We start from the raw sequence: 57,671 nt of genomic DNA, 5'->3' as shown, positions 1-57,671 counted from the left end.
CTCGGATATATCGAAAGAACGCGGGATTCGGAAGACCGCAGAGCCATTCTCGTGCGTCTGACTACGAAAGGGAAGAAAACTTTCGATGAGATATTCATTCAACATGCTCTTCATATTACGCGACTTATGTCCGTCCTGACTAAGGAAGAGCAATTAAAGCTGGGCGAACTTCTTAAAAAATTAGGCGCTTCTCTGAATAACGAATAATAAATTTAGCCTGAGTCAAGTTTTACAATAATACATTTATATGCTATTTTTCTTTTACTAATTTTTTCGATTTATAAAAAGGGGAAGATATGGCTCTCATACGTCCGTTCAAAGCGCTAAGACCGCACGAAAAAGTCGCCCATCTGGTAGCAAGCGTTCCGTACGACGTGGTAAACAGGGAAGAAGCGGCGGAACTCGCCAAAGGAAATCCGTTGAGCTTTTTAAGAGTAACGCGCGCCGAAATCGAACTGCCGTCTAATATCGACGTTTATTCGAGCGAAGTTTATAACAAGGCAAAAGAAAATCTGGAACGTCTTAAAAACGAAGCTCCTCTTATGCAAGACGATAGTCCGCATATTTATATATATCGATTGATTAGGGAAGGAAATTCTCAAGTTGGTCTGGCCGCAACTTTTTCAGTAGACGAGTATGAACGGGATGTTATCAAAAAACACGAGAAGACGAGAAAAGTAAAAGAAGACGACAGAACGAATCACATTGTAACGACAGGAGCGCAAACCGGTCCCGTCTTTTTGACTTATAAAGGCGTGGACGTTATTAACGATACCGTAAATAAAATTATAGAATCGGAAAAACCCCTTTATGATTTCAAAGCGGCTGACGGCGTTCAGCATACGGTTTGGAAAGCGCCCGGTGATTCCGTCGATATAATTGTCGAGGCAATGAAAAAAGTCGATTCGCTTTATATAGCCGACGGTCATCACAGAGCCGCAAGCGCCGCCAGAGCGCGTAAAACTATGATGGAAAAAAATCCCGCTCACACCGGAAACGAAGAATACAACTTTTTCCTCGCAGTTCTTTTTCCAGCGGAGCAGCTTAAGATAATGCCCTACAACAGAATCGTTCATAAATTGAATATGTCGGAAAACGAATTTCTGGAAAAAGTAAAAGTCAATTTTGAAGTCGAAGAAACCGATAATCCCGCGCCTCAGTCGAAAAGAACTTTTTGCATGTACATATCCGGAAAATGGTACAGCCTGAAGCCGAATACAAATGTAAAACCTGGAAATACTGTCGGGGATAATCTCGATGTAAGCATTCTTCAAAATTACTTATTACATCCTATACTTGGCATAGAAGACCCGCGTACAGACACGAACATTGACTTTATCGGAGGCATCAGGGGAACCGGAGAACTTGTTCGCCTTGTCGATTCCGGCAAAGCCGAAGTTGCGTTTTCGTTGTATCCGGTTTCGATAGACGATTTGATCAACATTTCCGACGCGGGCGAAATTATGCCCCCGAAATCGACCTGGTTCGAACCGAAATTAAGAGACGGATTGCTGGTTCACCTTATTTAATGCGACTTTAACTGACATTAATATAAAGGAGTGAAGTATGGAAAAGAGAATTTATAATTTCAGCGCCGGTCCTGCCGTTTTACCGGAAGAAGTATTGCTCGAAGCTCAGAAGGAACTCTATTCCTATAAAGGCAGCGGTATGAGTATTATGGAAATGAGTCACCGCGGAAAAATTTTTGATCAGGTAATCAAAGAAGCGGAAGCCGACTTGAGAAAGTTACTCGATATCAACGATAACTACGCGGTCTTGTTTCTTCAGGGCGGCGCAACGCTGCAATTTTCGATGGTGCCTTTGAATTTGATGCCCCCGAAAAACAAAGCCGATTATATTATTACCGGTTCCTGGGCAAAGAAAGCCATGAAAGAAGCCAAACGAGTAGGAACGGTTAACGTAGCCGCCTCAACCGAAAGTGATAATTTCACAAGACTGCCTAAACAATCCGAATTAAAACTCGACCCGGACGCCTCGTATGTTCACTTTACTTCCAATAATACCATCTATGGGACGCAGTGGAAAACGGAACCGGAAACGGGAGGCGTTCCGCTTGTATGCGACGCTTCTTCCGATATCCTTCACAAAAAAATCGATATAAATAAGTACGGATTAATTTATGCGGGTGCTCAAAAAAATATCGGACCCTCGGGCGTAGTCGTGGTTATTATTCGAAAGGATTTGCTGGAAAGATCATCCGACGATCTGCATACTTACCTGAATTACCGTGTCCACGTTGAGAACAATTCGCTCTACAATACTCCGCCTACTTTCGGAGTTTATATGGCGGGATTGGTATTTAAATGGTTGTTGAATATGGGCGGACTGGACGAAATGTACAAACGCAACAAGGAAAAAGCTCAGATACTGTACGACGCAATTGATTCGAGCGACGGTTATTATAAAGGCACGGTGGTTAAAGAAGACAGATCCTTGATGAACGTAACGTTCAGGCTTCCGAACGAAGAACTCGAAAAGAAATTTATCGAAGAAGCTAAAAGCAAAGGCTTCGAAGGTCTCAAAGGCCATCGCAGCGTAGGAGGTATCAGAGCCTCAATCTACAATGCCTTCCCGAAAAAAGGCGTTGAAGAACTTGTTCAGTTTATGGAAGATTTCAAGAAAAACAATTAATTGTTAACAAAAGGCTGCTCCTTCGGTATTGAGAGCGGCCTTTTTATTTTCTTTTTCGCTTTTGAACCAAAACAGCTCCTACGATCACAATAATCAATCCTGTAATTTCTTTTGCATTCAAACTTTCGCCCAGAAATAGAAACGACAAAACGGCGATCTGAATCAACATTGTATTGTTTATGATGCTCGATTCGACCGCCGTCAGTTCGCGTAATGTTTTGTTCCAGAGTGTAAAAGCCAGCGCGGTATTTATTCCTGCCAGCCATAAAATATAAATCCAGCTTTCGAAACCAATGGAAGGAAATCCTTCGAAAATTATTGCCGTCAATAGAAGAAGAAACGAACCTGTTCCCATACTGACGAACGTAATTGTCAAAGGAGTGAATTTATGTCCGCGGTTTATCTCTCTTCCCAAAACTGCAGCCGCCGCATTTGCCGCAACTCCCAATGTCATAACTCCCATGCCTGCAAGTTGCGCGTTGTTTAACTCGACAGGAAGAAAATAAATTAATGTGCCGGCAAGAAATATTACAATCCCGACAATCTGGATTTTACCGGGTCTCTCGTCCAAAAATATTATACCCATAGCGAGTACCGCCAGAGGAGTAAAGTTCAACATTAAGCTGACCGTAACCGAAGGCAGTAAAGACAGTCCGATAAACTGCGTTCCCTGTGTTGCGAAATAAAAAATAAATCCCAAAAGAAATAGTTTTTTGAAATCCTTCCTGGTCAAGCTTTTAAGTTCGGTTATCCGATTCTTTTTGAATACAAACGGAATAAAAATTACGAATGCCAGCGAATATCTCAATCCTGCGTAAAAAAGAGGCGGTATTTCTTTCAATCCCCATTTAATTATAATGTATGATGTTGACCACAGGAATGTAACGAACAGAGCTTCGAATACGGGTAATAATCTGCGACGGTTATCCAATAATATTGTCCTGATTATTTAAAGAGAAAATATATCAATAAATTTCCAGACAGCCTCGGCGCTGTTGAAATTAGTCGGGCGATTAAGTAGATTGCTTGAAATTATAAGAAGAATTATGAAAAAACTATCGCTGCCGATTTTGCTTGCGCTCGTTATATTCGCCTGCGACGAGCCTGAAAATTTCAAACTTACCAATGCGGAAGTTTTCGCTTATTTGATAGACGGCGGATGGGAAATAAACGCCACATGCATTGCGGAAGGATTCGGTCAGGAAAAATCAGACGGCGTTTTTATCGCGCGACTCTCTTATACGGTTGATTTGATAACGCCTGACAATAAAAAATTAGAATATATCGACGAAGGGCTTGTGGATAAATCTTCCGAAGAAGAAATTGAATATCTGCAAGTTGAATCGCAATTCCAGATCGATTCGACTTTTGCCGAAGGGAAATACAAGATTGTTATGAATGTTCAGGACGACAACACTCAAAAATCGGCGACTATCGAAAAAGATTTTACGATTTCGAGGGACTGATGAGTCTGTATACGATTATCTTTATACTTGTTACGATTCTGATAATATCGGGACTGACTGTTTTCGGACTTCTGATAGTTAAACTCGACAAATGGATCGACCGGAAAGAACGCCTCGGCAGGGAAAGCGTATACAAAAAAGCCGACAAGAAAAAAATTAACTGAGTTTAACTTTCTTCTCAACGTTTTTAAGGATAATCCCTTCTTTAACGAGTCCGACAGCCTTATCGATATCGGCTTTCAAAAGCCGGTCGTTTTTGAGCGGCGGAATGACTTTTCTGATTGTATCGTAGGCAGCCTGCGTACCGATGCCGCATTTAAGGGGTTTATGGTATTCGATTGCCTGGGCGGCGGTAAGCAATTCCAATGCAAGCGCCGTCGTTGTATTCTGCAGCACGTCGTAGCATTTGCGCGAAGAAACAGAGCCCATCGAATTATGGTCTTCTTTATAAGCCGAAGTCGGAATCGAGTCGACGCTTGCGGGATGAGCCAGTACTTTATTTTCGGAGACCAATGCGGCTGACGTATACTGAGCAATCATATAGCCGGAATTCAATCCTCCTTTATGCGCCAGAAATTTGGGCAATTTTTCGGACGAGCCGTTTAATATTCTGTCGGTGCGTCTTTCGGAAATGCTTGCCAGCTCCGCTAAAGCTATTGCCATAAAATCCATTATCAAAGCCACCGGTTGACCGTGAAAATTGCCGCCGCTTATGTAATCTTTTTTATCGGGAAAGATCAAAGGATTATCGGTAACGGAATTCAATTCGATTTCAATCTGTCGCGATATATAATTAATTGCGTCGCGTGAAGCGCCGTGCACTTGCGGTATGCATCTTAAAGAATAAGCGTCCTGAACGCGCGGGTCGTTATATTTATGGGAGGCGCGTATTTGACTTCCCTTTAACAATCTCTTTAAATTTCTCGCCGAATCAATTTGTCCTTTGTAAGGTCGAAGTTTGTGTATCCTCAGATCGTATGCCGAATCGGTTCCCCTTAACGCTTCGTTCGAAAGAGCTCCGGCTATATCGGCTATTTTTACCAATTTGTTGGCTTCAATCGCAATGTAAGCGGCGTAGGCTGTCATCATTTGGGTGCCGTTGATCAAAGCCAAGCCTTCTTTTGCGTTGAGTCGAACCGGTTTTAATCCGAATTTTTTCAGCGCGGAAGCCGAGTTCATAACTTTCTTATGATATTTGCTTTCGTCGAGAGGAGAATCGTTAATTTCAACTTTGCCTTTACCGAGCATTGCAAGCACCATATGAGCCAGCGGCGCAAGATCGCCGCTCGAACCTACAGAGCCCTGCGACGGAATTAACGGCAGTATGTTGTTGTTCAGCATATCGACTAACAATTGCAAGGTCTCAGGTCGAATTCCGGAATGACCTGAAGCCAAAGCGTTAATCCTCAAGAGCATCATCAGTTTTACGATGAAAGAAGGCAAGAGCCTGCCCACTCCCGCCGTATGGCTCAGTATCAAATTTTCCTGAAGTTTGGAGATATCTTTCTTGTCGACCCGAACGCTCGAAAATCCGCCGAATCCGGTTGTAACGCCGTAAATTGTTTCGCCTTTATCGACCCATTCGTCGATAAGCTTACGGCATCGTATTATTCTTTTAACGGCGTCTTTCGATAATTCTATTTTGCTATTATTATGAAGGAAAGAGTCGATTTGCCGGAGTGTAAGGGACTTGCCGTCGATAATGATTTTCATAAGAATATATCAGTTGTGTTGAATTATTTTTTTTATCTGGCTTTCGTTAATCTTGCTGGTTCTGTATTTCAATAAAACGAAATCGTCTTCGTAGCGCGTGTCGAGCACCTCGGCGAATTCGTAAATTTTAGAAATCTTCTTCGGCTGAGTGTGGCTTATTCTCAATTCGCCTTCGACGAAGTTTTGTTCGTAAATATCGAGGAGAGCCGACTTCAATTTTTGAATGCCGATGCCCCTTCGGGCGGAAATGAGATAACTGTCCGGATAATTTGCCGAGATATAATTGATGACGTCCCTTTCTTTAAGAGCGTCGATTTTATTGAATATTTTTATCTGCAGTTTTTTATCGCAATCGAGTTGACGAAGCGTATCGTCGACGGTTTTTATGTGGTCTTCAAAGAAATCGTGAGATGCGTCGATTACGTGAAGTATTACGTCCGCGTCGCTTACTACGTTAAGCGTACTCTTAAAAGAAGCGACGAGATGAGCGGGGAGTTTCCGAATGAAACCGACTGTGTCGCTCAGCAGAATTTGTTTGTTCTTGTCGAGGTTAAATATACGCGTTGTGGAATCGAGCGTGGCGAACAATTTATCTTCGGCTAGAACGCTGGCGTTGGTTAAGAGATTCAATAACGTTGACTTGCCCGCGTTTGTATACCCAACAAGCGTCGCGTTAATTAATTTTTTCCGGGCGGAACTTTTTACGATCTGCTGCGATTCTATTTTGCGAAGGTTTTCTTTCAGTTTGGAAATTCGCGTGCGTATTAGTCTTCTGTCGGTTTCAATCTGAGTTTCTCCCGGTCCTTTCGTTCCGATTCCGCCGTATTGTTTGGAAAGGTGCGTCCATGCTCTGGTAAGTCTCGGCAGCATATATTCAAGCTGAGCCAGTTCGACTTGCGTTTTGGCTTCTCTCGTTTTGGCGTGAAGCGCAAAAATATCGAGTATTAAACCGCTCCGGTCGAGTATCTTCCGGTTGAATAACTTTTCGAGGTTGCGTACCTGTGTGGGATTCAGGTCGTTGTCGAATATGACAATCTGGATGTCGTTTAATTCGATTAATTGCGCAATCTCTTCCGCTTTCCCTTTGCCGATAAAGTAGGCGGGGTCGGGCTTAATTCTGTCCTGAAGGATTTTAAATACCGTTTCCGCTCCCGCGGTAGACGCAAGCAGTTCCAGCTCGTCCAGGTGTTCTTCAACTTGTTCTTTTGTAAAGCCCCCAATCGGCAGAGCGATTAAAATTGCTCTTTCGCGCGGCGTATTTTTAAGATCGATCATAAATGCTTTTTAATTTCCTTTCTCCAGTTCAATTACTTCTCTTTTATTGCTTTTCGACAAAAATGTTTCGATCGCCGCCAGTAATATCACTAAAATAATCAAATATTTCCACAGTTCGCTGCCGTATCTCAGTTGTGTGATTTCTTCGCGAGAGAACGAAAGGGCGCTTATCGGAATAAATCCGGCAGAGTTCTTTAATTCCCCTTCGGTATAATTTTCAAGTTCAGATTCCGCCGGGTCGGTATTGACGGCTGCGAATTTAATTAATTTCGAATCGGCATAAAATTTATACAAACCCGGCAGCCCGGTATCCGTAAACGATACGATGTTTCGGTTCGGACTTTCATTTCTGTTTAAATAAACCGCCGTGTTATCGGGTCTGATTATTTTCAAAACCGGCGAAGCAACGCCGGATAAATCGATTATTATTCTTTCTCCGGCTCTGTATTCTTTCTCAACATTTGCAGAAGCTGAATATCTGACGAGCTTGTTGATTAACGGGGCAAAAAGCGATTTGAAAGGAAAGTCGCTCCATTCCGCTACAGGCGCCGTATTAAATAAAAATATTTTGCCGGCTCCTTTTTTAATTTCCGCAAGGAACGGCGAGCCGTCGTCCATAGCAATAATTAAATCGCCTTCGTAAAATCCGTTTAATCTGCAGTACTTGTAAATTTCCGGCGAATCGATTTCCGGTCTTTCTTTGTTTTCGAACAAATCTTTTATAAGCGGGTTGTCGGTATTTATTTTGCCGGTATAATGAACCGAATTGGAAATGTTTTGAAATCGTACGCCCCGCATGCCGAGCGCTTCGCAAAAATCTTTATGGCTTTCCGTATTATCTGCAGACGAAGGGAAAAGTATCAGATTGCCTCCGTTGCGAACATATTCGGAGAATATTCCGTATCGAGATTTGTCCGGAGCTCCCACGGAAATTATAGCGTCGTATTTATTCAAATCAACTGCAGCGAAAGAGCCGTAAGAAGTTTCGTCTAAAAGTACAGTTTGTGTTTTGTCGTTAAGCGAAGTGGTCAGAGCGGCATTCAGAAAAAAAACGTCTTTTTTATTTTCGAACAACATTAGAACTTTTATTTTGCCCGGCGCATAAAAAGCGAGATGTCTTTCGTTGTCGTAAAGGATATCGTCGTCTTCAAGAACTACTTTTGCATCTATAATGCCTGTGTCGATTAATGCTGTTTCGAAACTGACTATTGTCCTTTCGCGAGAGGGGATTGAAAAATTTTGTTGAGCGGCTCTTCGCCCGTTTATATATAATGAAGCGATTCTGTTGACGGCTTGAGTGTTCGAATGATTTTTTATGGCGGCTATAAATGTAATTGATTTGTTTAATTCGAATATCTGATTGTCGGTATAAAAACTGTCGACCGATAGATTGTTTACGTTCTTTTCCTGAAGGGCAATGGCGTAAATTTTAATTTTTTCGTCCGCGTTAAATTGCTTCGGATCGACGGCGGATTTTTGAAAATCCGAGAAGACAAATATTTCTTTGTTTACCGCGGTTGTTTTGCTCAATTTGTTTGCGGCTTGAGTCAGAATCTCATTGAGTTTGACCGCCTCTGACGAAACACTCATCATGTCGATCTGTTTAAGAGCTTCGGAGAGCGGCGCAAAATTTATTTTATTTCCTTCCGAAGAAGCGGTTAACGCCGCAATGCGGTCTTCAGGCGCGAATGAAGAAGCTATTTCTTTGGAAACCTTTTTAGCGATATTGAATAAAGAGCCCTGCGGCGTTAATAAAGACATGCTGTAGGAATCGTCGAAAATGAAAACAGCCGCCGTTGTTCCCGAACCGGCAACCGTGCCTTTTATTGTCGGACGCGCAAACGCGAGTACAAGAAATATTATTATCAATACTCTGATTAACAGCAGTAACCACTGGCGAAATTTTATCCTTTTTATTTTACTTTTTTGAAGCTCCTTCAAAAATGCCAGCGTACTGAATTCGATTTTTTTCAACTTTTTCAAGTTGAGGAAATGGATTATTACCGGTATGCCGGCCGCCAAAAGACCGATCAATATAGCTGGGTTTAGAAAAGTCATTTGCGGTTCAATGCTTCCTTATAAATTGCAATCAATTTGTCCGAAAAAATTTCGATGTCAAAATGTTCCAGAGCTCTTCTACGGGCGTTTGCGCCGAGTCTTTCCCGTAAATTACCGTCTTCGATTAATCTTTTCAATTTGGCTGCCAGATCGTCAGCCGATTGTTTTTTGAAGAGCAGCGAAGTTGTTTCGTCTAGTGCGATATCGAGGACGCCGTCGGAAGCCGAACAAACGTTAGGCTTTGCCATACTGAACGCTTCGATTAGAGCAATACCAAAAGCCTCGGCGTGCGACGGAAAAACGAAAATATCGATAGCGGCAAGAATGTCCGGTATGTCTTTTCTGAAACCGGTAAAAATTATTTTGTCTCCGATACCGGATTGACGCGCGGTATCTTTTATTTTGTTTTCGTAATCGTCCTCGCCGCGGCTGGCTTTTCCTACAATAATGAATTTGAGATTGTCATATTCTTTGCACAGCATATTCGCTGCAGCAATAAATTCTTCGTGTCCTTTGCCCGGACTGAATCTCGCAGTCATGCCGATTAGCAGTTCGTCGTCTTTTATGTCGAATTCCGAACGCACTTTATTTTTCTCGTATTTCCCGGGATCGAAAAATTTTGTGTCGATTCCGTTGTGAAGCAATTTAATTTTATCCGGTCTTAAAGGCGTGGTATCGACCAGGTTTTTGGCTATTACGTTGCTGATTGCAAGGGCATAGTCGAGCCGCTTATAAATAAATCGATGAAGCAAATCTTTTTTTACAATATACGAGCCCATGTGCTTTGTCATTAAAAGAGGAGTGTTTAAACCCGTAAGTTTCAGAGCGGGAGTAATAAGCCATAAATCTTTGGATGTCGCGCAATGAATAATGTCGAAGTTTTCTTTCTTTAACAAAGAGATTGTTTTTTTAATTGCTGCCGGATTCAGATATCCTGCATTGTCTATTGTGATTGTATTAATACGATGTTCTTTCGCTTCTTTTGTAATCGGAGCGTCTTCAAGAGAAAAAAGAGCGGTGTTTAATCCTCGCTCGCGAAGTTTTAGAATAGTAGTCAGTGAATAAATTTCGAGTCCGCCCCAGCTTTTTGAAAAGCAAGTTTTTAGTATTCTCATCAATAAATCTTTTTGATTTTGGCTCCTTTGAAATAATGCAGCAGAATTTCGTCGAAGAGATATCCGATATTCGACATCGACGCGGCGCCTATTTGGCATAAACCTACTCCGTGACCCCATCCTGCGCCTTTGAGAACGAACTTAGCGGGTATATTATCTTTGATTTCTTCTTTCAGTACGGTAAATGCGGAACTGTAGAGATGAGTCGGAGAAAGCCATCTTCTTATTTCTAATTCTTTGCCTACGGTCAAACTTTTCTTTGTGCCTCTAATCTTTAATTTTATAATTCTCCCCGAGTAGCCTCGTTTGACGGGTTCGAGATCGATAATGTGTCCGAAGTCGATTCCGCTTTTTTCTTTTATTATCGATGAAAGCTCGTCCTGTGAATATTCTACTTTCCATCTGAAGAATTCCGTTTGTCTGTCGTAGTCGTTCAATACCTGTTGAAGAATTCTGGGGTCGGCAGTATTGCAGAATGCGTGAGGTGAAATGTCAATCCATTTCCGGGCGTTTTGCTCTTTCGTAAGGTCGTATTCGATACCGTCGATCTCGAATTTATAATCCGTAATTGATACAAGATATCTCACCCTGATCGGTTCCCATACGTTTTCGTACGACTCTGTAATACCGCCGCAGCATTTCGAATAACGCGTGTCGCAAACTTTGTCTTCGTACGTCAATACAATTCCCCTTGTGCTTTCGACGGCGTTATAAACGTTTTCGTTTATTATTCTCGTAATCCCCTGATATCTCTGGCAATGGTCGTCGGAACAAAAATCGTAATTTTTGTGATTGGTCGAATCGTACCATCTGATAATTTCGTCGTCTGTAATCAATTCGTTAACATGTTTTGCAGTCTCGTTTTTCTTTTCGAGTTGAGCAAGAATCCAGCTGCGCGATATTACTGCGTGCGCTTTGAGCAGTTCCGGAGAACTGTTGGCGTTCATTTCCGAGGCGATAACGCTCGACAGATATTCTTCGAGGTTAATGACGTTGACGGCTGTTATGTCGCCCTCTTCGATGAACAATCTTAGAGTTCCTCTGAAACGCTGTCTTTCTTTCTTCTGCCAGTGAAAGTTTTTACCTATAACGACGTCGTAAAGAACAAACGACTCGATATCGATATCGTTAGGAGTGAATATTATTTCTTCTGATTTGCCGGCTTTCTTATCGTCTTTATAAACCGCTATTTTTTCTTCTTCCAAAACGGCTTTATAATTTCCGCTGCATTTATCGGTTCCGAAATTGCTCTTGAATTCACCGTAGAGATCGAAGCGGATTTCTTTAGCGGTCAGTATACCTATATTTATTTCCGGCTCTGTCATATAAGAGATTCTTTAATTTCCATCCGGAAATATAGCAATGTTTTTTCAAATCCCGGTTTAATGTTTTTGCCCCGTCCGATTTTTTATAATTACGTTAAATATGTTTCGCGGCTTTCTCAAGGTAATGCGGAAGAAATGCGGGGACTAAATAAATAAGGGGAAAATAGGGAAATTTTTTAAAAAGGATTGAATTTCCCGTTTTCATTCATTACATTTGCAAAGAATTATAAAAGCAAGCCAAAAGCTGCCGTAATATTAAAGAACCTACCCGGTTCTGTGTACTTGAAAAAGTTTTTTTATAGAGATTTAAAATGAAAGAAAGATACAATAGTTTAAATCATCACGGCAGATATATTCGGTACGCAGAAGAAATCATTCCGTTGTGCATTATTGCTGCGATTAGAAACATACGCACGCTACGGCGTTAATGCCGTAATCTACTTTTTTAATAGAAATTTAACCTCTCTAATAAATAATTACCAGAAAGTTTGAGAGATATAAAGGAGAAACAGATGGGGAATAATCATTTATATAGCGCTGACGGGCGTTTGATAAAGAACGCATTATACGATCCGAAATTCGAAAGGGACAATTGCGGCGTCGGGTTTATAGCTAAACTTGACGGAATACCGACTCATAAGGTGGTCGAAGACGCCGTTCAAATTCTGGTTAATCTGGAACACCGCGGCGCTTTGGGAGGCGATAAATCGACCGGAGACGGCGCTGGTATTATGATTGACATCCCCGACCGTTTTTTCCGGGATGAAGCTCCTTCCGCTGGCATAAAATTGCCGGCTTACGAAGATTACGGCGTCGGTATGGTATTTCTTCCTACCGATACAGCATTGGCGGATAAATGCAAAAAGATTTTCGAAAAGTATGTGCTCGACGAAGGTTGCGATTTGCTCGGCTGGAGGGATGTTCCCGTCGATAGCGGCGCAATCGGTCAACTTGCAAAGTCGACCGAACCACGGATAGCTCAGATTTTTGTGCATCGCGGAAAAATAAGCAAGGACGCTTTCGAAAGGAAACTTTACGTAATAAGAAGACAGGTTGAAAAAGAAGTCGACGCTTTGCCGGAAGATACGTCGCAATTTTACGTAACGAGTCTCTCTTCGAGCAGAATTGTATATAAAGGGCTTTTGACTGCAAATCAACTGCCGCTCTTTTATCCCGATCTGTCAGACGGGAGATTTGAATCGAAATTCGGAGTTGTTCATCAGCGTTACAGCACAAATACTCAGCCGACATGGAATCTTGCCCAGCCTTTCCGATTCCTTGCTCACAACGGCGAAATAAATACATTGAGCGGCAATATCAACCGAATGAAAGCCAGGGAATTTACGCTCAGGTCCGAATTGTTCGGAGAAGATATTGAAAAGATTAAGCCGATTATAGTCGAAAGCGGAAGCGATTCGGCAATTTTCGACAATGTATTGGAACTGCTCGTAATGGGCGGACGTTCCATACCTCATGCAATGATGATGATGGTTCCCGAAGCCTACGGTCCCAAAATTCAGATGAGCGAAGACAAAAGAGCTTTTTACGATTTTCACTCGGCTATTATGGAACCGTGGGACGGTCCGGCAGCCATTGTTTTTACCGATTCGAGATTCCTGGGCGGCATACTCGACAGAAACGGATTACGACCGGCGCGTTATTCGATTACAAAAGACGGAATGGTTGTGCTTGCCTCGGAAAGCGGAGTGGTCGAATTTCCGCCTGAAAATATAATCAAAAGAAGCCGGCTCTCTCCCGGCAAAATGCTGCTGGCGGATTTCAAACAAAACAGAGTCGTCCCGGATAAAGAAATCAAAGCTAAAATTTCGCGACAGAAGCCTTACAGAAGATGGATTAAAGATAATATTATCACTTTGAGAGGATTGTTTACTCCCGCTACGGCTCCTGAAGTTGAAAACGAAGAACTCCTTCTTAGAAAACAGCATATTTTCGGTTATACCGAAGAAGAACTGAAATTAATAATTACGCCCATGGCTTCTCGCAGCCAGGAACCCGTCGGTTCAATGGGCAACGATACGCCTCTGGCAATTTTATCGAACAGACCCAACCTGTTGTTTTATTATTTCAAACAGAGATTTGCGCAGGTTACCAATCCCGCTATCGACCCGCTGAGAGAAGAACTCGTAATGTCGCTCGAAAGTTTTGTCGGAGGCGAAGGCAATCTCCTTGAAGAGAGTCCGGAAAATTTCAGAGGTTTTAAATTTTCGCATCCGATATTAACTCCCGACGATCTTAAAAAAATTGAACATGCAAATCATCCCAACATTAAAGTAAGCTATATCGACATCCTGTTCGATAAAAACGGAGGCGACAGGGCGCTCGAAAACGCTTTGAATAATATATTCGAAACTGCGGCAGAAAATATTAAAAACGGATCCACGGTTATAGTTCTTACAGATAAAAATGTGGATGAAAACAGAGTCCCGATTCCTTCGTTGCTGGCTGCTTCTGGGCTTCATCATTATCTGATCAGAAACGGTTTGAGAACCAGGACGAGCATTATTGTCGAATCGGGCGAAGTAAGAGAAGTGATGAATTTTGCGCTTTTGATAAGCTACGGCGTAGACGCTATTTGTCCGTATCTTGCATTGAACACAGTGAGATATCTTGCCGAGAATAATTTCCTTGAACAAAAACTGAAGCCGGAAGAAGCGATCGATTCTTACATCATTGCCGTAAAGAAAGGTTTGCTTAAAACCATGAGCCGTCTGGGCATATCGACGCTTCACAGCTATTTTGCCGCTCAGACATTCGAAGCAATCGGTTTGAGCAAGGAATTAGTTGAAAAATATTTTACGGGCACAATCAACCGCCTTGGAGGCATCGACCTTGACGATATTCAAAAAGAAGCGATTATAAGACACGGCGCGGGATTCCCCGAAAAAGGAAAGCCGGAAAATCTGCTCTCCGCCGGCGGCGAATATTCGATTCGTTTGAACGGCGAAAAACATTTCTGGAATCATGACTCGATATCCAAACTTCAATTGGCTACGAGAACCGACGACTATGAAGTCTTCAAAGAATTTACCAGGATTGTTAACGAAGGCGAGAACAGCCCCGTTGCAATCAGAAAAATGCTCCGTTTCAAAAAGAGGAATCCGGTTCCGATTGACGAAGTAGAGCCTGTCGAAAGCATTGTCAAAAGATTTGTCGTCTCGGCAATGTCGTTCGGCTCGATCAGCAAAGAAGCGCACGAAACAATCGCAATTGCGGTAAACAGAATAGGCGCAAGAAGTAATTCCGGCGAAGGCGGCGAGGATATGGCGCGGAATAAAGTCGACGCAAACGGCGATACAGCCCGTTCGAAAGTCAAGCAGGTGGCTTCGGGACGATTTGGCGTTACGCCCGAATATTTGCTGAGCGCCGAGGAATTACAGATTAAAATTGCCCAAGGCGCTAAACCCGGCGAGGGAGGGCAGTTGCCGGGTCATAAAGTTACGCCCGAAATTGCAAAAGTGCGTCATACGACCCCGGGCGTTACACTTATTTCGCCTCCGCCTCATCACGATATTTATTCGATAGAAGACCTGGCTCAATTAATTTATGATTTGAAATGCATTAATCCCGAGGCAAAAGTATCTGTCAAACTCGTTTCCGAGTCGGGCGTCGGCACGGTAGCCTCCGGCGTAGCAAAAGCGAAAGCCGATATAGTTCTGATTTCGGGATACGAAGGCGGCACGGGAGCTTCGCCTCTTACTTCGATCAAACATACGGGAATTCCGTGGGAAATCGGTTTGGCAGAAACTCATCAGACGCTTATTCACAATAAACTCAGGGATAAGATAAAAGTGCAGGTCGACGGTCAATTGAAAACCGGGCGCGACCTTGCAATTGCAACTTTATTGGGTGCAGAGGAATACGGATTCGCAACTTCGGTACTGATTACGATCGGCTGCGTTATGTTGAGAAAATGTCACCAGAATACCTGTTCGGTGGGAGTCGCTACTCAGGATCCGAGGCTAAGAGCGCGATTCTCCGGAAAGCCTGAATATATCGAGCGATTCTTTAGATTCCTTGCTCAGGATTTCAGAGAAGTAATGGCAGAACTCGGATTCAGAACAGTAGACGAAATGGTAGGCCATACCGAACTGCTGGAATTCAATCCGCCGCCTGATTTATGGAAAGCTCAAAAATTTGACCTGAGACCTCTTCTCGATTCTATGGTCGATACGGCAGGTAAATGCTGTATGGTAAACGCGCCCAACCAGGTGGAAGTTTACGACGAGGAATTCGTAGATAAATTGAAACCTGCAATTGATGAAAAGAAACCGGTTGAACTGGACCTGCCGATCAGAAACATTCACAGGACGGTCGGCGCAAGGCTGAGCGGCTATGTGGTCAAAAAACACGGCGCAAAAGGATTGCCGGAGGATACAATAAAAATTAATTTCAAAGGCTCAGCGGGTCAAAGCTTTGGAGCGTTTCTCTCGCCGGGTATTACATTCAAACTCGAAGGCGACGTAAACGACTACATGGGAAAAGGGATGGCAGGCGGCAGGATTGTCGTTGTTCCTCCCGCTAATGCGGGATTTGCGCCTCACGATAATGTGATTTGCGGGAACGTCGCGCTCTACGGAGCAACCGGCGGGGAAGTCTTTATTAACGGTAAAGCCGGCGAAAGATTTGCTATCCGAAACAGCGGCGCAACGGCGGTTGTCGAAGGCATCGGCGATCACGGCTGCGAATACATGACCGGCGGAACTGTCGTTTGTATCGGATCGACAGGCAAAAACTTTGCAGCCGGCATGAGCGGCGGTATCGCTTTCGTTTACGACGAAACTCAACTCTTCGACACTAAATGTAATCTCGATATGGTCGATCTGGAAAGCGTGTGGGACAAAAACGACAAACTTTTCCTTAGATCAATGATTGAAAAACATTATTATTTTACAAACAGTCCAAGGGCTAAAATGATACTCGAAAGATGGGAATCGAGCCTTCCGCTTTTTGTAAAAGTAATTCCGATCGAGTACCGAAAAGTGCTCGAAAGAATGAAATTAAGCGAACATGCGGATGTAGAAACGGTAGCGGCTACCGAGGAGGTATACGATGGCTAAAGCGACCGGATTTCTGGAATATAACAGAGAAAATCCTCAGAAATTGCCGACTGAGGAGAGAATAAAAAATTTCAAAGAATTCGAAATTCTGCTGCCGGACGATAAAATTACCAAACAGGCGGCGCGTTGCATGGATTGCGGAATCCCTTATTGTCACTCTTACGGATGCCCGGTGAACAATCGTATTCCCGATTGGAACGATATGGTTTATAAAGGTCACTGGCAAAAAGCGTTGGAGCTGCTCCATTCGACGATTAATTTCCCGGAGTTTACCGGACGCGTATGTCCTGCGCCGTGCGAAAAAGCATGTACGCTGTCGATTAATATCGAACCGGTAACGATAAAACATATTGAACTCGAAATTGTCGAAAAAGGCTGGAAAGAAGGTTGGATAAAACCCCAGACTCCCGCTTATAAAACCGGTAAGAAAGTCGCCGTAATCGGATCCGGTCCGGCGGGTCTTACCGCCGCACAGCAATTGATAAGAGCAGGACATAATGTAGTCGTGTTCGAAAAGAGCGATAGAATAGGCGGCTTGCTGAGATACGGTATTCCCGACTTTAAACTTGAAAAATGGGTTATCGACAGACGTATTGAACAGATGAAAGCCGAAGGCGTAGTTTTCGAAACCGAGGTAAATGTGGGTATCGACATTTCGGCAAATTATCTTAAAAGGACGTTCGACGCCATAATAATTGCGGCGGGATCTACCGTGCCCCGCGATTTGAATATTCCGGGAAGGGACTTAAACGGAATCCATTTTGCAATGGAATATTTGACGCTGCAAAATAAAATTAACGCCGGAGATAATATTCCGGAAGAAAAACGAATTACTGCAAAAGACAAAAACGTTGTGGTTATCGGAGGCGGCGATACCGGTTCCGACTGCGTGGGAACGGCTCGTCGTCAGGGCGCAAAATCGATTACACAGGTCGAAATTCTTCCTCAACCGCCTAAAGAAAGAACGCCGTATAATGCCTGGCCGACCTGGCCGAGAATTCTTTATACTTCAACGTCTCATGAAGAAGGCTGCGAACGGCTCTGGTCGCTTTCCGCAAAAGAATTTATCGGGAAAGAAGGCAAAGTTAATAAAATCAAATTCAGCAAATTAAAATGGACCGAACCGGATAAATACGGCAGATCTTCATTCGAAGAAATTCCGGGCGAAATTCTCGAACTCGACGCCGACCTCGTTTTGCTTGCAATGGGTTTTCTCCATGTGGAGCACGGGAAGCTGGTTAAAGACCTGAATCTGAAAACCGACGAACGCGGTAATTTAATTGTGGATAAAAATTTAATGACGAGCGAAAATAAATTCTTCGCTGCCGGAGATTCCGTTTCGGGAGCTTCGCTCGTCGTCAGAGCGTTCAATCAGGGCAGAAGAGTGGCTCAAGCCGTTAATGATTATCTGAAATAAATTATGGGACTGCCTCGACTGAGGCAGTCTTTTTTTATTGTCTGTCGATTACTTCGATTTCGTATACCAGCGTGGAGTTGGGAGGAATAACGAATCTTTTGCCGTTAACAATGCTCCTGCCGTAATAACCGTATATTCCGTACGCCAATGACGAGGGTAATATTATAATTCTCTTTTCGCCTTTTTTCATCAACGGTATGTATTTGTTTAGTCCCGGATTGATATTAGTTTTGCCGGGTGCGAAATAAAAATCTTCCGCATAGTCAGAAATTCCCGGTAATCCGAGAGAATCGGAATAAAATTTCTGTTCGTTTAAAAGATGAAAACCGGAATATCTTACTTTTATTTTCTCAACCTCGCCGATATCATCATCGGCGCCCTCGTTAATTATTAAATGTCTTGAACCGTCGTCGTAAGTTTCTAGTCCGGGAAACAGTTTGTTTATTTTTTCTTCTTCGAGTTTCTTTTTTAATTTTTCTTCTTCCAGAACTCGTTTACGAGCCTGCTCGAGCAAACCAAGAAATGAATCGGTCGTTGGTCTGAATTTATTTGCACCATCTCCTATTCTGATAATCTGAACGCGTTTGATAGTATCTCCTTCCGTAATTTTAAAGACAACGTCCATTCCTTCTTCAACTTCGCCGAACAAAGTATAATTTCCGTCAAGATACGATCTGTCTGCCAGAGTTATATAAAACTGGCTGCCGTTTGTGTGAGGTCCGGCATTCGCCATGCCAACCATACCGGCTTTATTGTGATGCAAATCGGGGCTTATTTCATTCGGGAATTCATATCCGGGTCCTTCGGCTCCTGTGACGGGTTTCCCCGCCTGTATAACGTGTCCGGGAACAACGCGATGCCAGATTGAGCCGTTGTAGTAAGGAACTCCTTCGGGCAGTTCGGAATTTTTAATTGTGCCTTCTGCAAGTCCGACGAAATTGGCTACCGTCAACGGCGCGCGTTTGTAGTCGAGGTTTATTAAAATTCTCCCTTTGTTTGTATTTAATTCGGCGTAAAGTCCCTCGGGCAGGAACGCGTCGCTGCGAGAAATAAGTGAATCCATATTTGCTATTTGATAAGCAGCTAAAGCGATTAGAAGCGACGAATGTTTTTGCGCCGACGGGATTACTTCATTATAAGTGTCAAATATCGAATGCCATGTCCGTCTGTATACATGAGGTCCGCGTAAAATAAGCCATGGCGCCGGAACGCCGTTCATTATGAACGAGTGGCTGTCTGTGCCTCCTCTGCCTGCTCGTCTGAATCTGGGAATTGTATCGAGCGAAAACGGGTATTCGAGTTTTAATTCTTTTATAGGATTCAAAACGCCTTCAACCTGCTTTATAATCGATTCGGGCAATCCCAAAGCTACAAGAGGATTTGTGCCGCCGTCGTTATTAAACATTATGGAGATTTTATCTAGTATCGATTTATTTTTTTCGATCCACGATTTGGAACCGACAAGACCTCTTTCCTCGGCGGCGTATAATTGTATCATGATTGAACGTTTCGGTTTGGCTCCTGCCGCGCTCAATAATCTGACGGCTTCCATCATGCGAGCTGCGCCCGATCCGTTGTCGATGGCTCCGGTAGCTCCGTCGAACGAATCGAGATGCGCTCCGAGTATAACGTATTCACCGGGCTTTTCAGCGCCTTTCAAAACGCCTATCACGTTGTGGTATTTTACGGGTCCCGGAAAAAAATGATTTCTTATGTCGAACTGCAGTTTAACGGGTTTATTCTCTTGGATAAGATTTAATATTTCATCGTACTCTTCTGCCAGTAATTTTATGTCGGGTAATACGGGCAGATTATCCCATGAATTTACGCAGCGCGATTCGAGGAGTCTCAAGGGGAAAGGAGATTTCTGTATTGTGCCCAGCGCTCCTGCATTTATCAATTTTGTTGTAATAATCGAAATTGAATCTCTGTCGCGCGCCCAGCCGTTATTTTCTCCTTCTATCAAAACCCACTTGCCGTTTGCAGTGTCTTTCAAATTATCGCTGTGAATTATTAGCGAGTCGGGCAGATAAATTGCGTCGCCTTCCTGAACTCCTTTCGTAGAGGCTGTATAGGAAGGCGTTCCGAATGTAAGTTTTTTTTCGTAAGGCTCAATCATTTTTCCGAACCAGGGGCCTCTGTCGAATCCCACCGGCATTTCTCCCACTTCGTCCAGATAAGCGTCGAGTCCCCATTCTTTGAATTTGCTCAAAGCCCACTTCGCTGCGTTTGTATATGCATTAGAGCCCGTTAATCTTCCTCCGAAGACATTGCAAAGATAATGTTGGTGTTCCATTACCCGGTTGTCCTCTGTGCTCAGTTTGTAGATTTTATTAAATACGGAATCGGTCTGGGAAAAAGAATCGAATGACGTTAGAATGATTAAATAAAATAAAACGGCAGAGCGAACTATTCTTTTCATAATTGTATTCCCGGATATTTTGACTAATTGCAATATAATTATTTCCGGTTTTGTTATGAAAATTAATTGAGGAATGTTTATTTTCAGGAAGGGCATAAATAAACAGCAGGGCAATGAAACAATGGAAAAAGTTAATCGTCTTTCTTTTTCCCGTTGTTACGAATCTTACGGCTCAGAATCTGATTATAAGCGAAATAATGTTCCGTCCCTCCGAAAGCAACGGAGAATTCATAGAACTCTTCAATAAGTCGTACACTGAATCGTACGATTTAACGGATTTCGGAATAAAGTATCACACATCGCCGGCGGATTTCCTGATATCGTATAAAAACGGAAGTTTGCTTCGCCCGAGGAGCTATGCGGTCATACTCGAAGGAGATTACGATTTCGATGCAGGCGGGTATATGAAATTGATTCCCGATACGGTAATTGTAATGACAATTGACGACAACGCATTCGGCAGTTCCGGTATGTCGAATTCATCGGACAGGGAAGTGTCGATTGTGGATAAGAACGGCAGCCTGATCGACAGTCATATTTACAGCGCGGATAATCCTGCGGGGTATTCCGATGAATTGATAAGCGTCGATGAAAATCTCGGCTGGTCTAATTCTTTAACAACAGGCGGAACTCCCGGCAGAAAAAATTCGGTTTCACCGACGGATTACGATCTATGTTTATGCAGCTTGTCTCTATCGCATTACGATCAAATGGTAAACAAGAATATTGTATTTACAATAATCGTCCGTAACAACGGTTTGAAAGAATCGAATGAATTTATTCTGAAAGTATTGTCTGTTTCAAGCGGCTTGGATACGACCGAAATATTTAAAGAAACTTATTCAAACCTGAATCCGGGCGATTCGATGAACATTCGGTTCGATTATTCGTTTACCGAAGCGGGAGCTTACGATATCGCCGCGCTTATTATTAACGACTATGACGAAGCGAATTCAAACAATAGCGCGCATGCCGGAATAACGATATTCGAGCCCGAAGCAAATTATAACGATATTGTTATCAACGAAATAATGTATGCGCCTGAAAACGAAGAACCGGAATGGGTGGAAATCTATAACAGAACCCATGATACGCTGAATATCAAAGACTGGCAAATAGCCGACAGTAAATCTTCCGTAGTAATCACTGACGCCGATTTCTACCTGCTTCCCGAGTCGTACATCGTCATTACAGGGGACTCTTTATTGAAAGAATTTTATCAACATGAATTCGATATGCTGATAACAAAACTCCCGTATTTAAATAACGGCGGCGACGAAATAATCTTGAAGGATAATTATCAGAACGTTATAGACAGTCTTTATTACGGCGAAGAAATAATCGGCGTCAACGGTAAATCGCTCGAAAGAATAAATGCCGGGATATCTTCAAATCAACCGGACAATTGGGGAGCGACAAAAAGCAAGTCGGACGGCACGCCGGGGGCAATTAATTCGTTGTCGCCGAAAGAGTACGACGTTAAACTCGATACGGTAATCGTGAAAAATCCTTTTCAATTAATTAATAATCCTTCCGAAATAACGGTAATGGCGAAGAACGTCGGCAATTCGGCGATTGACAAGTGCGTTATAGAACTTTATAACGGGAATAACGAAAAAATAGGCGAATGCATACTGCAATTTTTACAAGCAAATGAAGACGGAACCTGCTCTTTCGAAATCGTCGAAAATGAAGCCGGGAGGCATGAATACTATTGCGTCGTATTTAGCGAAACAGACCAGTTCCACGATAACGACACACTCTTCTTTACAATCGACTACGTTAATAAATTACTTAACGGAAACGACATTGTAATTAACGAAATTATGTATGCGCCGAATCCGCCGGAGCCTGAATGGATTGAGATATTTGTCAATGCGTCGGAAGAAATCAATTTAAAAAAAATGAAATTGGTTGTAGGCGATAAACGGTTTGAGTTGTCCGCAGCGGATTATTTGATTAATCCCGGAGATTACCTGCTTGTAAGCAACGACTCTTCGATTGCGGGGATTTATACAGACGTAAAAATAATATTTACGGATTTCAGTTATTTGAGAAACAGCGGCGATAAACTAAAGCTCGTTGATTCGCTCGGCAGAACGATCGATTCCGTCTTCTATAGTTCCGCCTGGGGCGGCAGGACGGGTAAATCGCTTGAAAGGATTGACGCATATCGCAGCGGCTCGGATTCGTTAAATTGGGCGGAATCGAAAGAAGCAGGCGGCTCTACTCCCGGCAAAAAGAATTCAAACGCAATTAAAAACTATGACGTCAAAATTGACAGCGTGAATATTATGCCCAAACATCCGGTTGCCGGAGAAAAGATGGGGCTGACTATATATTTGAGCAATGCGGGTCGCGAGCCTCTTGAAGGGAATCTAATAATTTATACGATATCAAACGGAGCCAAAGAAAAAATAAAATCCGAATACCTGATTGTTTATGATACGAAAGTTATTAAGTACGATTCATTGATTCGAATTTCAAAGCCCGTGGATTTAGAAATTTTATTTCACTCCGCGCTCGACGAAGATACAACGAACAATAGTTATTGCGCCGGTATTATTCCGGGTTGCGTACCGGGCTCGCTCTTGGTAAACGAAATAATGTTTTATCCGGCTGACGAAATGCCCGAATGGATTGAGTTATATAATAATTCCGATAGCATAATTTATCTGAATGAATTTACCGTTAACGACAGGTATACGAACATTACCGTAATTAAAATAGACGGTTCTTTTGTTAATCCGCGCGATTATTTGATAATCGCTTCCGATTCGTCGTTTTACGAATATTATCGGGAGGCGCATGTTGCCGTAACGGGCTTGCCGGTTTTGAATAACGACAGCGACGCCGTTGTAATAAAAGACGTGCGGGGCTTAACAATCGATTCTGTTTTTTATCATCCTTCCGGCGTCAAAAAAGCCGGCGTTTCCTATGAAAGACGCAGTGTCGAGCTGGCGAGTAACGATTCGCTCAATTGGAAATTTTCGAGGGATTCGTCGGGCGCCACTCCGGGAAGAAAAAACAGCGTCTGTTTGAACAGACGCGACCTTGCGGCAGGAAAAGTATTCTTCGATAAGGTTTATGCTAAATCCGACGATCTGGTGAGAATTTGCTGCGATGTGATTAATAAAGGAACCGGGAATGCAAACAACTTCATCGTCGAAATATATGCGTCAAAAAACGGAGCGTACGAATTACTGGAAAGATTCGTATATGACTTCCTGCCGCCGTTCGATACGGTTACGGTATGTACCGAAGGAAAATATCTTGCCAAAGACAACTCCGATTTGCTGGTTAAAATTATTTACCTGTACGACGAAGACATTACGGACAACGAACGGAAGACAAAATTAACATTCGGTTATACAAAGGGCGCAATAGTCGTTAACGAAATTATGTATAATCCGAACGAGAACGAACCTGAGTGGATCGAAATATTTAACGCAACGGATAAAGAAATTAATCTGAAAGACTGGACGGCGTCGGATGTTATTCCCGAGCCCGGCAGGAAAATAACGATTAACGAAGATGTATTTATTGCGCCTTCCCGGTACCTCGTCCTTTGTTCGGAGGGTTTGAAAAATTATCCCGAAGGAGCGACTCTCATTCCCGAATTCCTCTTGCTGAATAATTCCGAAGACGGCGTCGTGATTTACGATTCATACGGGAATTATATCGACAGTCTGTATTATAAGTCCGGGCGCAGTGACAAAAAGGGAGTTTCGCTCGAAAAAATTTCCCCTTATGCCGACGGCGCAGACTCTGCAAACTGGTCTTTATCTTTATCTCCATCAGGCTCTACGCCGTTAAAAGAGAATTCAATCGTCAATTTACCGGCGATAGAAAATCGTCGGATTATTATCAACGAAATACTGTACGAACCGGCTGAAGGTAATTCCGAATTCATAGAACTGTTTAATAATTCGGATGGAAACCTGCAGATCGGCGGCTTGTCAATCGAAGGGCATAATGATTTCCGTTTCGTAAATGAACTTACCGTAGTTTCTCCTCGTGAATATTTTTTGCTGGCGAATGATTCTGCTTTGATTGACTACTACGGAACGGAGGCAAAACTTTTTGTAGACAAATCTTTTTCGCTGCCTAATGAAGGAGCCGTGATTAAACTTGTAGATTTTTACGGCAATTTAATTGATTCGCTCCGCTACAGTCGCGACTGGCACAGCCCTTTGATCAACAATGCAAAAAACAAATCGCTCGAGCGCATTAATTTTTCAATACCGTCGACGGACGAGAATAATTGGAGCACTTCCGCAGACGCAAGCGGCGCAACGCCGGGAAGACAAAATTCAATTTATACTTCCGAATCCGAAGCCGGCGAGGAAGTAACTGTTTTTCCTAATCCTTTTTCGCCGGATAACGACGGATATGAGGATTTTACAACGATAACAATAAAACTGAATAAAAAAATCGGACTCGTTAGAATTCGCATTTTCGACAGCAAAGGCAGACCGGTAAGAACCTTGGAGAAAAGCCGTCCCGCAGGTCCGGAAACCGTAATAGTTTACGACGGGCTCGACGACAATTCAAAGCCGCTCAGAACGGGAATTTATATTCTATTAATCGAAGCAATCGATGAAAACGGCTCGAGCGCCGTCTTCAAAAAACCTCTCGTATCGGCGCGGAAATTGTAATCGGGATATGAGAAATTTTTCTTATTTTTGCCCCTGAACATACGAGAGGTAATATTGTCGATATCGAGAGAATTAAAAAACATCTGGCAACCCAAACTGCTCAATAAAAGCTTTAGAAACAGATTTTTTCTTTCGATGGCAATATTGATTACCGTTCTTTTGAGTCTGGCAAAATTCCTGGTTTATAACGAAAAACGACCCGGAACGGAAATTTACGACCCGGTTCTTACGCTTTTTGCGCCTGTTGATGTGACGTGGCTTACTTTTTTTCTTCTTTACTTCTCTGTGATTGTGATGCTCGTCTGGTTGAGTTTCCATCCCGAAATATTTCTGCTTGCGATTCAGTCGTACAGTTTTGTAGCTCTTTTCCGTCTCATTACCATTTATCTGCTTCCGCTTGAAGCCATTCATACAATAATACCGTTAAAAGATCCTTTCGTTGAATTTTTCGGCGACGGTCGTACTTTTTTAAAAGACCTCTTTTTTTCGGGGCATACGGCGACTATGTTTCTCTTCTTTCTGGTTACTACAAATAAAAAATTAAAGAGAATATTTTTTGCGGTTACGGTTCTGGTTGCCATTTGCGTATTAATTCAACACGTGCATTATACAGTCGACGTTTTTTCGGCGCCCTTTTTTGCTTATACTTCCTACAGGTTGGCATATCTGATTAACAGCCGCGACAGAAATTCTTAGCTCAATTTGAATTTTTCTCGCAGTCCCGTCGTTTAATAGGTATTCAAACAACGACGACGATATGATTACGGAAGGTATTTATTTCCATTATTTAAATTCATTGCTCGAAGGCGACAAATCAGCGTGTAAAAGCATTGTCGAGGAATTGCTTGCCGAGGGGGAAAGCATCAAAGAGATTTATCTGGGATTATTTCAAAGGTCGATGTATCGAATCGGTCAAATGTGGGAAAGGGAAAGATGCTCGATTGCGGACGAGCATATAGCGACGAAAATTACTGAAGCTCTGGTCGATTGGTCGATAGAAGTTTCGAAATGCAAAAACAAAAAAAACAAAAGCGTGGTTATTGCGTGTATCGACAAAGAGTATCACGAACTCGGAGCAAAAATGGTAGCGGGCTATTTCGAAATCAACGGTTGGAATTCGACATTCCTCGGTTCTTCAACTCCTCTCGGCGAGATTACGCGTTTAATACGGAAAAAGCAGCCGGACGTAGTCGGCATTTCTGTCAATTTTTATATGAATATTCCGCGATTGACGAAATTAGTTTCAATGATAAAGTCGGATTTCCCCGCGCAGGAAATTATAGTGGGCGGACAGGCGCTTGCCGGCAAGGATATTAATAATCTTACCGGCTACAGCGACATTAAATATTTAGCCTGCCTGAATCAGCTGGACGAGTATCTGTCCGGGCGCTAACTTTTAATTATGAGCAATTCTTTCTGTCGTTCGGATAAAAATTCGCAGCCGTCCGAATTTACCAAAACCATTTCTTCCACAGTGGCAATGCCGTATTTATCGACAGTCAATCTCGGTTCTATTGTGAATACATTGCCGGCTTCGATCTTTAACATCGGCAGATTTCCGTATCTTTCCCATTTCGGACCAAGCAAAGCGCCTCCGTCGTGAACGGCTCTTCCTACCTGATGACCCAGCCCGTGCGGAAACTCGTCGTATCCGTTGACTTGAATATAATTTCTTGCAATCTGGTCTATTTCCCAGCCTTCTTTGCCGGGTTTTAATTCCTGCGCCGCTTTTGTTATCGATTCCACAATTACATTAAAACCTTTTACTACTTCTTCCGGTGGTCTGTCTTCGCCCGGTTTCATAACGTACCATGTGCGCTGGAGGTCCGAACAATAGCCGTTTATTTTAATTCCGAAATCCATATTGATTATGTGTCCCGGCTCGATGGCTCTGTCCGTAGGTCCGGAATGCGCTCCAGCGGTATCGGGTCCCGTAAATACGGAAGGGCAATATTCGCTGTCCCATGCCAGTTCGTATCCTCTTTCTTTAACGAGGTTTTGCACAAAAGCTGCAACCTGTTTTTCTGTAATTCCGGGTTTCAGAAATTTTGTAACTTCGTCGAAAATTTTGAGCGTTTCGGATATCGCCTCTTTAATCAGTTTTATTTCCGCAGGCGACTTTCTGCCTCGCAAAGCGGCTACAATCTCTTCCGACGAAACGAACTTTTTCGGGTAGTCCGTTTCTTTGAATTGTTCAAGCAAATCAAGATATAAGCCGTGAGTAAGACCGTCGGCGAGACTGGAATTAACCGAATAGTTCAGCGCAATTTTATTCGGCTTAATCGATTCGACTACGTCGAGAAATTTTTCTTTGATTGTTTTCAAGTACGGATGGATATTCTTGTAGGTTCCTACGCTTTTCATATTTTCCAGTTCGAGCGATCCGATAACGGCATGAGTGTCGCCGTTTTTTGTAATTATAAACGCCGATTGCCATGTGGCGTTTGTTCCGACAATCATGTCGAGCATCGGGTCTTTAATATTTCCGGTTTCTCTGACGTATGTCATCCACATGTCGATATTTTTTTCGTTTAAAATTTTTGCCGCCTGGCTAATTTTTCCCAGTATTAATTCTTTCTGCATTTGTGCCTCTGTTTTTGTAATTATCTTAATTTAAATTTATGAATAGAAATGTTATCGGCAAAACATATTTGCGAAAATAAATTTCAGTTCGGGCGGGTGGCGGGGAGTGTGAAACTAAAGGTGGTTCCTTCGTTGATGCGGCTTTGAACGGTTATGGTTCCTCCGTTTTTTTCTATCATTTCTTTACAGATGATTAAACCGAGACCGCTCCCTTTTTCTTCGTTTGTGCCGTATGTAGTATGCTGTACGTCGAGCCGGAATAATTTCGGGAGGTCTTCTTCTTTGATTCCTACTCCGGTGTCGCTGACGGAAACTTTAAAGAATTTGCCTTCATTCTCGGCTTTCAATGTGATTTTGCCTCCCGGACGCGTAAATTTTATTGCGTTTGATATAAGATTCTGAAGCACGGAAGAAATCATATCCTCGTCGGCAAAAACTATTGCGTCGTCCGGAATTTCGTTAATTATGAAAATATCCTTGTTCTCGGCATTGTTGGACAATAATTTAATTACCCGCTCGGCTCTTTCGCGAAGTTTGAAATCGTGAGGTTGGTAGTGAATTTTACCGGATTGAATTCTCGACCATTGCAGCAGATTTTCCAGTAGAGCAAAAACGTTTTGGGCGGCTTCGTTAATTTTGTCGGCGAACATAACAATTTCATCGCGGGTAAGGTCGTCTATGTCGTCGCGAAGGAATTCCGAAAAACTTAGCAACGCGCTGAAAGGACTGCGCAGATCATGAGCGATAATCGAGAAAAATTTGTCTTTCGTAATAATCTGGTTTTTTAATTCTTCTTCGGATTTTTTCAATTGTTTGTTTACGGATTCGAGTTGAAGAACAAGTTCCTGTAATTTGGCTTCTCTTTCTTTGGCTTCGGTTATGTCGCGGAGTATTCCGCGGTATCCTATAATTTTACCGTCCCTGTCTTTAACAGCCGTAGACGTTTCCAGTACAGTGGCAATTTTGCCGTTGAGTTTCCTGATGCGCAATTCGAAATCTTTGACGAATCCGAATTTTTCCAGTTTCTTTTGAAATTCTTCTCTTATTTGCGGGTCGACATAAATATCGTTAACAATGTCGATCTTCCGGAGCATGTCGTAAGAGTTGATTCCGAAGAATTCGAAACCTGCGGGATTCAAGTCGACGAATTTACCGTCGATTGTGCTTTCATAAACCACGTCTTTCAATTCGAGAAAAAGTTCTCTGAACTTGCTTTCGGCTTCGCGTAATTTTTCTTCAGTTTCGATTAACTGCGTAAGGTCTCGTGCAATACCCACATAAGCAACCGGATTCCCGTTATCGTCTTTTACGATCGAGGTGCTCAGTTCGATTGTAAATTCGCTTCCGTCTTTACGTTTGTTGATTATTCTGCCCCGCCATCCTCCCTGAAGCGTACTCGGGTGAACGGTTCTTAATAATTCCGGGTCGTTTTTATCCGAGCGTAAAAAATCGGTCTTCTTGCCGATAACTTCTTCCGGTTCGTATCCGTATATTTTCGTAAACGCTTTGTTGACGAAAATCAAACGGTCATTTAAATCGGTAATGCTTATCGATTCGTGAACCGAATTAATTGTATGCAGCATTAAGTCCGTATCTTGGATGTAATTCAAGACAGACCCCTGAGAAGAGTTATCTTTTGACTTCTTTTTGTTCATCGGAATAAGCTCAATGTCGTATTAAAATATAATAAATAAAGTTGTAAAAATAAATTTATATTTTATACCGCTCCGCAGCTCGTTTAAGCCTGTCCATTATTGCCAAACCGAGACCGGACGGCTCGACCGGTTCGGTTAATATCAAATCTACCTTCTCCTTTTCGAAATCGTGGAGAAATTTAAACAGATTTGCCGCGGCTTCAGCTAAATTCCCGGATTCGCTCAATATTTTTTTTGAATAATTATGCAGAACCGATTCAATATCGGGATTGTCTTCTTTGAATAATAGCAGACCAACTTTTTTATTCCCGAGCGAATTCAGGAAATTTTTGTCGGACATACCGGATCTATTAATAATGTAGAGAGGTATCTCAGGGGAGTAATGAAAGGGTAATTGTCCCGGCGATTCGGGCGAAATTTCTTCTTTATCCTTTATTGTCAAAGCGCCTGTAATTTTTTCAATTTCTTCAATGGGAATTCCTCCCGGTCTGAGAAGGGAGAAAATCCCGTTTTTGTAACCGATAATAGTGGATTCGAGACCGACTGCGCATTTTCCTCCGTCGAGTATGAAGAGATCGTTTCCCAATGATTTGCTTACGTGTTCGGCGTCGGTTGGACTGAGATGTCCGAATTTATTGGCGCTCGGAGCCGCAATCGGGCGTTCGCTTAATGTTATTAATCTCAAAGCAATTTCATTGTTCGGCATTCGGATTGCAACTGTTTCGTTTCCCGAAGTTACTATATCCGGCACCGTATCTTTTTTCGGCAGAACGAGCGTTAAAGGACCCGGCCAGAACTTGTCTGTAAGTTTGTCGATTATCGGGTCTTCGTAAAATGCGTAATCTTTTAGTGTGTTTTTATCCGCTATATGTAGAATAAGCGGATTAAATGCAGGCCGGTTTTTCTTTTCGAATATTTTAGCGACGGCAATCGGATTTAGTCCGTCTGCGCCGAGTCCGTATACGGTTTCTGTAGGAAAAGCTACAAGCTCTCCTTTTTTAATTAGCTCAGCCGCATTTTTTAACGATTGATCGTCGTATTTGTAGATGGGCATAAATTCATTAAATTTTAATCCGTAAAATAACAAGTTTACTGTTTAATTGATAATAACCTACGGAACAAAAAAATGAAAGAATTCTCTTTTCTTAAAAAATTCGTTCGTCTTTTAGCCGACGAGACCGGGGCAATAATAAAACAATATTACAAAACCGATATTAAAATCGAATCGAAAGAAGACGAAACGCCGGTTACAATTGCGGATAAAAAGTGCGAAGAGAAAATGCGCGAACTGATTATGAAGGAATTTCCGGATCATGGAATTCTCGGGGAAGAATTCGGCGAATTAAATCCGGGCGCCGAATATAAATGGATACTTGACCCGATCGACGGCACAAAAAGTTTTATATGCGGCGTACCGCTTTTCGGAACGCTGATAGCGCTTCTGAAAAACGGCGAGCCGGTTATGGGCGCAATAAATCATCCTGTCCTCAATGAATTTATTATCGGCGACAACGTCGGCGCCGAATGCAACGGCAAACCCGTTAAAATTAAATTGAACGGCAATTTGTCCGAAGCCGTATTGCTGACGACCGACCATAACAATGTTGCCAGATACAGGGATTCGAGCGGATTCGATAAATTGACCAAAATGGTTAAACTTTATCGCACGTGGGGCGACTGTTACGGATATTCATTGCTTGCCCAGGGATATGCCGACATAATGATCGACCCGATGATGAGCAAGTGGGACCTGGCGGCGTTAATTCCTGTCATTCGAGGGGCGGGCGGAAAAATATCCGATTTTTACGGCAACGACCCGATGAAAGGGGACAGTATCGTAGCTTCGAATAATTTGCTCCATCCGAAAATTATTGAAATCCTGAATCCTTCGAAGAATTGAATCATCTAATTCTTCGAATTAATAAAAAAAACGGAGTTATTTCTATGAACAATATTGTAGAAGGCACTGATTTCAATTTTCAGACTGAAGTGCTTCAATCCGATGTCCCTGTATTGGTCGATTTCTGGGCGCCGTGGTGCGGTCCGTGCAGAATGGTTGCGCCTGTCGTTGAAGAAATTGCAAATGAATTGAACGGCAAGTTAAAGGTAGTAAAAGTTAACACGGACGAAAATTACGGCGTGGCGTCGCAGTACGGAATCATGAGCATTCCGACGCTCGGTATTTTCAAAAATGGTAAAATGGTCGACGCTGTTGTAGGCGCCGTTCCCAAATACCATTTAATGTCGAAAATAGAACCCTATCTCGAAACTGCAAATTAATATACATAGTTACTCGTTACGAATAAAAAAACCCGATTGAAAAATCGGGTTTTTTTGTTTAGGAGGTAGTATTGATATCTATTTAAGCTTCAACGATGGCGTCTACTGCGCAAACTTCAACGCACGATTTGCAATCGTTGCACAATTCCGGTGCAATAAATGTATGATCTTCGGAAATAGGAGCTTTTGTTTCTCCGTTTACTGTGTATTCTTCGCCTGCATTGTAGATTGCGTTGTTTTCACATTCGTCCACACAGGCTGCGCAACTGATGCATTCGTCTGTAATTACCATAATAAATTCTCCTTTATTGAAAAATAACCGGCGAAAAATTATCAAAAACCTTGCCATTCGTTTTTGTGGTAGTGCGGTAAATTTTTGTTTGTTTTTTTTTACTATTGATAAAATTTCCCGAACGACGCATAAAAATTGAGAAAAAAAGATTCTTGTGTATCCTGACGATATTGGACATGTGGCTTTATTTCGACAATGATTTATTCTTTTAATCGCTCTTTTTTTTATTTTTCAACATCATAAACTCGGTGAATATGTACGCGCAGATTGTTTTTCCGTTGCCTTTCAGAAACAGTTTTACTTATTCGGTGCCCCGGCATCTGGAAAAGGACGTAAAAATCGGAGCCAGGGTTGTGGCGCCTTTCGGCAGAAGGGTGCTTACCGGTTTTGTAATTGCTCTTGGCGAATCGATTGATGAAAATTCCACAGGCATTACCGACAAATCGAAGATTAAAGCGCTTAGCGATATACTGGACGACGAACCGATTTTCGACTCGAAAACGCTCGAGTTTTTCAAATGGATGTCGGATTACTACCTCTGTTCGCTTGGCGAAGCTTTGAAAACAATCGTACCTTACGGGACGGACGTCGAATCAAAAAGAAAAATTGTATCCGACCGGGAAATTTGCCGCTCTCTTTTAATCGGCGAAAAAAATAAGAATTCCCTTCGCGCAAAAATCCTTTCGGCGCTTGCGGAAAAAGAACTGATTAATATTTCTTACCTGCAGAAAATAATAAAGAATAAAAATGTCTATTCGATTCTGAAAGATCTGGAAAGCCGGGGCGCGATTACGATATTAAACGAAATAGAAGACGCAAAAGTAAGGGTCAAAAAAGCAAGATATGTAAAGCTTGCATTGCCGAGAGACGCCGTTTACGATTTAATGCCAGAAATCGAAAGAGCCGCGCCTAAACAACTGCTGATTCTTCTCGAACTTCTTTCTTCTGCGGAAGACAAACCCGCGGCGGAAATTTTGAAAAAAACCGGCTCGTCTTCCTCGGCATTAAACAGTCTAGTTTCCAAAGGAATTGTTGAAATCTACGAAAAGGAAATAGAGAGAACTTTTAAGGAAAATTATTCCGAAGAAAAGAAAATTCTTGCCCTGAGCGCTAATCAGCAAAAGGCGGTAGAAGCGTTAAAAAATTCGAGCGGGCGTTTCGACGTGTTCTTGCTTTACGGCGTTACGGGAAGCGGCAAAACGCAGGTCTATATCGAAATTGCAGACGAAACGCTTAAGAACGGAAAAAATGTAATTATTCTTGTTCCTGAAATTTCTTTGACCCCTCAAATAACCACTCGTTTCTATAACAAATTCAACGACAAAATTGCCGTGTTTCACAGCCGTATGTCGCTCGGCGAGCGGTACGACACATGGCGGGGAATACTTTCCGGCAAGTATAAGATTGTAATCGGTCCTCGCTCGGCGCTTTTCGTCCCTTTGAAAAATATCGGATTGATTGTCGTCGACGAAGAGCACGACCAGAGTTATAAGCAATCGGACATGACTCCGAAATACAACGCGCGGGACGCCGCAGTTATGCTCGCTAAATTTAACGACTGTCCCGTCGTACTCGGCTCTGCCACGCCTTCAATCGAAAGCATGTACAATGCCCGGAACGGCAAGTATAAATTGATTGAACTTCCCGAAAGAATCGACAACGCGAAATTGCCCGAGATTAGATTGGTCGACGTTACAATAGAAAAGAAAAAGAAAAAAATGGAAGGCATATTTTCGAATCTGTTACTGGATGAAATTGGGAAACGACTTGAAAAAAAAGAGAACGTTATAATCCTTCAAAACAGACGCGGATTTGCAACTCAGGTTTATTGCGACGATTGCGGCGAAGTAATTACATGCACAGACTGCACCGTGTCAATGGTGCATCATATCAGCAAAAATATTTTGCAATGCCATTATTGCGGAAATTCAATGCCGGTTCCGAAAGCATGCCCGGTTTGCGGCTCGGTGTCGTTGAAGTTTTTCGGTACTGGAACTCAACGCGTGGAGGACGAACTGGCGTTTTATTTCCCGAACGCAAAAATAGAGCGGATCGATTCCGATTCGATTTCAAGAAAAGGCGCTCTCTCGGAAATATTAAACGATTTCCGCAACGGCAGAATCGATATTCTGGTAGGCACCCAAATGGTTTCCAAAGGGCTCGACTTTTCGAATGTAACTCTGGTGGGAGTCGTATCGGCGGAAACTTCTTTGTGGATACCCGATTTTCGAGCTGACGAAAGGACGTTTCAACTTTTAACGCAGGTCTCGGGCAGAGCCGGAAGAAGCGACAAAAAAGGAGAGGTTATAATTCAAACGCAAAATTCGAAGAATTTTATTTTTCGGAAAGTGATAGAAAATGACTATTACGGGTTTTATGATGAAGAATTGAAATTGCGCAGGAAAGGCGAGTATCCTCCTTTTACAAGAATTGCGCTTGTGGAAATTAAAGATAAAAACGAAAGGAAAGCCCGGGCGGCGGCAAACGATTTCCATAAATATCTGACAAAACACAAAAAAGTTGTAAATATATCTCCGCCTAATGAAGCGATTATTTATAAGATAAAAGGATTTTACCGGTACCAGATATTGGTCAGAAGTTTTAGAAATCTTGACCCTGCGGGGAGACTGTTAAGAACCGCGCTCTTCGACGCTTTAACCGAATTCAACCGGTTGTCCCGTCATAAAAATATAACATTGATTGTCGATATCGATCCGCAGAGCATATTATAAAAAGAGAGGCTGTACTTGAATTTACAGCCTCTTAGAAAAATTATTGCTGAAGGAATCCAAGGAACGGCACGTTAGCCGCCAACCACCAGAATATAAATCCTACTCCGATCCACAAACCGAAAATCGTCGCAAAATATTTTCCGGTGTTTTCCGAGTTAAACATTTTGGCGAGAGCTATACTGACGACCGCGTAAAACCAGATTGAAAAGACGTCCACTCTCGATAAAAGGAAATAGAGAAATTTCGATTTGTCGATTTCCAGAATTGCCGCCAAACTCGTTGATGTAATAAACTTGTTTGTTACCAAAGCAATTATTACCATGGCAATAATTTGAATCACGATTATGTAATAAGGAAGACCGTATGCCGCCATCGTATCCTTGAATGTGCCGTCGCCTTTAAGCATGAATTTGCATACGAGGAAATAAACTCCGGCAACAATGAAAAATGTAATGAACGTAATAAATACAATGCTAATGGCGGTAAAAATGATAGTCATAGAACCGCCCTGATCCATTCTTTCGCGGATTTGTTCCAGCTGCGCTTCTTTCTGTTCTTCCGTCATTCTTCCGCTCTGAACCGCTTCGTCAAAATTCTTTTCGATCTGAGCCATCTGTTTTTCTACAATCGAAAGTTTGATAGCCGGATTGCTCATCATAATTACATTCGATAAAATAGCCGCCACGATAACGACGAGAACCGGAATCAACCAGTCGCTTGTCTTTGGTCCGGCTTTTTTTAATTTTTCGAATGTGGCTGCCGGTTCCGAAAATACTCCTACAAGTTTGTCCGTATGACTGAATTCCAATTCCTCTTCTTCTTCGACGGGACTCATTTGAGGAACCTGGTTGTCTTGTTTTTCATCCATATTGACGCTCCTTCTGGTTGTTAATTTATTGATTGATTAAAGATATCCTTTTACCAAAAGGGAAATTAGAATAGTAACATTGTGCCCCGGATAATTTATTGCAAAAAAAATAAGGGTTTACGGCGGCATATGCAAGGAATAATTTTTAATACGTACGGGCATTTAAATCGGGAATATTCGTAATTTAGAGATAAAAGGTAATCATATAATTTCAGAAGGATTTTGTTCGTTATGAAAACAATAATCGAACCATTCAAAATTAAGACGGTAGAACCGATCAAATTCACAACGAAAGAAGAGCGCGAAAAGATTCTGAAAGACGCCGGATACAATCCTTTCTTAATTAATGCGGAAGACGTTATAATTGATCTGCTGACCGACAGCGGCACCTCGGCAATGAGTTCCGAACAGTGGAGCGGCATTATGAAGGGAGACGAATCGTACGCCGGCGCCAGAAGCTTTTTCCGTTTTGAATCGGCTGTAAAAGAAATTACAGGCAACAAGTATGTAATTCCGACTCATCAGGGAAGAGCGGCTGAAAAAATATTGTTTTCTATTCTCGGCGGCGAGGGGAAATATTTTGTCAGCAATACATTTTTCGACACCACGCGCGCAAATATCGAATTTACGGGCGCCGAAGCGGTCGATCTGCTCTGTCCAGAAGGCAAAAAGCCCGAAGTTGTTGCGCCATTTAAAGGCAATCTCGATGTGGAAAAATTGACCGCCTTTATCGAAGAGAAAGGAAAGGAAAACATACCGCTCGTCATGATAACCATTACCAATAATTCAGGCGGCGGTCAACCCGTGTCGCTTGCAAATATCAAACAGGTAAGAAAAGTATGCGACCGTTACGGCATTCCGCTTTTTTTCGACGCCTGCAGATTCGCCGAAAATGCGTACTTCATTAAAAAAAGAGAAGAGGGATATTCAAATAAGTCGGTTAGGGAGATTGTTAAAGAAATTTTCTCGTACGCCGACGGAACTACGATGAGCGCAAAGAAAGACGCTCTTGTTAATATCGGAGGATGGCTTTCAATGGACGACGACAATCTGGCAATGCAATGCAGAAATCTATTGATCGTTACCGAGGGTTTCCCGACGTACGGAGGACTTGCCGGCAGAGACCTCGAAGCGATTGCGCAGGGACTGGAGGAAGTATTGGACGAAAACTATCTCCGTTATCGTATCCGCAGCACGGAATATCTCGGAGAAAAATTGACCGCCGCCGGCGTGCCGATTATCGAACCGCCGGGAGGACATGCCATCTATATCGACGCTAAAAGATTTCTACCCGATATACCTCCTGAACAATACCCCGGGCAATCGATCGTATGCGAACTCTATCTCGAAGGCGGCATCAGAAGCGTGGAAATCGGGTCGGTAATGTTCGGCAAGTACGATAAGAAAACCGGCAGGCTTATTCCCGCCATGATGGAACTTGTGCGTCTTGCAATTCCCAGACGCGTTTATACTCAAAGCCATATCGATTACGTCGCGGAAGTGGTTATCGAAACGTTTAATAAGCGCGCTAAATTAAAAGGCTATAAAATAATTTACGAAGCTCCCATGCTGAGGCATTTTACAGCGCGATTCGAACCGGTCAATTAATGCGGAGACAATCATGAATCTTAATAAACATTTTACGGTAAAATCGAACTGGCAAATATGGCGAATACTTATTTCCGAAAGCGATTACATGGTGCTCGAATCGAGGGACAAGGACACAAAAGAAGTATCTTTCCATTCTTATGATTTGAAAACAGGCAGCCCCCTTTTCGAAAATTTCCAGCTGCAGGAAAAATATTATGTCGGTATCGAAACAATTTATAAAGACATTCTTTATTTTCATAAATATCCCAAACCCGATTTACCGAACCATAAAGGCATTACGGCTTTCGATATCGAAACTTCCGAAACGCTGTGGGACAACGAAGAATATTCATTCCTTTTTGCGCACGAAGAAAAACTCTATTGTTTCAAACAGGGATTCGATGAGAGATACTTTTATACCGTCGATTACAAGACGGGCGAAATTCTTGAGGATATCGGAAACGACTACCGGAAAATAAACGCGCTCCGAACGGAAGCCGACCGGCTAAACAATTTTAACGACTATGTTTTTCCGAAACTCGATTTTGAAGAATCGGAGTTTAAGCCTCTCATTCGGGAAAATCTTAATGATCTCGATGTTCACGGAAACATTGAATACGCAACCTTCGATAATTTATTGATGTTTAATTACCACTTGCGCGAAGGCAAAGAATATTTTACGAATTATTTCAGAATACTCGATCTGGAAAATCGGAATTTGCTCTTTGAAGAAGTTTTAAACAAAAAAGCCGGTTCGCTTTTTACGGACTCTTTCTTTATTTACAAGAATTACTTGATACTACTGATAGAAAAAGACGGTTTGAATATTTACAAACTGGAGAGGTAAATGGAACTGAGCAAAGATGAAAAGAGGGTCTTGCTGAATGCGGCAAGGAAGTCAATCGAATCGATTTTTACCGGCGGAGAATTACCCAAGTGCGATTATACAAAATATCCGTCCCTCAAAAAAGAATCGGGAGCGTTCGTAACTTTAACCGAAAACGGCATGCTGCGCGGCTGTATCGGATATATAACTTCCGATAAACCGTTGTACGAAACTGTCTGCGAAGCCGCGGTCCATGCGGCTCAAAACGATCCGCGCTTCGAGCCCCTTCGCCGTTCCGAATTGCCTCTTATTAATATCGAAGTTTCCGTTTTGTCGGAGCCGTTTCCAATGCCGAGCTACGACGATATAATACTTGGCAAACACGGGCTGATTGTGGAAGAAAAAGGAAGGCGCGGATTATTGCTGCCGCAGGTGCCGCTCGAGTATAATATGAACAAGGAACAATATCTCGAGGCTCTTTGTCAAAAAGCGGGTCTGCCTTCCGACTATTGGAAAGTAAAACAGCTCAATCTTTACGCTTTTACTGCAGATGTGTTCAGCGAAGAAGAGTTGGAGGAAAAATGAAAAAAGTAAGACAACCCGCAGTGGCGGGAATGTTTTATCCTTCAGCGCCCGAAGAACTTGCCGACGAAATCAATGAAATGCTCGATAATGCCGGCACAAAAGAAGCGCCGGATAATTTATACGGAATTGTGGCTCCGCACGCAGGATATATCTATTCCGGTCAAACGGCGGCAAAGGCTTATAAACTTCTTAAAGGTAAAAAATACGAAACTGTCGTAGTCATTTCTCCGAGCCACCGTGAATACTTCCCCGGAATTTCCGTCTTTGACGGCGACGCATATCGTACTCCATTGGGCGAAATCGAAATCGATACGGAAATGAGGGACAGAATTACCGAAGGAAGCAAAATTATTTTTAAAGGCGTCAACGGACACAGAAGCGAACATGCCGTCGAAGTTCAATTGCCGTTCCTTCAGGTCGTCCTCGGAGATTTCAAGTTGCTGCCTGTTGTAATGGGCGACCAGAGCAAACTTTTCGTGGACGAACTTTCGGAGCGCTTGAGCAAGGTTGTCGATGAAAATACTTTAATAGTGTCGAGCTCCGACCTTTCGCATTATTATTCCAAACAGATCGCCGAAAAACTCGACTCGATAATTGTCGACCGTATAAATAATTTTGACTATAACGGACTTTTAAACGACCTGGAAGAAAACAGATGCGAAGCCTGCGGCGGAGGCGCGATTGTAAGTTTAATGAAAAGCGCGGATCTTCTTAACAGAAAAAATGCAAAGGTGCTGGCGCGCACCGATTCGGGCGATATTACCGGCGACTCGAAAGAAGTTGTGGGATATCTCTCTGCCGTAGTTTATTGATTCGACTCGATATCGTCGTCTTCAAGTTCTACATTGGGAATCTGAGTAAAGGCAATTCTCATTGGCGCGGAATTGATAGCTTTGTGCGATCCCGCAAAATAGGCGGCGCCGTAACCGTATTTTTTATTCAGAAAATCGAGCGCGCTGTGTAACGATTTGGTCTTTTCGTAATTTTCGAAAAATGAAAGCGTAAATTGATTCTCGGGCAACAGATTATAAAGAGTGACTGCTACTGCTATCGGCTTTTCGCGCGTCTCCGGATAAAAACTCCACATCTTTTCGAATGCTTCGATAAACGACAACGTATTTTGAGTGTGAGGAAACGAAATTTCATTTCGCCATTTTTTGCCGTTCAGGTATTTAACTTTTATCGACATCGTTCCCGCTGTGTAATGCATATATCGTAAACGGATTGCCGCTTTCTGGAGCAAACGATGCAGTACGGCGTAAGCGCCGTTTTTATTTCTGAATTCGGGGGACATTACGTGCGAATGTCCCACCGTCGTGCGATGCGTCGGAGGGCGTTCGACTATTTCGCCTCTGAGCTGCATATACATCCTTTCGCCTTCTATTCCGCCCCATACTTTTCTTAAAGTGGATTTGCTCGCTTTGCATAATTTTTCGACCGTGTCGATGCCGAATTTTCTGAGCCGCGGCTCCATTCTTCTGCCGATGCCCACCAGATCATTTAATTTCAATGAGAATAAAATGTCCGGCAAATCTTTCTCTTGAATGACGACCAAGCCGTCCGGCTTTTGCATGTCGGTGGCTGTTTTGGCAAGATATTGATTCGGCGCCAATCCGATAGAGCACCTGAGATATCTGCCTACGTTTTTATATATGGTTTCTTTAATTTTTTTTGCCAGCGCAACGGCGTTTTCCGGCTCCTGCTGTTTGCCGATCAAAGTGCACGAAACTTCGTCTATCGAATAGACCTTGTCGATCGGAATGCACGATTCGATCGCTTCGATCAGGCGGTCGTGGTATTCGATGTAAATCCGGTGACGAGCCGGAACAATTTGAAGATCGGGGCAGACTTTTTTCGCTTCGTAAACGGGCGTTCCGGTTTTTATGCCGTATTTTTTGGCTTCGTAACTTGCCGCAATGCAGCATGTAGTATCGGCTTTAACGGGAACAACCGCCACGGGTTTTCCCCTCAAATGAGGATACTGCTGCTGTTCGCAAGAGGCAAAGAAGGCGTTGAAATCCAGAAATAGATTTCTCAATGGCATAATAATACCGGAAATTAATGGTAAGAATTCAATACGGTTTAAACTTATTCAAGTTATTGAAGAAATTCAAATCACTGCGGAGCTTCGGCGCTATAAAAATTTTCGCCTTGTTTTTCAGTAAGATTTCCGTAACCCGAAATTCTTTCGGCAAGCGAAAGACCGTCCAATCCGTGATATTTCAATACTTCGTCGGGAGCGCCGCATTCCGGATAATCGTTCAATCCGATTTTCTCGAACAATTTTCCTTTGAAATGATGCACTGCAGCCAATGCGTCGAGAATCCTGTCGCCCAGTCCGCCGGTTGTGGAATGATCTTCGAGTACGTATATCTTTTTATATTCGTCGGTTATCTCTGCTATCCAGTCGAGGTCTATTTTATTTAACCACGGCATGTTTACAACTTTGAGACCGAAACCGGACTTTTTCAAAATTTCCGATGCAGTCAAAGCCTCGTGCAGCATGACGGGACCGTAAGCGAAAATAATGGCGTCTTCTCCTTCGGTCAATTCGGCGCCGATGCCGATTCTGAACTGATAATTTTCCGGCAAAACGATTTTCCTTGGCGAAGGTCCGATTACGAGACGAAGCGCACAATTTTCTTTAGCTTCGTTAACGCAGTATTCGACGGCTTTTTTAGTTTCGAATGCATTGCACGGCTGAATTATTGTAATGTTCGGAAGATTTCCCAGCAGCGCAATATCGCGTATGCTCTGATGCGATTTACCCGGGCCTGCGGGAATTATTCCCGCAAAGTGACAGACGTAGATTATTTTAGTTTTCTCTCCCGCATTGTTATAGATTTGCTCGTTAGCTCTGGCTGCAAGGAAACTTGCAAATGAATTTACGACGGGTATTAATCCCATTCTCGCCAGTCCGCCTGCGGTCGAAACCATATCCTGTTCGGCAATTCCGTTTTCGATGAACCTGTCGGGATAAGTGTATTCGAATTTTCTGAGTTTACAATCCGCCGCCAGGTCGCCGTCGAGAACGATTATGTTCGGATTCTCTTTGGCGAGTTCAACCAGAGCGTCTCCGAAAGCGTCGGTAACAAATTCTTTTGAAGATTTGAACGAAATTTTTTCTTCCGGAGCGTTTTCCGGTATAACTATTTCTATATTCAAAGATGCGGATAATTTTTTTATCGAGTCGCTCAGTTCATTTAAACCTTTCACATAACTGTCGTTATCCGGAGCCCCGCTGTGCCATTTGTAATAAGTTTTCCCCGATACGGTTTCCGTTACGGGCTTTTCCATAAAAGATACGCCCTTGCCTTTAACCGTATCGGCAATAATCATTTTGGGTTTATCTTTAACTTCCTTTATCTCGCCAAACGCTCTTTTCAGTTGATTGAAATCGTGACCGTTTATTCTTATTGCATGCCATCCGAAGGATTTGACTTTTGCCGTAACGTCTTCGATATTATTGACTTCCGAAACGAGCATGTCGGTTTGATATTTATTATGATCCATAACGGCGATTAAATTGTCGATCCGTTGATGCGCCGCCGCTTGAAGCGATTCCCATATTTGACCTTCCTGAAATTCGCCGTCGCCGGTTAACACATAAACGATTCCGGCGCGTTTCTTATATTTTTTTGCCCATGCCATTCCTTTGCCTTTGGAAATGCCCATGCCGAGCGAACCGGTGCTTGCTTCGATTCCGGGAATTCGCACTTCCGGATGTCCGTCGAGCCCGTTGAGTCTTCGGAGCTTTAATAATTTCTCTTCAGGCAGAATTCCTACCGAATGGAGAAATGAATAAAGTCCGGGAACGTCGTGCCCCTTGGAAGAAAAATAGATGTCCCGGTTTTCGTCGTCAAGCCCTACGTTCAATACATTTAATTCATTTAAATAAAGGTATGTGACTATATCCAACGAGCTGAAGGAAGAACCGAGGTGTCCGGAGCCTGCTTTTTTAACTGCCACCAGAGTGTTATAACGGCACATCTCGGCGTAAAGCCGCATTCTGATTTCCCAATTGCCTTCGTGAAATCGTACTTTGTCGAATTCCTCTTTCTTAATGATATTGTATGGCATGGCTCTCCTTAAATTGCATTATCACAAAAACAAAGTTATTGGTTTTAGGACAAACTATAAAATAAAATTAATGTTAAATTTAAGAAGCCGACGGTCGGCGGACATTTTTCCTTGATAAATTTCCGCGATGTTTATAACTTAGCCTCTATTCGAAATACTCTCAGGCAGTTTCCTCCATTATTTACTTCATACAGAAAAAAGGATACAGATGAAAACGGCTGAAGCGATTAAATCGTCGTCTGTAATATTTGTGGCGCTGATGGCGCTGGCTTGCAGTTCCGTTCCGAAAGAAACGGTTGAACTAAATTCTACTATCGGAAGGGACGTTAGCGCTATCCGTTCCGCGCACTTAGAAACTGTTCGTTTGTATTACAATCGCATCGAAGAAGAGATAAACGAATTTATCGACGAGGTTTATTTGCCTTATACTGTTAATAATTTAACGCGGGAATTCGGCGGCGAAATTTTCGTAATGGATTCGACTACGGGCAAACCTGTTTTAGATTTCGAGCTTACAAAAGTCTTAATAGAAGAAATATCGAAAGAAGTGGAAAACTACAGACGCTCTAAATTAAAACCCGTAAGAGCGCAGAGGGACAGCGTATTGAGCGCGCTCGACGGCGCATATCAAAAAATCATCTATGCCAATTCGGTTGTTACCGGTTATTTGCGGTCGACGGTAAAAGTAAAGGATTTGCAGAATGAATTAATCGCAATGGCAGTACCGGGTAATTTGGGCGTTGAGGCGGGTAAACAAATTTCGGAAATTTCCGAAAAAATAAGCCTTCTGAAGAAAAAAATCGAAACAAAAGAAGAAAACCTAGAAAACATTATAAAAGAATTCGAAGAATTAATTGATTTGGAATGAGGGTAAAATGAGCAAAAAGGCAGAAGAATTCCGAAAGAGGGTAAGAAGAAAAGCGCGCGAAAGCCGACAGGCTTTCGAAGGAAAATACAAAGAAGAACTCGATGAACTATTGGGATTGTCTAAAAAGGAAATTAAAAAAATCCTGCCGGAAACCGAAGACATGCAAATTTATGAGCAGTTGATTACTGTGGTTAAAGAAGCTTCCAGAATAAATCTGAATCAGGCGGAACTTAAAAAGAATATTGAAGAGCTTGGAAAAGCCGCCGTGGATATAGCCAAAAAAATTCCTTCTCTTGCCAAATTGTTTATTTAAAGCGAGAGGTAAAAATGAGCGGGCAAGAAAACGAAGCGTTGTCGTTAGACGCTGAACAAAGAAAAAAGGCAAACGAATTTATTGTAAAACATTTGCAAAATTCGATGCTCGACGGGAAAACGGAGATTCATAATCTCAGATTCAAATTAAGCGCAACCTACTGGATAATTGTGGCGCTTTCTATTGCAATGTTTGTCCTGGGAGTATTGTTGCTGAGCGTTCCGCTAAGAGGCAATGCCGATGAAATTAAGTCTCTGGTTTCGGGCGGATTGGGACTGGCAGACCTGACAGCGCTTTTTTTGTTCAAACCGATCGAGCGGATTCACAAATTGATGGGAGATATGAGTCAGATTGTAATTGCGTTGAACGGTTATCAAACGCAGGTGGGTTTAAGATTGATGGAAATGGATTCTACTGACAGAAAAGCGATCGGAGAGGCTGCCGACTACATTAGCAAAGCCGCAAAGGAGAGCATTAAAATTATTCAGGACTATTTTGAAAGCGCCGCGGCAAAAACGGTTTGATAAGACAAAATGGGAAAAAAATATTTAAAAAAGCCCTCAAATCTTCTTATATTTGAATGCACTGAAAATCATTTGGGGGAAGTTCTTTAAACAGAGGGTGCATACTCGATTATGATATTGTTTATCTTACTAATTCACGCCGCTATGGGGTGGGCACAGCCGAATTTAGACAGCCTCAGGAAAAGTATGTCCGATCAACCCGATTCCTTAAAAGCGGTAATGTTAACGGATATTTGCTGGAACGAAAGGGCGACTAATCCCGAATTGGCAATAGAAGCCGGCGAAGAGGCAATTCGTATTGCTCAAAAAATAGATAACAAACCTTTGCAAGCTCGCGCAATGAATTTGCTCGGAGTGGTCTACAGAAACAGAGGAAACTACGCCAGGGCAATCGACTATTACAAAAAAGCGTTAATACTCGCCGAACAGATAAAAGATTCGGTTCAAATCGGTTACTCGTATAATAATATAGGCGGCATTTACAGAATTCAGGGAAATAATCCCCTCGCGCTCGAATACGTGCTCAACGGTCTGAAGATATTTGAAAATATCGGCGACAAACGGGGAATGGCGTTTTGCACTATTAATATCGGATTAATCTATAAAAACCAGAAAAATTATGAAAAAGCTCTCGAGTATTTGAATAAAACAATAGAACTGAGGGAAGAGATCGGAGACGAAGAGGGTAAAGCGCTTGCGTTGAATTTGATTGCGGAGATTTATAAAGAACAGAACAAACCGGACGAGGCGCTTGAATACTATCAAAACCTGGAAAGGATTTACAAAGCTAACGGAAGTAAAACGGGGCTGGCTTCGGTATGGGGCGGTATCGGCGACATCTATTTTGAAAAAGGGGATTATAAACGAGCTCTGGAGTTGAGACAAAAGGCGTTGGATTTGTCGCGCGCCTCTAATTCGATAGAAGGTATTGCCACAAACCTTAGCAACATATCGCTGATCTATTACAAATTGGGCAATAGGTCGAAAGCCGACGAAACAATGAACGAGGCTTTGAGATTGACCGAAAAATATAATATAGCTTATATAACGCTCGAATGTTATGAAAATGCTACAAAACTTTCCGAAATGAAAGGCGATTTCAAAACCGCATTGGTTTATCACAAAAAACTGACGGACATCAAAGATTCGATCATCAACAGAAAGAGTCTTGCCGTTGTCAGAGCCCTCGAATCGATTTATGAAAATGAAAAACAAAAAAAGGAAAACGAACTGCTTGTCAAGGATATCGAATTTGCCGACAGGCAGCGCAAATTTCTCCTTATTATTACGTTGCTCATTTTATTGAGCGCGGTCGTTATCTACAACAGATACAGGGCAAAGAAAGTTGCCGCCGAAGAATTGGCGGAACTTAATAATATGAAGGACACTTTTTTCAGAATACTCGCTCACGACCTCAAATCTCCGTTCAATACTATTTTCGTTTATACTAATTTTTTGATAAGTCATTACGACGAAATAGACGACGAAAGGAAACAGTTTATCGAAAGTATCGAGAGAGCGGCAAAGAGCAATTATCAGCTTCTCGAAAATCTGCTTATGTGGTCGCAAGCTCAGATGGGAAAACTCGAAATGCAAATGGTGAACATAGACCTTTACGAAGTAGTCAAAACAAACTTCTTCCTTCTTGAAGAAGTGGCAAAAAGCAAGGAAATATCTCTCGAAACTTCGATAGAGCCGGGTATCGAAGTGTGGGCAGACGAAAACATTTTAAATACGGTCTTTAGAAATCTGATTTCCAACGGTATTAAATTTTCGAACAAAGGCGGTAGAATTTTTATTGAAGCGATAAAAGAAGATAACACGGTTAAGGTGACCGTAGCCGATAACGGTATCGGTATGGATAAAGAAACTATGGATAAACTTTTTGTCCGAAATACAAGAATAAGTAAAACGGGCACTTCCGGCGAAAAAGGGAGCGGATTGGGTCTCTTGCTCTGTAAAGATTTTATCGAAAAATTGGAAGGCAAAATTTGGGTCGAAAGCGAACTCGACAAAGGAAGCAAATTTATATTTACTCTGCAGCTTTACAACAACCAAAACGGACAGTCTATCTGAGCGACTTCGCAATAATTTCCAGCGCTTTGTTCAATTCGTCATCAGCGGCTTGGACTTTGTTATAGCCGGTGATTTCAAAATAATTCTCATTAACTTTTTTGACTGCCACTCTCCCTTTAATTCCTTGCGGCGTTATGAATTCGTATTCGGCGTAATTCCCTTCAAGCTTTATATCGGAAAATCCGTTGAAGTTTTTTCCGAGATTAAGTTTTAAAAAATATCCGCTCAGGTTTGCCGTTTCTGCAAGCGGAAGTTCGGCATTCAGATTTATTCTGTTTATAAGTATGAATGCGTTTCGGGATACGTTCGAAAGAACTAAGGGATAGCCGCTTTGCGACGAATTTGTATCGAAAACGAGCCAGCCTTCCGGCAGATCAAAAGAATAGTAGTCATGCGTTATGTGGGTCGTATTGACGGAAATCTCTTTTGCCGCGCATCCGGCGAGAAATAAAATTATAACCGATATTTTAATATTACGCATTCCGGTGAGCGCCGTAGATTAAATTGAAATTCCGATACGCAGCTGTCGGCTATTCTTTTCGCTTGAACTGCAGGTCTTCGAGTGTAAGGAGAAGCGAAATTCTGTGCGATTCGGGCAGCGTTTCGTCCTGATTGCCGCTGACCCTGGAGTACGAATAATCGATAATCATTTTGGGTAATTTTATCCCCGCTCCGATTGTCAATTGCTTGACGTCCGAATAACCGATGCGTAATGCCGCAATGTTTTTATACCGATATTCTATTCCGGTATGTACGTCGAAACTGACCGGACCGAGATTCAAATTCGAGGCAAACTTTCTGTTTTCGAATCTCGTGTCGATATCGATAGCCGGAGTAAGAACTCCGCCCCAGAGATCGATTAAATAAGCGGCGCCGGTTTTCAAAGTCGGAGTAATTAATTCGTTTCTGCCGGTATCCCATGCAACTAACGTTGTTGTAATATCCTGAAAGTTTAGTCCCAATAGCAAAGAATTGAACGGACGGTAGAACGCGCCGATGTCAAAACCGATGCCTGTCGCGCTGTATTCCGCAATGTCCCGCCGGATGATTTTCACGTTGGCTCCCCAATAAAAATTATCGGTTTGCCTTTTGGCAAATGTAAGGAAAAACGCCCAGTCGGTATTGTTGAATTCCGTTATTTTCGAGTAATCGAATCTGTCGGTATGTATGTCTATAATTCCGTCGCCGTTCGAATCGTAAAGAGCGTTTCTGGTGTCCGGTATTCCGTCGATGCTTAATCTTATAACGCTAAATCCGAGACTCATATCTTTGTCGTAAGGAATGGCGACTGCAGCGTAGTTGTAATTAACAAGGCTGCCGAAATGTTCTTCGTGCATAAGAGCTGCCTGAGGATAATCGATATGCGCCAACGCCGCCGGATTCCAGTATCCCGCGGTGACGTCGTTTACTATAGCCGTCTGAGCTCCGCCCATTCCCGAAGCTCTTCCGCCGACTCCGATTGCGAGAAATTCGCCGCCGTATTTTCCAATGACCGTCTGGGATATAATCGGGACGGATGAAATGAGGAGAAAGATCGAAGCGATTAATACTTTTTTCATTTTTAGTCTCCTTGATGTTTACGGTAGCAAATTGACCCGATCTTCTCCTTGATTTTTTTATTGAAAAATCCGGGTCTTAATACCAGACCCGAATTTTTCAAACAATAATAAAATATATCCGATTGGAATGCAAATCCGGTTATTTCTTTTCGGTTTGTTTGGCAACCGCATTGATTGCGGCTTTAATTGCTTCCTGGTCGCCGAGATAATAATGCTTAATCGGTTTCAGGTCCTCGTCGAGTTCGTATACCAAAGGAACTCCCGTAGGAATATTCAGATTCACAATTTCTTCTTCCGACATATTGTCGAGATATTTCACGAGTGCGCGTAAGCTGTTGCCGTGAGCCGCAATGATAACCTTCTTGCCGCTTTTAATTGTAGGAGCTATGGTTTCGTGCCAGTAAGGCAGAAAACGCTCAACCGTCGACTTCAAACTTTCGGTTAAAGGGATATCTTTTTTGTCGAGGTCTTTGTAACGGGGGTCTTTGCCCGGATAACGGGGGTCGTTCTCGTCCAATGCCGGCGGGGGAACGTCGTAACTTCTGCGCCACAATTTAACCTGCTCGTCCCCGTACTTTTCGGCTGTCTCCGCTTTGTTCAAACCCTGAAGCGCTCCGTAGTGACGTTCGTTCAAACGCCATGATTTTATTACCGGAATCCACAATAAATCCATCTCTTCCTGCGCTATGTAGAGAGTTTTGATTGCTCTTTTAAGTACGGACGTAAATGCGATGTCGAACGTGTAACCTTCTTCCTTCATTACTTTGCCTGCCTGGTGAGCTTCTTCGATTCCTTTTTCGGATAAATCGACGTCAGTCCAGCCTGTGAACAGATTCAATTTGTTCCACTCGCTTTCTCCGTGTCGTAATAAAACTACCTTATACATAATTACCTCGATTTGTTAATAAAATCAGGTGCAAATATAATAATTTTCGGAATTACGGGTTTATTTTAATGATTGTAACATTTATCTTTGTTGTAAACTTCGGGCGAATATGAAAAGAAAACTGATATATCATTATTTTACGGACGACGATTTTCTCCGCTTTTCAAGGGCTATTGAAGAAGCCGAAAAATCAACATCCGGCGAAATCCGTCTGGCTATCAAAGACGAACTCCCTTTTTTCGATTCGCGTAAGGATATAAGGCGATTGGCGGAAGACGAATTCAAAAGACTCAATATGCAAAATACGAGGGACAGAACCGGTATTTTAATCTATCTTCTTTTACCCAGAAGAATGTTCTACATTCTTGCAGACGAAGGGATCAACTCGAAAGTAAGTCAATCTACATGGGACGAAATAAGAGACATAATGCAGTCCGAATTTATGAACGGCAAATATACCGACGGCATTTTAAAAGGCATCGAACTCGTCGGCAGAACGCTTTCCGAATATTTCCCGATTAAAGCGGACGACACAAACGAACTGTCGAACAAAATTATAACTTGATTTAGTGAATTTTTTCCTGAGCTGTGTTGTTTTTCAGATACGCATAATTGAATTAGAGACTTATGTCCGTAAACAGAAGAAATTTTTTAAATAAACTTTCATTAATTGCAGCCGGAACGTTTTTCTCGTTTTTATACGGCGGCAGGGATTCAAAAGCCGAAGAACGCCTTGAGTTAAAGTACAAACCGGTACCCGCCGGCTGGGACAGCAAGGATATAACGCTGTCGTGGATCGGGCATTCCACAGTATTGATAAATTTCATGGGAAAATGGATTTTAACCGATCCTGTATTATTCGAACGGGTCGGCGTTTATCTTTTCGGAACGAGTTACGGACCTTCAAGGATTTCCCCTCCTGCGCTTCACAGAAATGAAATACCGCGTCCCGACATTATACTCCTTTCGCACGCGCATATGGACCACATGGATTATCCGACGCTAAAATTTTTTGCCCAAAAATATCCCGGCAAAATAGACGTAATTACGTCGTATTTAACCGGCGACGTGATTGAAGATTTACCGTGGAAATCCCTCAATATTATGGATTGGGGAGACGAATTGAACTTAGGCGGTATAAATTTCAGAGCGCTGGAAGTAAAACATTTCGGATGGCGGTTCCCGTGGGAAAAAGACCGCTCGCGGGGATTCTTCAAAGACGGGAGAAGTTATAACGCTTATTTGATTGAATACAAAAACAAAAAAATCGTCTTCGGCGGCGATACCGCAATGACCGATAAATTCGATTCGTTAAAAAACGAAAATGTGGATATTGCAATAATGCCGATCGGAGCTTACAATCCGTGGCGAAGAAGCCACTGCAATCCTGAAGAAGCTTTGCTAATGGCAATCAGAATGAATGCCAAATATTTTGTACCGATTCATACCAAAACGTTCAGACAGGGAAGCGAGCCCGTAGACGAGCCGATCGAATGGCTGCTAAAATCCGCGTCCAAATATCCTATCAAAGTCGGACTCCATGAAATAGGACAGACTTTTTCTCTAAACGGAATCAATTACGGATAGAGTCATTCAGTCGTTGTATTATTATTCCGCTTACTATAAGAATTAATCCTGTTATTGACGACAGCAAAAGCTTTTCGCCCAATATTAACCAGATAAATAATAGAGATATAAAAGGCGAAAGATAAGCCAGCGTGGCGGTGCGCGCTTTGTTGTCGCTTAGCCTAAGAGCGTTCAGCCACAAAATAAAAGTTATTCCCATTTCGAAAAATCCGATGTAAACAGCTCCGAATAAATATTTGTACGAAGTAATTGTAAACGATCCGAATATGGCTAGATAAATGAACGTATAAATCGTACCGAAGAAAAATGAGCCGAATAATTTCTCGTCTTCTTTGCGGCTGTCGAGAAGATTGAAAGTCCAGAACAATCCCCACAACAGAGAACTTCCCAATGCAAGGCTAACGCCGAGAAGATTATGAAAATGGAGCGACAAAATATTTCCGCGCGTGGCAATAACTATCACTCCGGCAAAGGCTAACGCCAATCCCAGTATTATTCTGATATTAATTTTGTTCTTAAGAAAGATTACGGCAAATATGGAAATTATAATTGGCCAGGTATAATTAAGAGGCTGGGCTTCCTGAGCGGGCAAAAGAGAATACGCTTTGAATAAAACAAGATAATAAAGAAAAGGATTTAACAGACCTAAAACTATGTTGTTCTTTACATATTTTTTTGAAAAGAGCGTTTCGACGACACTCTTTCTTCTTATAACAATCAACGATGCGAATATGATTGCGCTCGTTAACGAAGAATAAAATAAAAGCTGCGCGTAATCCATTCCCCGGAGAGTAAGTTTGAACGCCGTGGCAACGGTAGACCACAAAAAAACGGCGCTCAATGCGTATTTCAAACCGCTCTTCTTCATTTTCCCATTTCAATAATTTTATGGCTCTGAAAATAGAAAAACTTATTCTATTTTTTTAGTTTGTTATCAAAAAAATGTCGGTTATCTTAAAGTCCGGATAGAAAACAAAAAGGTGAACCAATGTTCGAAAAAGAAATTTATATCAAAAGAAGAAACTCGCTAAAAAAGAAAATTAAAGAAGGGATAATATTGTTTCTCGGAAACGGCGAATCTCCCATGAATTACACCGACAATACGTATCGTTTCCGGCAGGACAGCACGTTCCTTTATTATTTCGGAATCGACGAGCCGAATTTTGCCGGCATAATCGACATCGATGAAAATAAAGAAACTCTTTTCGGCAACGATTACGATATCGACGACATAGTCTGGATGGGACCGCAAAAATCAGTCAAACAAAAAGCCCGGCAAATCGGAGTTGAAAACTCCGCTCCTCTTTCGGATTTAGAATCGTATCTTTCGGATAATATTAAAAAGGGCAGGAGAATACACTACATTCCTCAATACCGACACGAAAATATGCTCAAACTTCAAATATTGCTTGGAATAGACGCGTTGCGGGTAAACGAATACGCTTCGCAGGCTCTCATACATGCCGTCGCCGATCAACGCGCCGTTAAATCGAAAGAAGAGATAGAACAAATCGAAAAAGCTCTCGAGATTTCATACGAAATGCACACGAACGCGATAAAAATGGCTAAACCCGGAATCATCGAAAAAAAAATTGCCGGTTATGTGGAAGGTCTAGCTTATTCGATGGGAAGGGGATTGTCGTTTCCCGTTATTCTTTCGAAACACGGCGAAACTCTTCATAATCACTCGCACAATAACGTTCTGAGAAAGGGCGACCTTGTGGTGCACGACAGCGGCGCCGAAAGCTTGGAACATTATGCAAGCGATATTACCAGAACTTTTCCTGTGGGCGGCAAATTTTCCGAAAGACAAAAGGAAATTTACAACATCGTGCTGTCGGCTCAACTCGAAGCCATTAAATTTATCAAACCGGGGAGGAGTTACAAACAGGTGCATCTGAAAGCCGCCTCCGTTATTGCAGAAGGACTTAAAGCCGTAGGATTGATGAAAGGGAATATTAAAGAAGCCGTAAAAAGCGGTGCTCATGCGCTCTTCTTTCCGCACGGTCTGGGGCATCTGCTCGGACTCGATGTTCACGACCTTGAAAATTTCGGGGAAGGCAATTTCGGTTACGACGATAAAATCAAAAGAAGCTCCCAGTTCGGTCTTAAATCTCTCCGGTATGCCAAAGCTCTTGTGCCCGGTATAGTTATTACCGTAGAACCGGGAATCTATTTCATCCCTCAGTTGATCGATAAGTGGAAAGCGGAGAAGAAGTTCGGTGAATTTATAAATTATAATAAATTAGAAAAATATAAAGACTTCGGAGGCATCCGAATAGAAGACGACGTGCTCGTAACTAAAAACGGCTCGCGCGTTCTAGGCAAAAAAATTCCCAAAACAATCGAAGAACTGGAAGCCCTTTCTTCGGCATAAATCTATTTTTTCTCTTGCATGTAAAGGGGTTCATTGCGTAGTTTAAATAGGACATTAAGGCTTAATAGGAGGGGTTATGAAGACAATCAAAGAATTGCTTCAAAATAGAAACATCTATACGGTCAAAACCGGAACCTCGGTTCTGGACGCCGTTAATTTTATGGCTGAGCATAATATCGGTCTGGTGCCCGTTCTGGACGAAGAAGGAAAACTTGTAGGCGTTTTCTCGGAAAGAGACCTCGTTAAAAGAGTAATTGCAAAAGGGCTCGATATCAATACTACAAAAATTGACGACGTTATGACCAGAGAACTTATACTGGCAGATATAAACGAGTCGCATCAGGAATGCCTCAAAAAAATGAAAGACAAAGGCACAAGGCATTTATTAATTATCGAAGACGGGAAGCTGGTTGGAATTTTGGCGATGAGAGACCTGCTCGAGTTTGACCTTACCGTACAAAAGGAAACAATTGAAGTGCTTCACAATTATATATATGCAAAATAATTTTTTATTCGATATTAACGCGCAAAATCTGATTCAACTTATGCTGGCGCCTGCAGTGATGATAAGCGCATGCGGCTTATTATTGCTGGGAATCAACAACAGATATTCGCTTGTAGTCAACCGCATCCGGCTTCTCAATGAAGAAAAAAGAAGACTGTTTATGAAAGTGGGCGACAAACCCCTGACGACAACGGAAAATTTGCGTCTGGAAAGCATAGCGAGGCAAATCGAACTCCTTGTTTATCGAGTACGCCTTATTAGAAATTCTGTGCTCAGTTATGTTGCGGCGGTGGCGCTTTTTGTTTTAACTTCGCTGCTGCTCGGGTTCGGTTACCTTCTTTCGATGGACTATCTTAATTTCCCGATTGTGATTGCTTTTTTATTGGGCATGATTCTCGTCCTTACCGGGGCGCTTTTCGCGGGTTTCGAATCGAAGAAAGGATACGATATTATTAAATTCGAAGTCGATGTAGATGACTGAAAACCAACAGCCGTATGACGATCTATTACTCCCAAATAATATGATCCGGCTCTATGCCAGAGGTGCTTTTCCGATGGCGGAGCCTACGGGCGAAATTAATTGGTATTTGCCCGAAATCAGAACCATCATTCCGCTCGATAATTATAACGTGCCCCGCTCGCTCAGAAAATTTATGGAATCCGCCGATTTCGAATACCGGTACGATACCTCAGTAATGGAAGTGGTTCGTCAATGCGCCAATCGTCCTTCCACATGGATTTCCGAACGATTGATCGAAGCATACGAGGGACTGTATCAATCGGGATTTCTTCATTCAGTCGAAGTGTGGCGGGAGAATAAATTGGTAGGAGGACTTTACGGCGTTACTTATAAAGGCGCTTTCTTCGGCGAGTCGATGTTTACCGCGGTCTCCCAGGCTTCGAAATGCGCTCTGGTAAAATTGATCGAAAGGCTGAATGAAAGGGGATTCGTATTGCTCGACGTTCAATACGAAAACGAACATCTTAAGATGTTCGGAACCGTTCAAATCAATTACGAAGAGTTTAATAATCTGCTTGCCCGGGCTTATAAAAGGAATGTTGTTTTCTAAATGCGTATATTGAGCGGCAAATTTATTTAACGGGGGTATTAATGTTTAAGAGAGTATTGTTTTTAATGTTACTTACAGTGTCGTTCGTTTACGGACAAAGCTTGGGAGGTTCGCTTATTCTGGGTTTTCCGCAAGGCGAATTTAAGAATAACGTCGACCGTCTCGGTTACGGAATTCAGATTCAGGGACAATTGTGGGAAACGTCGCGGGAAATGCCATATACATTCGGACTCAGTTTTAGCTACCTGGTTTACGGCGAAGTCTCCGAATCGAGACCGTTCCCGGGATTCCCGGAAGTTTATCTGGATGTGGATAGAATGAATAATATGGCTAATGCCCATCTCCTGTTTTACATATCGCCTTTCGAAGGGACTTTCAGACCTTATCTTGAAGGTTTGTTCGGAGGCGCATATCTGTTCACTACTTCCGAAGTCAAAAGCCGGCATTCCGACGAACCGTTTGCGGAAGATACGAATTATGACGATTTCAACTGGAGTTACGGCGGCGGTTTCGGAACTCAGTTTTTGCTGACCGACAATCTGCCGGGGATTAATTCGCTCTTTCTTGATATCAAATTCCGGTATCTTTACGGCACCGAAGCCGAGTATCTTACGGAAGAAGACATCGAGATAATTTCGATGACGCAGGTTCGCTATAACGTGCGCCGGTCGAAAACCGACGTGTTTACGTTCGGAATCGGGGTCGTCGTAAATTTTTAGCCGATTCTTTATTTAGTACTTAGATTTTTATATAATTGCTAAGTTAATATTTACAAACTAATATAAAATGGTGACGTTATGATATCCTACAAAGAATTGGGGCTGGTAAATTCCAGGGAACTGTTCAAAAAAGCCGTCGATGGCGGTTACGCCATTCCGGCATTTAATTTTAATAATCTCGAACAATTGCAGGCAATCGTAAGCGCATGCGTCGAAACCAAATCGCCCGTTATTCTCCAGGTCTCCAGCGGCGCCCGTAAATACGCCAATCAAACTTTGCTGAAAAATTTGGCAAAAGGGGCTGTGGAATACGCCGAAGAACTGGGATATAAAATTCCGATCGTTTTGCACCTCGATCACGGCGATACTTTTGAACTTTGCAAATCGTGTATTGAAATGGGCTTCTCGTCGGTAATGATCGACGGTTCTCACCATCCGTATGAAAAGAACGTGGAATTGACGGCTCAGGTTGTCGAATACGCGCATAAATACGACGTGACAGTCGAAGGCGAACTCGGAGTTTTGGCGGGAATCGAAGACGACGTTCAAAGCGATGTGACGCATTATACAAAGCCTGAAGAAGTTGAAGACTTTGTCAAAAAGACCGGAGTCGACTCGCTTGCAATTTCAATCGGAACGTCTCACGGAGCAAATAAATTCAAACCCGAGCAATGCACGCGCAACGAAGACGGAATTTTAATTCCGCCTCCGTTAAGATTTGACATTCTTGAAGAAATCGAAAAAAGAATTCCCGGTTTTCCGATAGTGCTTCACGGCGCGTCTTCCGTGCCGCCGGAATTGGTGAAAATTATAAACAGCAACGGCGGACGTTTGAAAGACGCAGTCGGTATTCCGGAAGACCAGCTCAGAAGAGCGGCGCGCTCGGCTGTTTGCAAAATCAATATCGACTCCGACGGTCGACTGGCAATGACCGCCGCAATTAGAAAATATCTCAATGAGCATCCGGAAGAATTCGATCCGCGCAAATATCTCGGTCCGGCGCGCGAAGCATTGAAAGAGCTCTACAAACATAAAATTGTGAACGTGCTCGGCAGCAACGACAAAGCATAATTGTTTTATAAAAAAAGAGGCTGTCATATCGACAGCCTCTTTAGATTCCTCTTATTTAATCCTTTATCTATCTTTCCAGTAAAAAGTCCGCTATTTTGCCGAGGTCTTTTACGTCCATGTTGTTATAAGCCGGCATAACAATATTTTTGTATTTTAGTTTGTACTCTTTGAAACGATCGTCGCCGCTGTAGGAAGAAGGATTACGCAGATAATTTATAAGTCCGTCTCTTGTCCAGTGCTCTTTTATGTTTGTCAATGCCGGCGCAATTTTTGTCCCTTCGAGATTTTGACCGTGGCATGAGACGCATCCGGTTTGTCGTATTAACGACATGGCGTCCAGCTCCTGATTCGATTGCATAGTTTTTTCAGTATAGTTTTCGGGCAGCGAGAAGGTTTCATCCTTTTGTGTGATTCTGCCCAGTATAAAAAGCGCCAGGAAAATTCCTAAAAAAGCAGTAAGCCATTTCTGTGCATTGGTCATTTTCTGTTCCTTTCATAAATTTTGAATGTAAAGTTATAATTACACCTGTTATTAAACAAATTAATTCGATATTATTTCTTTATGATAATACTCTTTGTACTTAATTACCGCGCTTAAAATCGCTTCTGCAATCTCTTTTTGTCCTCTGGAGCTCTTTAAATAAGATTCGTCATTGCGGTTCGAAATGTAACCGGTTTCGATCAATACGGAGGGCATCGACGCGCCTACCAGCACATAAAAGCCCGCTTGTTTAACGCCTTTAGCCGGGATTTTTACTTTTCTTTTCCATTCATCGTTCAGAATATCCGCAAATTTTTCCGAATAGCGCATATATTGGGAGTGAGCCATGCTTACGAGTATAAAATTTTCGTCGGTCAACTCTTTGTACCTGTCTGGATTGTCCTCATAAGCGATTACGCTGTTTTCGAATTCCGCGATTGCTATGGCGTCCTGAGTTTTGCCGGGTCTCAAAAGATAAACTTCGAATCCCTTTTGCGAACTTTTTTTGCGGGGCATCGAATTGCAGTGTATCGATATGAACAGTTTTCCGTTTGCTTCGTTGGCTATTTTTCCTCTTTTATAGAGTTCAACAAAACGGTCGTCTTTACGGGTATAAACAACGTTTACTCCGGGCAACGATTTCTCAATCAGCTTCCCGAGTTCCAATGCAATCTTCAGATTGATGTCTTTCTCTTTGACCCCCGAGACGCCAATTGCGCCGGGATCTTTACCGCCGTGCCCGGCGTCGATTACAATCGTATCGAATTTCCACTTTCCCAACGGCGGATTTTTTTCCGACGCGAACATTTTACTGTGAACGGTGACAATAAGCTCTCCTTTCGACGGATCGCGTATTATTTCTGCTCCCGAATAATCGCCCGTCAAACCGAATTCCAGTTGTTTGCTCTTTGATGTGATATTTACCAATTTTATCGATTTGATAAATCCTTCCGGAACAAAACTGT

49 protein-coding genes (2 of these 49 cut by a window edge) are annotated in these 57,671 nt (G+C 42.6%); 29 read left to right on the top strand and 20 right to left on the bottom strand.

The genetic code is table 11. From position 1 onward, the window contains the following. The 3 genes from ACSSWA_RS05385 to serC all read left to right on the top strand — a co-directional run. Positions 1-207, top strand: partial view of a MarR family winged helix-turn-helix transcriptional regulator gene (locus ACSSWA_RS05385; protein WP_437355535.1) — the 3' portion only. 264 nt of this gene lie to the left of the window's left edge; the window shows 207 of its 471 coding nt (coding positions 265-471); its start codon lies off the left edge, out of view; it ends in the stop codon at positions 205-207. Between the two features lie 89 nt (positions 208-296). After that, positions 297-1,529, top strand: coding sequence for a DUF1015 domain-containing protein (locus tag ACSSWA_RS05380; protein WP_437355534.1), 1,233 nt, complete (start codon positions 297-299; stop codon positions 1,527-1,529). A gap of 37 nt (positions 1,530-1,566) precedes the next feature. Beyond that, positions 1,567-2,652 (top strand): 3-phosphoserine/phosphohydroxythreonine transaminase, encoded by a 1,086-nt coding sequence (serC, locus tag ACSSWA_RS05375; protein WP_437355533.1) that lies wholly within the window; start codon positions 1,567-1,569, stop codon positions 2,650-2,652. 43 nt (positions 2,653-2,695) lie between these two features. Here serC and ACSSWA_RS05370 read toward each other — a convergent pair whose 3' ends face one another. Further along, positions 2,696-3,583: a DMT family transporter gene (locus ACSSWA_RS05370; protein WP_437355532.1), complete on the bottom strand. Its 888-nt coding sequence runs from the start codon at positions 3,581-3,583 to the stop codon at positions 2,696-2,698. Between the two features lie 115 nt (positions 3,584-3,698). Between ACSSWA_RS05370 and ACSSWA_RS05365 the strand changes: the two genes are divergently transcribed. Together ACSSWA_RS05365 and ACSSWA_RS05360 are read left to right on the top strand one after the other, a co-directional pair. Beyond that, the gene (locus ACSSWA_RS05365) at positions 3,699-4,118 is read left to right on the top strand and encodes a hypothetical protein (RefSeq protein WP_437355531.1); all 420 of its coding nucleotides are present in this window, start codon (positions 3,699-3,701) and stop codon (positions 4,116-4,118) included. Next, a complete protein-coding gene (locus ACSSWA_RS05360) occupies positions 4,118-4,282 on the top strand; it encodes a hypothetical protein (RefSeq protein WP_437355530.1) in 165 nt (54 codons plus the stop codon). Before ACSSWA_RS05365 ends, ACSSWA_RS05360 begins: the two co-directional genes overlap by 1 nt. Here ACSSWA_RS05360 and hutH read toward each other — a convergent pair. The 5 genes from hutH to ACSSWA_RS05335 are packed head-to-tail and all read right to left on the bottom strand — an operon-like array spanning position 4,275 to position 11,604. Beyond that, a complete protein-coding gene (gene hutH, locus ACSSWA_RS05355) occupies positions 4,275-5,831 on the bottom strand; it encodes a histidine ammonia-lyase (RefSeq protein ID WP_437355529.1) in 1,557 nt (518 codons plus the stop codon). The genes ACSSWA_RS05360 and hutH overlap by 8 nt on opposite strands. A gap of 9 nt (positions 5,832-5,840) precedes the next feature. Beyond that, a complete protein-coding gene (gene hflX / locus ACSSWA_RS05350; protein WP_437355528.1) occupies positions 5,841-7,106 on the bottom strand; it encodes a GTPase HflX in 1,266 nt (421 codons plus the stop codon). A gap of 9 nt (positions 7,107-7,115) precedes the next feature. Next, a complete protein-coding gene (locus ACSSWA_RS05345; protein ID WP_437355527.1) occupies positions 7,116-9,164 on the bottom strand; it encodes a BatA domain-containing protein in 2,049 nt (682 codons plus the stop codon). Then, on the bottom strand, positions 9,161-10,279 hold the full coding sequence (locus ACSSWA_RS05340; RefSeq protein WP_437355526.1) for a glycosyltransferase family 4 protein: 1,119 nt from the start codon (positions 10,277-10,279) through the stop codon (positions 9,161-9,163). The genes ACSSWA_RS05345 and ACSSWA_RS05340 overlap by 4 nt, the downstream gene beginning before the upstream one ends. Then, positions 10,279-11,604, bottom strand: a complete 1,326-nt coding sequence (locus ACSSWA_RS05335; RefSeq protein ID WP_437355525.1) for a SpoIID/LytB domain-containing protein — start codon at positions 11,602-11,604, stop codon at positions 10,279-10,281. The genes ACSSWA_RS05340 and ACSSWA_RS05335 overlap by 1 nt, the downstream gene beginning before the upstream one ends. 512 nt (positions 11,605-12,116) lie before the next feature. Here ACSSWA_RS05335 and gltB point away from each other — a divergent pair. Together gltB and ACSSWA_RS05325 are read left to right on the top strand one after the other, a co-directional pair. After that, positions 12,117-16,682 (top strand): glutamate synthase large subunit, encoded by a 4,566-nt coding sequence (gene gltB / locus ACSSWA_RS05330; RefSeq protein WP_437355524.1) that lies wholly within the window; start codon positions 12,117-12,119, stop codon positions 16,680-16,682. Further along, positions 16,675-18,099, top strand: a complete 1,425-nt coding sequence (locus tag ACSSWA_RS05325; RefSeq protein ID WP_437355523.1) for a glutamate synthase subunit beta — start codon at positions 16,675-16,677, stop codon at positions 18,097-18,099. Before gltB ends, ACSSWA_RS05325 begins: the two co-directional genes overlap by 8 nt. Positions 18,100-18,133: 34 nt before the next feature. Here the strand turns inward: ACSSWA_RS05325 and ACSSWA_RS05320 are convergent, their stop codons facing one another. Then, complete coding sequence (locus ACSSWA_RS05320; protein ID WP_437355522.1) at positions 18,134-20,521, bottom strand: peptidylprolyl isomerase; 2,388 nt, start codon at positions 20,519-20,521, stop codon at positions 18,134-18,136. Between the two features lie 113 nt (positions 20,522-20,634). Between ACSSWA_RS05320 and ACSSWA_RS05315 the strand changes: the two genes are divergently transcribed. The 3 genes from ACSSWA_RS05315 (at position 20,635) to ACSSWA_RS05305 (ending at position 26,572) form a co-directional block, all read left to right on the top strand. After that, entirely contained in the window at positions 20,635-25,179 is a 4,545-nt protein-coding gene (locus tag ACSSWA_RS05315) for a lamin tail domain-containing protein (protein WP_437355521.1), read from the top strand. A 54-nt stretch (positions 25,180-25,233) separates the two neighbouring features. Further along, positions 25,234-25,875, top strand: coding sequence for a phosphatase PAP2-related protein (locus ACSSWA_RS05310; protein WP_437355520.1), 642 nt, complete (start codon positions 25,234-25,236; stop codon positions 25,873-25,875). A 61-nt stretch (positions 25,876-25,936) separates the two neighbouring features. After that, on the top strand, positions 25,937-26,572 hold the full coding sequence (locus ACSSWA_RS05305; protein WP_437355519.1) for a cobalamin B12-binding domain-containing protein: 636 nt from the start codon (positions 25,937-25,939) through the stop codon (positions 26,570-26,572). Here the strand turns inward: ACSSWA_RS05305 and ACSSWA_RS05300 are convergent. The 3 genes from ACSSWA_RS05300 to ACSSWA_RS05290 form a co-directional block, all read right to left on the bottom strand. Further along, positions 26,569-27,762: a M24 family metallopeptidase gene (locus tag ACSSWA_RS05300; protein ID WP_437355518.1), complete on the bottom strand. Its 1,194-nt coding sequence runs from the start codon at positions 27,760-27,762 to the stop codon at positions 26,569-26,571. The two genes, ACSSWA_RS05305 and ACSSWA_RS05300, sit on opposite strands and share 4 nt — an antisense overlap. 83 nt (positions 27,763-27,845) lie before the next feature. After that, positions 27,846-29,372 carry a PAS domain-containing sensor histidine kinase gene (locus ACSSWA_RS05295; protein WP_437355517.1) on the bottom strand — a complete coding sequence of 509 codons (1,527 nt, stop codon included), beginning with the start codon at positions 29,370-29,372 and terminating at the stop codon, positions 27,846-27,848. Positions 29,373-29,472: 100 nt separating this feature from the next. After that, positions 29,473-30,471: an L-threonylcarbamoyladenylate synthase gene (locus ACSSWA_RS05290; RefSeq protein WP_437355516.1), complete on the bottom strand. Its 999-nt coding sequence runs from the start codon at positions 30,469-30,471 to the stop codon at positions 29,473-29,475. Positions 30,472-30,543: 72 nt separating this feature from the next. On the opposite strand from ACSSWA_RS05290, the gene hisN reads away from it, so the two are divergent. Together hisN and trxA are read left to right on the top strand one after the other, a co-directional pair. Then, positions 30,544-31,317, top strand: a complete 774-nt coding sequence (hisN, locus tag ACSSWA_RS05285; RefSeq protein WP_437355515.1) for a histidinol-phosphatase — start codon at positions 30,544-30,546, stop codon at positions 31,315-31,317. A gap of 44 nt (positions 31,318-31,361) precedes the next feature. Further along, a complete protein-coding gene (gene trxA, locus ACSSWA_RS05280; protein WP_437355514.1) occupies positions 31,362-31,697 on the top strand; it encodes a thioredoxin in 336 nt (111 codons plus the stop codon). A gap of 82 nt (positions 31,698-31,779) precedes the next feature. Here the strand turns inward: trxA and ACSSWA_RS05275 are convergent, their stop codons facing one another. Continuing rightward, positions 31,780-31,989, bottom strand: a complete 210-nt coding sequence (locus ACSSWA_RS05275) for a 4Fe-4S binding protein (protein ID WP_014855380.1) — start codon at positions 31,987-31,989, stop codon at positions 31,780-31,782. A 254-nt stretch (positions 31,990-32,243) separates the two neighbouring features. Between ACSSWA_RS05275 and priA the strand changes: the two genes are divergently transcribed. Further along, the gene (gene priA, locus ACSSWA_RS05270) at positions 32,244-34,721 is read left to right on the top strand and encodes a primosomal protein N' (protein WP_437355513.1); all 2,478 of its coding nucleotides are present in this window, start codon (positions 32,244-32,246) and stop codon (positions 34,719-34,721) included. A gap of 40 nt (positions 34,722-34,761) precedes the next feature. Here the strand turns inward: priA and ACSSWA_RS05265 are convergent, their stop codons facing one another. Then, entirely contained in the window at positions 34,762-35,589 is an 828-nt protein-coding gene (locus tag ACSSWA_RS05265) for a YIP1 family protein (protein WP_437355512.1), read from the bottom strand. Between the two features lie 231 nt (positions 35,590-35,820). Between ACSSWA_RS05265 and ACSSWA_RS05260 the strand changes: the two genes are divergently transcribed. From ACSSWA_RS05260 to amrB, 4 genes are read left to right on the top strand one after another with little or no spacing between them, the layout of a single operon-like run. Continuing rightward, positions 35,821-37,197, top strand: coding sequence for a tryptophanase (locus ACSSWA_RS05260; protein ID WP_437355511.1), 1,377 nt, complete (start codon positions 35,821-35,823; stop codon positions 37,195-37,197). Between the two features lie 13 nt (positions 37,198-37,210). Then, positions 37,211-38,026, top strand: coding sequence for a DUF4905 domain-containing protein (locus ACSSWA_RS05255; RefSeq protein WP_437355510.1), 816 nt, complete (start codon positions 37,211-37,213; stop codon positions 38,024-38,026). Further along, positions 38,027-38,590 carry an AmmeMemoRadiSam system protein A gene (gene amrA, locus ACSSWA_RS05250; RefSeq protein WP_437355509.1) on the top strand — a complete coding sequence of 188 codons (564 nt, stop codon included), beginning with the start codon at positions 38,027-38,029 and terminating at the stop codon, positions 38,588-38,590. It abuts the gene before it with no gap. After that, a complete protein-coding gene (amrB, locus tag ACSSWA_RS05245; RefSeq protein WP_437355508.1) occupies positions 38,587-39,402 on the top strand; it encodes an AmmeMemoRadiSam system protein B in 816 nt (271 codons plus the stop codon). Before amrA ends, amrB begins: the two co-directional genes overlap by 4 nt. Here the strand turns inward: amrB and ACSSWA_RS05240 are convergent. Both ACSSWA_RS05240 and ACSSWA_RS05235 read right to left on the bottom strand, forming a co-directional pair. After that, a complete protein-coding gene (locus tag ACSSWA_RS05240) occupies positions 39,396-40,634 on the bottom strand; it encodes a DNA polymerase Y family protein (RefSeq protein ID WP_437355507.1) in 1,239 nt (412 codons plus the stop codon). The two genes, amrB and ACSSWA_RS05240, sit on opposite strands and share 7 nt — an antisense overlap. Positions 40,635-40,705: 71 nt before the next feature. Beyond that, on the bottom strand, positions 40,706-42,670 hold the full coding sequence (locus ACSSWA_RS05235; protein WP_437355506.1) for a transketolase C-terminal domain-containing protein: 1,965 nt from the start codon (positions 42,668-42,670) through the stop codon (positions 40,706-40,708). A 208-nt stretch (positions 42,671-42,878) separates the two neighbouring features. Between ACSSWA_RS05235 and ACSSWA_RS05230 the strand changes: the two genes are divergently transcribed. From ACSSWA_RS05230 to ACSSWA_RS05215, 4 genes are all read left to right on the top strand, one after another. Beyond that, entirely contained in the window at positions 42,879-43,538 is a 660-nt protein-coding gene (locus ACSSWA_RS05230; protein ID WP_437355505.1) for a hypothetical protein, read from the top strand. Positions 43,539-43,545: 7 nt separating this feature from the next. Then, positions 43,546-43,851, top strand: a complete 306-nt coding sequence (locus tag ACSSWA_RS05225; RefSeq protein WP_437355504.1) for a hypothetical protein — start codon at positions 43,546-43,548, stop codon at positions 43,849-43,851. 14 nt (positions 43,852-43,865) lie between these two features. Continuing rightward, entirely contained in the window at positions 43,866-44,375 is a 510-nt protein-coding gene (locus ACSSWA_RS05220; RefSeq protein WP_437355503.1) for a hypothetical protein, read from the top strand. Positions 44,376-44,486: 111 nt separating this feature from the next. Beyond that, complete coding sequence (locus tag ACSSWA_RS05215) at positions 44,487-46,451, top strand: tetratricopeptide repeat-containing sensor histidine kinase (protein WP_437355502.1); 1,965 nt, start codon at positions 44,487-44,489, stop codon at positions 46,449-46,451. On the opposite strand, the gene ACSSWA_RS05210 is transcribed toward ACSSWA_RS05215, so the two are convergent. From ACSSWA_RS05210 to gpmA, 3 genes are all read right to left on the bottom strand, one after another. Then, positions 46,444-46,932: a hypothetical protein gene (locus tag ACSSWA_RS05210; protein ID WP_437355501.1), complete on the bottom strand. Its 489-nt coding sequence runs from the start codon at positions 46,930-46,932 to the stop codon at positions 46,444-46,446. The genes ACSSWA_RS05215 and ACSSWA_RS05210 overlap by 8 nt on opposite strands. 49 nt (positions 46,933-46,981) lie before the next feature. Beyond that, on the bottom strand, positions 46,982-48,010 hold the full coding sequence (locus ACSSWA_RS05205; RefSeq protein WP_437355500.1) for a PorV/PorQ family protein: 1,029 nt from the start codon (positions 48,008-48,010) through the stop codon (positions 46,982-46,984). Positions 48,011-48,149: 139 nt separating this feature from the next. Further along, positions 48,150-48,896 (bottom strand): 2,3-diphosphoglycerate-dependent phosphoglycerate mutase, encoded by a 747-nt coding sequence (gene gpmA / locus ACSSWA_RS05200; protein WP_437355499.1) that lies wholly within the window; start codon positions 48,894-48,896, stop codon positions 48,150-48,152. Between the two features lie 109 nt (positions 48,897-49,005). On the opposite strand from gpmA, the gene ACSSWA_RS05195 reads away from it, so the two are divergent. Together ACSSWA_RS05195 and ACSSWA_RS05190 are read left to right on the top strand one after the other, a co-directional pair. Continuing rightward, entirely contained in the window at positions 49,006-49,461 is a 456-nt protein-coding gene (locus ACSSWA_RS05195) for a TPM domain-containing protein (RefSeq protein ID WP_437355498.1), read from the top strand. Between the two features lie 62 nt (positions 49,462-49,523). After that, positions 49,524-50,483 carry an MBL fold metallo-hydrolase gene (locus ACSSWA_RS05190; protein ID WP_437355497.1) on the top strand — a complete coding sequence of 320 codons (960 nt, stop codon included), beginning with the start codon at positions 49,524-49,526 and terminating at the stop codon, positions 50,481-50,483. Here ACSSWA_RS05190 and ACSSWA_RS05185 read toward each other — a convergent pair. After that, positions 50,470-51,351 carry a DMT family transporter gene (locus tag ACSSWA_RS05185; protein WP_437355496.1) on the bottom strand — a complete coding sequence of 294 codons (882 nt, stop codon included), beginning with the start codon at positions 51,349-51,351 and terminating at the stop codon, positions 50,470-50,472. The genes ACSSWA_RS05190 and ACSSWA_RS05185 overlap by 14 nt on opposite strands. Before the next feature lie 120 nt (positions 51,352-51,471). Here ACSSWA_RS05185 and ACSSWA_RS05180 point away from each other — a divergent pair, with 120 nt between their 5' ends. From ACSSWA_RS05180 to ACSSWA_RS05155, 6 genes are all read left to right on the top strand, one after another. Next, entirely contained in the window at positions 51,472-52,860 is a 1,389-nt protein-coding gene (locus ACSSWA_RS05180; RefSeq protein WP_437355495.1) for an aminopeptidase P family protein, read from the top strand. 76 nt (positions 52,861-52,936) lie between these two features. Then, positions 52,937-53,365 (top strand): CBS domain-containing protein, encoded by a 429-nt coding sequence (locus ACSSWA_RS05175; protein WP_437355494.1) that lies wholly within the window; start codon positions 52,937-52,939, stop codon positions 53,363-53,365. Then, positions 53,355-53,846: a DUF2721 domain-containing protein gene (locus ACSSWA_RS05170; RefSeq protein ID WP_437355493.1), complete on the top strand. Its 492-nt coding sequence runs from the start codon at positions 53,355-53,357 to the stop codon at positions 53,844-53,846. The genes ACSSWA_RS05175 and ACSSWA_RS05170 overlap by 11 nt, the downstream gene beginning before the upstream one ends. Continuing rightward, a complete protein-coding gene (gene aat / locus ACSSWA_RS05165) occupies positions 53,839-54,435 on the top strand; it encodes a leucyl/phenylalanyl-tRNA--protein transferase (protein ID WP_437355492.1) in 597 nt (198 codons plus the stop codon). The genes ACSSWA_RS05170 and aat overlap by 8 nt, the downstream gene beginning before the upstream one ends. A 41-nt stretch (positions 54,436-54,476) precedes the next feature. Beyond that, entirely contained in the window at positions 54,477-55,154 is a 678-nt protein-coding gene (locus tag ACSSWA_RS05160) for a hypothetical protein (protein WP_437355491.1), read from the top strand. A 78-nt stretch (positions 55,155-55,232) separates the two neighbouring features. Further along, on the top strand, positions 55,233-56,225 hold the full coding sequence (locus ACSSWA_RS05155; RefSeq protein ID WP_014855355.1) for a class II fructose-bisphosphate aldolase: 993 nt from the start codon (positions 55,233-55,235) through the stop codon (positions 56,223-56,225). A 67-nt stretch (positions 56,226-56,292) separates the two neighbouring features. On the opposite strand, the gene ACSSWA_RS05150 is transcribed toward ACSSWA_RS05155, so the two are convergent. Both ACSSWA_RS05150 and ACSSWA_RS05145 read right to left on the bottom strand, forming a co-directional pair. Further along, positions 56,293-56,706 carry a c-type cytochrome gene (locus ACSSWA_RS05150; RefSeq protein WP_437355490.1) on the bottom strand — a complete coding sequence of 138 codons (414 nt, stop codon included), beginning with the start codon at positions 56,704-56,706 and terminating at the stop codon, positions 56,293-56,295. A gap of 60 nt (positions 56,707-56,766) precedes the next feature. After that, positions 56,767-57,671, bottom strand: the 3' portion of a protein-coding gene (locus tag ACSSWA_RS05145; RefSeq protein ID WP_437355489.1) for an N-acetylmuramoyl-L-alanine amidase. 568 nt of this gene lie beyond the right edge of the window; 905 of the gene's 1,473 nt are visible here — the last part of the coding sequence; the start codon falls outside the window, past its right edge; the stop codon is at positions 56,767-56,769.

It is taken from the genome of Melioribacter sp. Ez-97, from assembly GCF_051488665.1.
Classification (GTDB): domain Bacteria; phylum Bacteroidota; class Ignavibacteria; order Ignavibacteriales; family Melioribacteraceae; genus Melioribacter.
This window is presented reverse-complemented; position numbering and strand designations above follow the sequence as displayed.

Bases quoted from the DNA above. Each gene is read 5' to 3' on its own strand.
- ACSSWA_RS05380 (WP_437355534.1), top strand. From the start codon at position 297: ATGGCTCTCATACGTCCGTTCAAAGCGCTAAGACCGCACGAAAAAGTC.
- serC (WP_437355533.1), top strand. From the start codon at position 1,567: ATGGAAAAGAGAATTTATAATTTCAGCGCCGGTCCTGCCGTTTTACCG.
- ACSSWA_RS05365 (WP_437355531.1), top strand. From the start codon at position 3,699: ATGAAAAAACTATCGCTGCCGATTTTGCTTGCGCTCGTTATATTCGCC.
- ACSSWA_RS05360 (WP_437355530.1), top strand. From the start codon at position 4,118: ATGAGTCTGTATACGATTATCTTTATACTTGTTACGATTCTGATAATA.
- hutH (WP_437355529.1), bottom strand. From the start codon at position 5,831: ATGAAAATCATTATCGACGGCAAGTCCCTTACACTCCGGCAAATCGAC.
- hflX (WP_437355528.1), bottom strand. From the start codon at position 7,106: ATGATCGATCTTAAAAATACGCCGCGCGAAAGAGCAATTTTAATCGCT.
- ACSSWA_RS05345 (WP_437355527.1), bottom strand. From the start codon at position 9,164: ATGACTTTTCTAAACCCAGCTATATTGATCGGTCTTTTGGCGGCCGGC.
- ACSSWA_RS05340 (WP_437355526.1), bottom strand. From the start codon at position 10,279: ATGAGAATACTAAAAACTTGCTTTTCAAAAAGCTGGGGCGGACTCGAA.
- ACSSWA_RS05335 (WP_437355525.1), bottom strand. From the start codon at position 11,604: ATGACAGAGCCGGAAATAAATATAGGTATACTGACCGCTAAAGAAATC.
- gltB (WP_437355524.1), top strand. From the start codon at position 12,117: ATGGGGAATAATCATTTATATAGCGCTGACGGGCGTTTGATAAAGAAC.
- ACSSWA_RS05325 (WP_437355523.1), top strand. From the start codon at position 16,675: ATGGCTAAAGCGACCGGATTTCTGGAATATAACAGAGAAAATCCTCAG.
- ACSSWA_RS05320 (WP_437355522.1), bottom strand. From the start codon at position 20,521: ATGAAAAGAATAGTTCGCTCTGCCGTTTTATTTTATTTAATCATTCTA.
- ACSSWA_RS05315 (WP_437355521.1), top strand. From the start codon at position 20,635: ATGAAACAATGGAAAAAGTTAATCGTCTTTCTTTTTCCCGTTGTTACG.
- ACSSWA_RS05305 (WP_437355519.1), top strand. From the start codon at position 25,937: ATGATTACGGAAGGTATTTATTTCCATTATTTAAATTCATTGCTCGAA.
- ACSSWA_RS05300 (WP_437355518.1), bottom strand. From the start codon at position 27,762: ATGCAGAAAGAATTAATACTGGGAAAAATTAGCCAGGCGGCAAAAATT.
- ACSSWA_RS05290 (WP_437355516.1), bottom strand. From the start codon at position 30,471: ATGCCCATCTACAAATACGACGATCAATCGTTAAAAAATGCGGCTGAG.
- hisN (WP_437355515.1), top strand. From the start codon at position 30,544: ATGAAAGAATTCTCTTTTCTTAAAAAATTCGTTCGTCTTTTAGCCGAC.
- trxA (WP_437355514.1), top strand. From the start codon at position 31,362: ATGAACAATATTGTAGAAGGCACTGATTTCAATTTTCAGACTGAAGTG.
- ACSSWA_RS05275 (WP_014855380.1), bottom strand. From the start codon at position 31,989: ATGGTAATTACAGACGAATGCATCAGTTGCGCAGCCTGTGTGGACGAA.
- priA (WP_437355513.1), top strand. From the start codon at position 32,244: ATGTACGCGCAGATTGTTTTTCCGTTGCCTTTCAGAAACAGTTTTACT.
- ACSSWA_RS05265 (WP_437355512.1), bottom strand. From the start codon at position 35,589: ATGGATGAAAAACAAGACAACCAGGTTCCTCAAATGAGTCCCGTCGAA.
- ACSSWA_RS05260 (WP_437355511.1), top strand. From the start codon at position 35,821: ATGAAAACAATAATCGAACCATTCAAAATTAAGACGGTAGAACCGATC.
- ACSSWA_RS05255 (WP_437355510.1), top strand. From the start codon at position 37,211: ATGAATCTTAATAAACATTTTACGGTAAAATCGAACTGGCAAATATGG.
- amrA (WP_437355509.1), top strand. From the start codon at position 38,027: ATGGAACTGAGCAAAGATGAAAAGAGGGTCTTGCTGAATGCGGCAAGG.
- amrB (WP_437355508.1), top strand. From the start codon at position 38,587: ATGAAAAAAGTAAGACAACCCGCAGTGGCGGGAATGTTTTATCCTTCA.
- ACSSWA_RS05240 (WP_437355507.1), bottom strand. From the start codon at position 40,634: ATGCCATTGAGAAATCTATTTCTGGATTTCAACGCCTTCTTTGCCTCT.
- ACSSWA_RS05235 (WP_437355506.1), bottom strand. From the start codon at position 42,670: ATGCCATACAATATCATTAAGAAAGAGGAATTCGACAAAGTACGATTT.
- ACSSWA_RS05230 (WP_437355505.1), top strand. From the start codon at position 42,879: ATGAAAACGGCTGAAGCGATTAAATCGTCGTCTGTAATATTTGTGGCG.
- ACSSWA_RS05225 (WP_437355504.1), top strand. From the start codon at position 43,546: ATGAGCAAAAAGGCAGAAGAATTCCGAAAGAGGGTAAGAAGAAAAGCG.
- ACSSWA_RS05220 (WP_437355503.1), top strand. From the start codon at position 43,866: ATGAGCGGGCAAGAAAACGAAGCGTTGTCGTTAGACGCTGAACAAAGA.
- ACSSWA_RS05215 (WP_437355502.1), top strand. From the start codon at position 44,487: ATGATATTGTTTATCTTACTAATTCACGCCGCTATGGGGTGGGCACAG.
- ACSSWA_RS05210 (WP_437355501.1), bottom strand. From the start codon at position 46,932: ATGCGTAATATTAAAATATCGGTTATAATTTTATTTCTCGCCGGATGC.
- ACSSWA_RS05205 (WP_437355500.1), bottom strand. From the start codon at position 48,010: ATGAAAAAAGTATTAATCGCTTCGATCTTTCTCCTCATTTCATCCGTC.
- gpmA (WP_437355499.1), bottom strand. From the start codon at position 48,896: ATGTATAAGGTAGTTTTATTACGACACGGAGAAAGCGAGTGGAACAAA.
- ACSSWA_RS05195 (WP_437355498.1), top strand. From the start codon at position 49,006: ATGAAAAGAAAACTGATATATCATTATTTTACGGACGACGATTTTCTC.
- ACSSWA_RS05190 (WP_437355497.1), top strand. From the start codon at position 49,524: ATGTCCGTAAACAGAAGAAATTTTTTAAATAAACTTTCATTAATTGCA.
- ACSSWA_RS05185 (WP_437355496.1), bottom strand. From the start codon at position 51,351: ATGAAGAAGAGCGGTTTGAAATACGCATTGAGCGCCGTTTTTTTGTGG.
- ACSSWA_RS05180 (WP_437355495.1), top strand. From the start codon at position 51,472: ATGTTCGAAAAAGAAATTTATATCAAAAGAAGAAACTCGCTAAAAAAG.
- ACSSWA_RS05175 (WP_437355494.1), top strand. From the start codon at position 52,937: ATGAAGACAATCAAAGAATTGCTTCAAAATAGAAACATCTATACGGTC.
- ACSSWA_RS05170 (WP_437355493.1), top strand. From the start codon at position 53,355: ATGCAAAATAATTTTTTATTCGATATTAACGCGCAAAATCTGATTCAA.
- aat (WP_437355492.1), top strand. From the start codon at position 53,839: ATGACTGAAAACCAACAGCCGTATGACGATCTATTACTCCCAAATAAT.
- ACSSWA_RS05160 (WP_437355491.1), top strand. From the start codon at position 54,477: ATGTTTAAGAGAGTATTGTTTTTAATGTTACTTACAGTGTCGTTCGTT.
- ACSSWA_RS05155 (WP_014855355.1), top strand. From the start codon at position 55,233: ATGATATCCTACAAAGAATTGGGGCTGGTAAATTCCAGGGAACTGTTC.
- ACSSWA_RS05150 (WP_437355490.1), bottom strand. From the start codon at position 56,706: ATGACCAATGCACAGAAATGGCTTACTGCTTTTTTAGGAATTTTCCTG.